Below are 57671 nucleotides of genomic sequence, written 5' to 3'. Positions count from 1 at the left end.
CAATCCGTTCAACGGTACGATATGATCTTTTTTGTTTTTGGAACGTTCTTTAGTGATACAGATAAACTTCTCTTCCCAATCAACATTCCACCATTCAAGCGTAATCACCTCATATGGTCGTTGCCCCCCTAGATAGATGCACAGTTGAAGTAAGTGCCTCAAATCTTGTCCGATGGGTACAAGATCATAGTTTTCACGAAGATCTTTTAGCAGACGCCGTAACTCTCGCCATTCTAAGAACCTTTCACCAATGCGCTCTCCATCTTTTTGCTTAGGAATTGGTGCTACTGGATTGTATTTTATGCCAAATTTCGACTCTAAAGAGAAGTAGCGGGGATCGTTATCAAAGCGCATCCCATGGTTAAACGCCGCCATCACATAGCTACGTACTCGGTTACTTTGGGTGATAGCTCCGCGCTGGATCATCTTACTAATAATGTATTTAATATCATCTGTCGTTACATCACACGCTTTGGTGTTTTTGTCTATATATGGATAGAATTCTCGTACCAGCGCATTTCGCACGTCTTCATACGTTCTCTTTCCATCTATTTTCATGCGCTCCGTATAGCTATGAAATAGCTCATCAATGGTTCCTAAGCTTTTACTCTCTGCATCAATTTTTTTCTGCTCGCTCTCTTGTTGTTCAAGGTGCAATTTAGGATCTTTTCCGCCGAGCAACAGTTGTGAGAAGACCTGGGCTTTCTCGCGAGCTTCTGTAAGAGTCATACTGCCAGCACGTGTACTGAATAAACCGATTGAGATAAATTTTTCTTTCTGTTGCTGGTAATAGCGAAACACGAACTGCTTTTTCCCACTAGTGAAAATTTTTACTCCCAAACGCCCTGTACCTCGTTGACCTGATTGATCCCAGAGATAATAGGAATTTTTACTACTGGTCGCGGATTGAATTTTAGTAACAGTTAACATTCTGATTTTCTCTTGTCTTTTTTGGCGAAGTTAACTTTCTAGGCCAATATACATAACCTAAAAGCAGCCAAAAATGATATTGACAGATTTCCTGCCTAAGCAAAGCTAGGTCAGGTAATGGGTCAGACAAGAGAAAAGTGACATGAAAATCAATGCAAACTAACGCAACAAAGACAAACAGATAAACATTTGAATTTAATAGAAATTACCAAGCATTGCATACTCGTAAAAATGAACCTGGTAGGACTCATAATCGATTGGTCCGCAGTTCAAGTCTGCGAGGGGCCACCACTTCTCTTCGCACACTCCTTGTGCTATTGCTTCCCCAATTTATTCAACTAAAGCAGACTTAACACAGTTACGTCCACTGTCTTTTGCTAAATAAAGCAGTTTATCCGCCTCATGGCAGAACACTTCAAAATCGACGTTGATATCATCTGTTGTTACCACACCGAAACTTGAAGTAACTTGTACCCTTTCACCCTCTTCGGTAATGAAGTCATAACATGCCACTTCTTTACGCAGCTTTTCCGCCACCTTAACAGCATCATCAAGGTCTGTTTTTGGTAAAACAACAACAAACTCTTCACCGCCTAGGCGCGCGACAATATCACTATGACGCACTGATGATTCAAGCACTTTAGCCACACCAGTTAACACTGCATCTCCAAACGTATGACCATATGTGTCATTCACTAACTTAAAGCGATCAACGTCTGTAATGATAAGAGAGACTGGACCGCTGTCTGGTTTTTTCACCATCACTTTGTGCTTATCAAACTTCTTCTCAAGCCATGCATTTAGCTTTTGTTTCTGCAATTGCAGTGTATGCACAACTTTACCCTGCAGATGCTCTTCTTCTGTTTCTTTTGATAAAACCGGGCTTTGAGCAAACCATTCCTCTAGATAGCGGCGATTAAACAACCCCGTCAGCATGTCGGTCTTTGCAAGACGTCTCATGCGAATACGAGAACGGTTCACCGCCAAGAAAACAATCACAAGAACCAGCAACACCGCTGCCAATACCAACACTATCTCACCGAGTAAATAGAAGTTGCGGCGATTGTTTTCCAGCTCCATTTTCTGCAACACGTTGTTCCAGTTCAGCTCTTGGTTTTCAAACTCCAATCGTTCGAGATCAAACAAAATTTGCTGTTTCTCTAGGTTCTCTTGCTGACGCTCTGTATCAACCTGTAGGTATTTTTGATGGTATTGCGTGTAGGTTTGATAAGCTAATTTATAATCACCAAGCCCAGCATACGCCTCAGCTGCAATTTTGATCAGATCGACTTGTTGTTGCTCTAGGTGTTTTGAGGCATACAACTTGTCTAAGGTTGGACTTAACATTTCTGACAGTTGCTGGAATTGATTTTGCTGCAACAGGTACTGGGCCTGAATAAGTTTAAACGTCGCGAGGTACATTGGAGATGTTTCACGATACTGAAGGTTTTTAGCACGCTGCAAATGGCGCTGCATATTGGTGCTATCTTCAGCCGCGCGATATAAACAGGCCAGCTCTAAATTGATACGAAAACGGAAACGCCCATCGCCTATTACTTGGGCTAGCTGTAATGCTTTTTTATAAGAAGAGATCGCTTCAGAAGGGCGTCCTTGTTCTTTATGCAGCTTGGCGATGCTCAACATACTGAGCAACTCATTAAACGACATCTTACGTTGTTTAAAGTAAGAGTATGCTTGTGTTAAAACGTCTTCTGAGCGTCCAAATCCTTGAATTTCAATCAGGATATCCCCTAAACCAAGAGCCGCTCGCTCAATCAGGGCTTTCTCACCACTACTCTCAGCTGCCGTTAAAGAAGACATGTATGCGGCATAGGACTTTTTCAACTCCCCTTGCTGTTCATAAATACTACCTTTAACTAGCAATATTTCTGACTCAACCTGCTTATTACCACTGTCACGAGACTGATCCAGTAACTTATCCAGTGAGCTCACCGCCTGATGAAGATCACTACTAGACAGCATCGCCTGTATACTGCGAAGCTTTAACATCAAGTGCTCTTCATCGGATCCTGAAGAAATTCCTAAGCCACGACGTGCTGCAACAAGGCTGGATTTATCATCACTCAATAAGCCCATGACTGTCGATTTCGCTAAATAATAACGGACGAGTAACTCTTCAGGCTGATTCTGTAGTAACGATTCTTCTTCCAATTGCTCGATTTGAGCTTTGGCTTTTTGTGGTAAGGCGTATACCTGTCTCTCTATTCCTTCAAGCGCTCTGAGAAACTTATCCTGAGACTCAGTTGGTTTTGCATGAACATACATTGCTGTCGACGCGAAAAGCAGCACGCATATCGCCTTAAGTGATCGATGTAGTGGCATAGTGAGCGATCCCCAAACGAATTAAGGGTGGAGTAATAATTAACTGGTTGAGAAAGTCACCCATGCACAGAATATGATTGCATAGTATATAAATCAGCCAGCAAATTTTGGAGTCGCATAATAAAACACCAATCAATTAGCGCAAAATCTTACAGTATGAACAACTGCATGATTTTGGGTGCTTCATAAACAATATGGCTTAACGTCTAGCTTGTGAGATTAATTTTCATTCATTGCATCGGCGCTTTTTTCAATAGCATCAATCTGACAAATAGTAGCTAATTGTGGAAACTACTCGAACTCGTTTTATGTGGGGCGTATTGCTATCTCGATCCGTGATAGAAAACTGTCCTTGAGATGCGCGTTTGATCTTTCCAAGTGTGCTGTTCGAATCACGGGCAAATTTTTCAGCCACTTGGCGGGCATTTTTTGTCGCCTCTTCGATCATTACTGGCTTAACGTCATTGAGTGAAGTAAAGCTGTATTCGATTGGGTTAGCATAACGGTCTGAGTTGAAAACAATCCCCTGCTTCGCCAGTTCTCCAATACTTGCAATCGCGGCTCTAACGATGGAAACATCATGGCTATAAACCGTTACTGTCAAAGAACCAAGGTAGCGAAACTCAATAGTCGGCTCTCCGCCATATTGTCTGGCCTTTTTATCTAGGATCGCTGGCGCAGAAAAGCTCACTTGTGCTTTATCAATCCCTTGTAGTGCCAAAAAAGCCGCAACGGCATCTCTTTGCGTATCAAGCTCTTTCACTACCTCTGGCATGTCATTTCCCGCGACAGAAAACTCAATAGGCCAAATAACCGTATCAGCTGGATATTCACGCTCGGCCAATCCTTTCACGGTCACGATTCGATCCAAACCTTTATATTGCAAAGCAGCCTGTTTCAATAACAAACCAAGAGCCGCAAATCCGAGGATCAATGCCAAACCGATAATGGCGGCAGAACGTTGTGAAAACATCATCATCTCCAACTGACAGAGGGGGTATTAATAGCAGTGTACGTAGAAAGCAGAAAGGTTGAACATTGGCGCTGTCATGATTGCGTCAAGTTAGTAGAAAACATGTTCTGGATAACTAAATGCTGAAACGGGAACCGATAAGGCTCCCGTTTATTCCAGCTCAGCAAAGCAAAGGTTTATTGACGTTATTATTATTGCGTGTACCCGCACTTACCAACTTAGCAATAAAACACTTGATGCACAGCATAAATAGTATGTTTTGTGAGCGATATATTTTTTAGATATATGAAATAATCATTATTACAAAGACAGCTTAGTCGCTTAATTGCAAGCTATGTAAGGAGAATAAGACTAGGTTGGGGAACTCCGTTCACTATTACCCATAAAAATACTGCCCAACTCAGCACTTCTGTGAGCTCACTTACAGAACGCTTTAATAGCACAAACTGCTTTATAAAGTTGGTAAATTAAACGAAGTGACAGACTTTCACCATATAAAAAATATGAACGACTGTGATCTCCTTTCTAATTAAGCACCTCTCACTCATAAGTTCTGCCATAAAATAACCTCAAGAGTTGACGGCATGCTCAACGGCTTGCTAGCTATGGCAGCAAACTGACCTAACCAAAGATGAGGGATCATGCGATTTTCAATCAAACCGAACCGATGGCTTCAGACACTGCTTTTAGTCAGTGGTCTACTTGGAGCTAGCTTTACCCATGCTAGCGAACAAGTTTATCGACTCAAGCTTGCAGAAACATGGGGACCTAATACGCCGATCTTAGGAGATGCAACAAAGAACATGGCAAAGTTGGCAGAGCAAATGTCCAATGGCCGCCTAAAGATCCGTATCGACTCAGCGAACAAGCACAAAGCTCCTTTAGGCATCTTCGACATGGTTAAGTCGGGTCAGTACGACTTAGGCCACTCGAGTTCCTATTACTGGAAAGGCAAAGTACCCAACACCCTCTATTTCTCATCCATGCCATTTGGCATGATCTCTACCGAACAATACGCATGGTTTTACCATGGTGGGGGCATTGAGCTAATGGAAAAAGTCTATGCACCCCATAATTTGCTTTCTTTCCCCGGCGGTAATTCAGATATTCAAATGGGAGGCTGGTTTAAGAAAGAAATCAAAACTCTTGAGGATCTACAAGGGTTAAAAATCCGTATACCCGGTTTTGCTGGTGAAGTGATGGCCCGAGTTGGAGCAAAACCCACTAACATAGCACCTGGCGAACTTTATACCTCGTTAGAGCGCGGAACCATTGATGCTTTGGAGTGGGTTGGTCCGGCATTTGATCTGCGCATGGGATTTCAGAAAATCGCACCATACTATTACACAGCATGGCATGAGCCAGGCTCAGAAACTCAATTTCTAGTGAACAAGAAAACATGGGACAAACTGCCTAAAGATCTGCAAATCATCCTTAAGACGGCGTTTCGTGTTGCTGCGTTTGATATGTATACCCAAGCTCTAGATGCCAATGCAAATAGCTGGGCAACCATGAGCGCGGAGTATCCTGAGATCAAAGTGAGAGACTTTCCACCAGAAGTACTCAAGGCAATGCAAACTGCCACCAATGAGCTACTCATTGAGCTCGCAAATAAAGATATTTTAGCCAAAGAGATCATTGAATCACAGCGCCAGTACCTCACAAAAGTACGTGCGTGGACGGATATTTCTTCGAAAGCTTACCTAGACAGCGGCCAATAACAGAAAGCCCCCATTCATTCATGGGGGCTTTAATAATTACACCTTAAATTGATGTGTGTATGCACTGAGCTCTTCAGCAGACTGAGCGACTTCTTGACTGGCACCCGCTAACTGTTCTGCACTCGCAGAAGTCTGGATTGACATTTCACTGATTGAAGCAATGCTCTGGCTCACAGCATCAGTCACCTGAGCTTGTTCTTCTGCGGCAATCGAAACTCGTTCCATCATCGTATTAATGACATTAATCGACTCAATGATCGCCACAAAGTTTTGTTGAGTTTGGCCTGACAACTCCGCCGTTAATGTCACTTGCTCTTCACACCTTGCCATATTCTGAGTGGCCGATCCGGCCGCTTGCTGCACCGACGATATCATAGTCTGAATTTCAGAAGCCGAAGTTTGCGTTCTCTGTGCTAAGGTCCGCACTTCATCGGCGACGACTGCAAACCCCCTACCGGCTTCTCCTGCACGGGCCGCTTCAATAGCAGCATTAAGAGCAAGCAAATTAGTCTGCTCAGCGATTTCTTGTATCACCACCAGCACATGTCCAATTTCATTACTCTTGAGTTGCAGAGTCTGCATATTTTCATTCGTTGAAGCGACACCTTCCACCAAGTTCGCCAGTGCAACACTGCCTTTATCTAAGGTTTGTTGACCTGTCGAGCTTTTATTAAATGCCAACTGAGAAGCCTGAGCAACATCTGCGGTGTTTTTCGCCACCTCTTGAATGGTTGCTGTCATTTGTTCAATTGCTGAAGCGACTGACTCCGTTTCACGATGCTGGGTGGTGACGGCCGTTGTGGTCTGTTCGCTAGCCACTGACGTTTCTTCCGCGGTAGACGCAAGGCTATGGCTGGCTTCAAGAATATGCGCAATCAGCTGTTTAAGATTGTCCGACATATCTCGCAATGCGCCGTATAAACTGTCAGAAGAAACCTTACGATCAAACTCATGTGTGAGATCGCCTTGCGCGACTTGTTTGGCCAACAACATCATATCTCTAGGCTCTCCTCCCAATGGCTTTTTAATGATAGACGCCATATACAGAGCTAAAACGATGGTGATAAGTAACGTCACGACCATCATAAAAATAATAATATTGCGGATTTGATAGACTGACGAGAATGCTTCAGCTTGGTCGATCTCAGCCACCAACGCCCAACGAATATCACCAATATTCAGTGGAGAATAGGACGATAAAACGGGATTGCCGTTATAATCGACAATGATATCCGCACCACTTTGACCTGCTAAAGCCGCAATCGTCGCATCGGTTTTAACGCCATTGCGTTCAACAGAACCAGCAAACGATGCCGCGACTGAATGGTTATCAGGGCTTAGATAGGAATCTGAGCGCATCCGGTAGTCCGAACCAACCAAATAAGACTCTCCGCTCTCTCCCATACCTTCGCGAAGCTGCATGACAGCGTTAATGGCTTCCAGCGAAAGCTGCAAAGCGACCACCATCACCACGTCTCCACGCTCATTTAGTATTGGCTTTGCAATAAAGGCCGCAGGCGCATCATTGGATGGTGCATAGGGGGCAAAATCAATCACACCATATGATTTGGTATCAATAACACTGCGAACCAGCTGACCAAGATTGCTATTGGCATAAACTCCATTAAGCAGATTGGTTTGATAATCCGCTTCTTTCGTCACGGTATAGAACGCTTCACCACTTGGATCGATCAAGAACAAGTCGTAGTAGCCATACTTCTCTATGTACTTACTGTATAGCTCAACACCACCACGATCTTTAGGCACAAACGCTTCCTTTACGTCTTTTTCACTGATGATCGCCCATTGGTGTTGTTGGTCCAGCTCAACGGTTTGCCATACAGAAAGCACTAAGTTGCCATTGTAATCTTTAATGATCCCCGAACCTGCGCCCTGTACAAACGCGGCTTGTGTTGCTTTGGTTTCAACAGCATGATTCAGAGCAAAAGATGCCGCCACCGAATAACCTTCTGGATCCAGTCGAGAATCTGAACGCATCAGCTTATCTGGACCCACTAAATACGTCTCTCCGGTTTTTCCCATGCCTTGTGTTTGCATTGTGATCCCATTGATCTTATCGATGGGAAATTGCATGGCCGCATAACCAATGACTTGATTAGTATTATTGGTTACTGGAGTGACAAAGAATCCAGCAGGAAGATCATTCGAGTAGTGATACAGCGAAAAGTCGCCAAAGAAAACTTCATCTACCTCTCCACTTTTCATCGCTCGATGAAAGGCCTTTGCTAACCCGCTACCAGCAATATTCTCGGAGCGAACATTACGACCAAGATCCGCCTCTCGAGTTGCGCTGTAGATGATGTCACCATCTTTATTGATCAAAAACGCATCATACCAACCAAAATGCTGTTGGAACTGATCGATCTCTGCGCCATATTGATTGGCAAGCGCATCCCAAGCTCGGCCACTTATCTGATTCCCTTGAGCTTTGAAAGCACGATCAAACTCTTCGAGCACCATTTGGGTCGTATAAGCATCAGCAAATAATCGCAACCCTGATTTCAATTGTTTGAGATATTCTTGTACTTGGTTAGCTTGTGATTGGTTAATCGCTTCTAGTTTCCGAAACCCCTCTAGTTGAAGCGTACTGGCCACTTCGACGAGAACATCCATATCTCCTTCTCGTTCGTTGAAAAAAGAACGGATCTGTGATGATTTAATCGATCTTACCGTATCAAGCTGATTATAAGACCGTTCTGTTAACGCACCTTGTGCAAGAAATACCGCGTTCAACCCTAGAATTAAAGCAGGCACAACACCAATAAACAGCAGTGCCCCAATAATCAATTGGGACAGCTTTAGTCGCCCAAGCCACTGACTCATATAGATATCCTTTGTTTACACTCAATCTGAATTACATTGTTGTTATTGTTTGGCATATGAACGAAAGAACTACGCCAATATTAGAGATGCCTAGATGACAATGATTATGAGTCTAATTCAATAGTTTGAAATATTATGAAACACCTTTTCAGTATTCAGTTGTAAACATCAGAATACAGACAAGATTATCAATTAAACATAAGGATTTATGGCAGAAGATCGGATATATAAAGTGGAAAGAGCCACGACGCTCAATATGTCAGGCAAGCCTGAGCATACACACTTAGATACGACATAAAAAATACCGTTCACAGTCAGTGAACGGTATTCAATCAGAATTGACGATTCTGGTTTAGATAGCGTTACTAAAAATTAACTTGGTAGTTTAGTGTGTAGGTACGACCACGGCCTTTGTAGTCATAAGCTGCTGAATCATAATGCGCTGAGTAAATGAGCTGCGCACGTTGACCCCAAGCGGTGGTGTAGTCTTCATTAAACAAGTTCTGAATGCCGAAGCCCAAACTACCGACTGGAAGCTGATAACTACCAACGAGATCAAATAAGGTGTAACCATCTAGCTTGTTGTTCGACGCATCTTCATAGTCAAACATCGTTTGGCTTTGCAGTTTAATGGCGAGGTCTGTATCGTACCAACCAGCCCAAGCATTCGCCTTAGAGGTACTCGCATAGCCTGCATCATAATCTTCCCAGCCATTTTCCCCTTTCACTTCAGACACCACATAATGGCCAGAAGCGCCAAGCTGGATGTTGTCATGAATCCAATAAGACGCCATCGTTTCTAGACCATAGACACGTTTTTTGTCTTCAATTTCTTCAATAAGCAATGTGGCCTTGTTGTACTTAACGTTCTTGTCTGATTGAGAATAGTAAGCTGCTGTTTGTAAGTTGAAATCGCCAGTATCTAAGCGATAACCTAACTCAAAACTGTTGGTCTTAATGCCTGACATTTTCGATTCATTTACGTTAATACTGTCGTCAAGTTGCCAATGTTCGCCAACAAGCGTGTAATTACCTTGACCATAGTATTTAGCAGGATCAGCAAGATCAAAACCTTGAGAGAAATTAGCCCAAACTTGGGAGTTGCTGTTTAGATCATAAATCGTTCCCAAGTTGAAAAGAGCGACACCGTAATCCGTTTCTCCACCAGGAACCACATCTGCCGAAGTGCCATTACCTGTCGCAATTTGTTTCTGTTGCTTGTAGCCAACGAAGTCATCAATTTTGTTCGACATATGTTGGTAACGAACTCCCCCTTCTACCGTCCAATCTTCGGTGATCGAATAATCGGCTTGGGCAAAGGCGGCAATTGAACTGACTTCAACACCAGCATAACGTCCAACTTGGGCATGGGTCTTGTTAATCAAGTTGCCAGAATTATTAGCAATATTTGGATCGTAAAGCGCTTGATTGCTGTCTAGTTTGTCTTGATAAGCATCAATACCATAGACAATGTTCACTTTATCAAAGCTCTTTGCCAGCGCCGCTTTTAGTGAGATTACCTCGGTAATCTGCTGACCAGAAGATTGGTAGTAAGGAGTGTAAGTCTGGTCTTCTTTGCGATATGAGGCTTCTGCAATGAGCTGATGACCAAACAACTGATCGTCAACATAAGAGGCACTAAGCATGATGCGCTCTGTACCGTGCTCACGGTCCGAATCAAACCCCTTACGCACATCGACAAAATCACGACCGACAATGTACAAGCCATAGGGCGAGTCTTGCTGGCTATCATAGTATTGTGCAAGCAGGTTTAACTTTTGGGTTTCTGAAACATTCACGCCCACTGTTGTTAAAATATCTACCGTTTGATTGAACTGCAGAGAGCCTTGCGAGATATCTGGAGTCGCGATGGTACCATTGGCGTCAAAGAATCCCTGTGTTTCTGTATAAACGACCGATGTACGTGCTTTTACTTTTTCATTGCCACCTGAAATCGACTGCGCAAGTTTGTAATCAAAATCTTCGCTAGAATTTAGGCCAGAGGTCCCACCTAAATACGTTTCAAACTCCAACTCTTCACTTTGTGCTTTTTTAGTGATGATATTGATGACACCACCAGAAGCACCAGCGCCATATATTGATGTGGAGCCAGAAAGAACTTCAATACGATCAATATTAAATGGGTCGATTGAGTCTAGATGACGACTGATAGAACGCGAAGATTGCAGTGATACACCATCTATCATCACTAGCATTTTACGCCCACGAAGATTTTGTCCTAAATTGGTACGAGCACCACTACTGACATCTAAAGAGGGGATTGCCGAAGACAGAATATCGCCAAGCGTCTTACCACCGCGGAATTCCTGTTCAATTTTCTCTGATTCGATATACCAAACTGTGCCAGGAATATCACTAATTGCTTTCGGAGTACGACTGGAGACAACCACGATTTTGTCTTCCGTTGTGTACTCTTTTGCTTGGGCTGTAAACACTGTGCTTGCAGCGGCAATCGCTAGAGCAACAGTAGATAGAGGGAACTTCCCTTTACTCGCATTCATTATTTTCTCTATGTTTATCAATTAAAAGCTGCCCAAATAAAATACTTGAGCGACAAGGCTGTCTTTATTAATTACAAATAAGAATCATTATTATTGTTTTTCTGCAGCGAAAGTGCAATATGCCAGTGAGAATTATTTTCTTTTAGGTCAATAAAGATAAATGGATGTTGGTGTGAACAAGGAGGAATGAAGGTGGCAGTGTTGAAATGAGAGCAGTAACACCACTTTTTTGAGTGAATGAAAACGTTGGTTATGGCGTGGAATACAAGAAAGGCAGCTTTTGTCTGCCTTTAAACACTGGTGTCAGTAATACGGTTTATGAGTTTTTCTCGCTCTGGTAGCGATAGACTTACCACATTGCTATAGGTGCGTTGCATGACCCGAATATCATTTTCCAATAGTTGGGTTAGCTTTTTCGATGCATCTTGGTTTTTGCCTTCTAGTACAAGCTCGATAATATCTAGGCGGCGCTGACAAGACTTACTCACGGAAGATTGGATATGCATAGACACGAGATCCGTGGCTTTACGCATACGGTTATGTTGCTGCATGTAGCTAAGTAGAAAACGGTTTCCAGAACAGGCCGCAAGCAGCTCATGAAACTCTGCACTTAGGTTAAATAAATCACTAGCACTAACCGCTTTAGGGTTATCAATTGCTTGGAGATGGCGTTCACGACACCCCTCTAGTGCACTGAGTTCGAGTGACCAACTAGGCTCAAGCAAAGCGGCAGGCTCAAAAATCAGTCGACATCGGTAGCTTTCAGTATGTCTTTCAAGCGTGTTGAGTACCCCCTCTAGATGCCACTTATATCCGGGACTACGGCGTAAAATGCCATCACTTTCTAACAGACGCAGCACATTTTGCACCTCGCCCCGGGTCGCGTTGTAACCTTCTTGGAGCTCCTTCTCTGAAAACGCAGCCTCAATTTCACCAAAGAACAAATCCATTAATACTCTTAGGTAAAGCTTTTCCTGACGAGACTCTTCACTGCTGGAGTTATCTTGGGTTTTAATTGATTGCGCATCGAGCTGTAAAACAAATCCCTTATAAGGAACCGCTTTAGTGATACCTAAGACCGACATGTAAGTGAGCACGGCACGCATCGGAGTTCTAGAAACTTCGAACTGTTGTGCTAACGATGATTCGTTAAGGCTATCACCCATTTTTGCCTGTTCGGCTTTGAGTTTACTGACAACTTTATTGAACAAATCTTGCTGAAGTTTAGTAATGGTCGCCTTTTCCATGAGTTACAATTTCTTATGACGTTTACTCATATGGTAAACACAAATTTATTTCATTACCACGAACTGTCTTTTCGCATCAGAAACACAATCAATACATTTGCCAAAAACAACGGATTAAACACAAAGGTTTAAGGACAACGATGTATTTTGCCATCATGTAAGCGTTCACCTTATCTGGCCACCGAGTTAAGTAAGCGGTCGATTAACGTCTCATTAGATAGAGGAAGTAACCGCCACCAATCAAGGAAGCTAATAGACCGGCAGGAAACTGCCAAGGGAACCAAAGTGTTCGCCCTATCCAGTCAGCCAATACCATAATGATCGCCCCCAGCAATGCAGCAGTAAGCATTTGTGGTGTTGCACGGTACTGGTGAAGTGAGCGCGCCATGTGCGGAGCCAACAAACCGATAAAGCTAAGTGGGCCAATAACGATCGTGCACAGCGTCGTCAATGCTGCAATAAGTAACAACAGTGCCAATCTCACCACAGTGACATTCATACCAATGCTGTTAGCCGTGATTTCCCCGAGGCCGATTATTGCTATCCAGCGGCTCAGTGATAACGCGATACCACCGATGAAAGCGACACCAACAGCAAGCAGCAGAACATCATTGCTGGCAACCAGGTAAGTTGAGCCCGATAACCATGTCAGTAGCGCTGATGCGTTATCATGACCCGAGCTCATCGCAATTCTCAGTAAGGCATCTAAACCCGCACTCAAAGCAATCCCCGTCAGTAAGGTTTGTGTCGGAGCAAAATGATGCTTCCTACCGATTAACCAAACCACCGTTGTAACTGAGACAGCACCAAGCGTACCTAAAAACATTTGCTGTTCTCTATCGACAGCAACACCAAATAAAGAACCAAGAACCAAGGCTAGCGCAGCACCAGAACTGATGCCTAAGACTTCTGGGCTAGCCATAGGGTTATTAGAGATGCGTTGAATGATCGTCCCTGCAAAGGCTAACCCTATCCCTGCAACTAGTGCAACAAGTACACGTGGCGCGCGCAATTCGAAAATGGACTGATTGAAACCAAAGCTCCAACCAAACCGATTTTTACCCACCATGATGGCGAAAAGAGACACTGCCATGAGCACCAATAGCAATGCAGCCAAGATCTTGTGTGTGTTGACCTGTTTGTAATGTTCGACATGTTCAGAGCGTGCTTTAAGGTCGGATTGTAGTTTGGTTCGTTGCAGTAACCATAACAAGAAAGGTGCGCCAATTAATGCTGTCATTGCACCTGTTGGTAAAAGCTCTCCCCCGACGCCAGAGAACGGCTGGATGACTAGGTCAACGATAAGCAGGATGCCACTGCCAACGAGGCCACTCATTAAAATTTGTTTTGTAAGGGTTCTTGCCCCAAGCATTCTCGCGATGGCAGGCGCAACAATGCCGACAAAGCCAATCAAGCCGACTTCACTGACCACTGCGGCAGTAATGAAAATGGCTAAAGATAAGCAGAGCAGTTTGATCTGTTTAATGTTGACGCCCAACGAAGTGGCAACATTATCACCAAACTGTAGTGCGGATAGTGGGCGCTGTAACACCAGTAGCAAGCTCGTGGGTATAAGAACCAAAGGCAATAACATTTGCGTACTTGACCAGTCATTTTGATTAAGTACGCCAGCCCCCCAAACAAAGAGACTGGTGAGTCGCTGCTCATGGAGCATTAATAACATGGTGTTGAGTGAGCCTAGAAATAGACTCACCACCATACCAGCTAACACCATATGTAATGGCGAATACCCTCTTGCAGAGCTCAAGATGAAGACTAATCCAGTTGCTAGGCAGCCACCTACAAATGCGGGAACAAAACTTGGGAGCACGACATTGGCAGGAATCAATAAAACACCAAGCACCATTCCCAATTCTGCACCAGCGGCCACTCCTAAAGTGGTTGGTGAAGCGATAGGATTACGCAATACAAACTGCATCACACACCCTGCAACGGCGAGAGCAAATCCACAGATAATCGCAACCGTCAGTCTCGGCAAATATGTTAAATAAGTAATGAGATGCTGGTAATTGGCCGCATCAAAATGAAATATAGTATCCCAAATCAGCCCAAGGCCTTGTGAATAAGGTGCGGTTAGTTGGAGCAGTGAACCAATAATCAAAGCAGCAGCGCTGAATAACGCTGCTGCTTTAAAGTTCAATCGCCCATTGGCTTGATTTGCGATCTTTAAGGTATTCATTCTGGTTGGGTAAGTTGCTCGGTAATGTGGTCGCTAAATCTTTGCGCTGCGATCAGTCCACCAAAAGTCCAAATGGCTGGAAGCTCGTAAACGGAGTCAGTACGAGTAAACTCCATGGCTTGCCAAAGAGGGGATTGAGTAAGTTGCTGACGCTCTTCTTGTTTTAAAGGACCAAAAATCATCACATTCGCCTTTTGATGTTCAGCTAACTTTTCAGTTCCCGTTGTGGTGAAGCCCCAAAGATTGGTTTGTTCCTGCCAGTCATTCTTGAGTCCCATCGCACTGATGGTGTCTTGCGCTAAAGAACCTTGACTGTGAATACGCAGCGTTTTGTCATTAATAAATCGAGCAAACAGAAGCGGCTTATCCGCTTTTCCTGCCGAAACAACTTTTTCTCCATTGGCCGCAAGACGTTTATCTGTCTGTTCAATAACTTGCTTAGCACGTACCTCTTTATTGAAAAGTTTACCTAAAGAAGTGGTAATGGACTTTGCTGACTTCAATGGTTGTTTTTCTTCACTGTAAACGCTGTAAACCAGCACTGGCGCAATCTTATTCAACTGCTCATGCGCAGCAGCCATATGTTTGCTGATCAAGATGACATCAGGTTTGATATCGGTCAGTAACTCTAAGTTGGGTTCTCGTCTCGAACCGACATCAATGACATCAGGGTCTAGACTTGGCTCCACCACCCACTGCTGATAACCGTTTGTATCTGCAACACCTTCAAGTTCAACGCCTAGGCTAAGAACGGTTTCTGTCAGAACCCAGTCTAATGCCACGACTTTCTTAGGAGTCGAGTCAAAGGAAGTGGTCCCCATTTCATGGGTAATATCGAGTGCATAGCTATTGAATGCAAATGCCGCAGAAAGAATCACTATGAGTTTTTTCACAACAGGTTCCTTTTGTTTAGGGGATGTAACTGATTGGCTTTCCAGTTTTAGGGTGCTCGAATAACGCCAGTTCCATTCCATATATTTTCATTAGTATTTCTGGAGTCATTAACTCTTGAGGAGAACCTTCGGCAATCACCTTTCCAGAATGGAGAGCAATGAGGTGATCACTGAATTTTGCTGCCATGTTGACATCATGCAATACCATGATCACTGTTAAGCCCATGGATTGGTTTAGCTCTCGAATTAAAGCCAGTAATTCATGCTGATGTGCCACATCCAAAGCCGATGTCGGCTCATCAAGCAAAATACACTGGCTTTGTTGAGCAAGTAGCATCGCAACCCAAGCTCTTTGCCTTTCACCACCAGATAAGGTTGCAACAAATCGCTCAGAAAATTGGGTTAAGCCGACTCTCTCTATGGCTTCATCGACAATGACATAATCTTCTTTTCCATAACGACCAAATGCCCCTTTCCACGGATAGCGTCCAAAGCACACTAACTCACGAACTGTGACTCCATCCGTTATCGGAGGGTGCTGAGGAAGATACGCCACCTGATGGGCAAACTCTAAACTTGAAAATGAAGAGACAGATTGTTGATTAAACAGAACTTGTCCATGTGTGGGAGAATTTTGACGGCTAAGAAGCTTTACCAAGGTCGATTTTCCACACCCATTGTGACCAAGAAGCGTCGTCACTTTTCCCGGTGAAAATGTGATGCTAGTGGGAGAAAGAATACTCTTACCGTCGATTTCGAACGACGCATCGACCAGTTGATACATAAGTGAAATATGAAGTTGAGTTATTGGCTTTAAGCCAGTAACTTTACCACGCAAACAACGAAGTGAGAATTATTTTCACAATCAATAGCATATTCATTATTAACACAACTAGCTTATTGATGATTTCTATAATAGTTACAATGAATTAAAAACATGTCAGTTTTACACAGCAGAAAGACTCAACTGTGGGCAATCAGTTCAGCAGCAGCACTCATGGGTATTGGCCAAAATGGCTTGCTCGTATCTCTACCATTCTTGATTGAACGCTCGGCATTTAATTTGCCTACTTGGTCCATTCTTATCGCCATTGGCAGTTTTCTTTTTTTGCCCGCAGCCCCTTGCTGGGGCAGATACAGCGACCGATGGGGACCGAGAAACGTGGTGCTGCAAGCCCTACTCGGTATGGCATTTAGTTTCATGCTGTTGCTTTTGTTTACTATCTGGAGTGATGATCGGCCCGTTATGACCGAAGTCTGTCTATTTGGCTTGTTACTCGCTCGGATTGTTTATGGTTGCACCGTAGCGGGAATGGTTCCTGCTTGCCAACACTGGTCGATCCTTTTATGTGGAAAAGAGAACCGATTGCAAGCAATTACTGGTATCAGTATTGGTTTGAGTACCGGTAGGCTTATTGGCCCTTTGATTGCGATCATCGCCTTAAAGTTATCTCCTTATGCTCCATTAATGTTAATGATCGCGCTTCCAGTCGTCGTATTTACCAGTGTAGCCTTACTGCCTTCACCTCAACTTTGTAAAAAGAAGAATAAAGTTGTGGAGCCGTTATCTTGGCTACCAAGTAAAGTCTTTTGGCCTTATCTGTTCAGTGGTCTGTTGCTTTGTGCGGCGGTTGCACTTTTGCAGTACAGCTTTACTCCCCTGATGAGCACAATAACGAGTTGGTCGGCGGCTGAAGTCAGTGATGGTATTGGCGTGCTCTTGACGATTAGTGCGACATGTACATTTTTAATCCAAGTTATTGTCATCAAAAAACAAAACATTACGCCATTGAACATGTATCGGTTGGGGGCTGTTAGTTTAGTGTGTGGCTTCGTGCTTTTCTTAGTTCCCAATGTTTGGCTTTATGGTGTAGCAATGGCAATTGTCGCAAGTGGTGCAGCGCTACTTGTACCGGCTTACACCTCTGAGGCAACAGAAAAACAAAGTGATGAGCCTGGAGCAGTTGCCGGTTACATCGCTATGTCGCATACCATTGGCTATGGATTCGCTTCACTGCTGGCATTTACCGCAACTGTGAGCCCTTTATACCCTATCTATTTGTGCATCGTGTTCTCGGTCTTGATTACTGCGATAGCCTATTTAGCCGTAAAGAACCTCAAAAAAGCGCTGAGTTAATTTAGCGCTTATTGTCTGGATGCCTAGGACAGTCAGTACATAGCTCTCGGCCTTGGCATTTATAGACCAAACAACAACTGGTTCGCACCAAGATAAGTTGTTGAGATGTTTCATCATAACGAAGAGAGCCCACCAGCTTCTCAGGAAGGTTGCAGGCTACTAACCACTGTTGAGCCTGATCCATTAAATACTCTGCTGAGAGATCAGGAGCAAAGTGACTTAGCTTCACTAAACAACCTAACACCCCATCAGCAAACAAGTAATTGGTAAAGCCAGGTCGGATACGAGTCCAAAGGCTCATTTCTTGGCGAAAATAATCAAATAGAACATTAAGCTCTTTTCCCGCAAGCGTGACGAGTTCTTGTTCAGTGCCCTGAAAATAATCTTCCGAGTCAAACTGATAACCACTGATAAAATTTGGCTGAACGTGCTGACCAATCAAAGATAATTTAGGTAAACCTTGGCAAGAGTAAATAGCAACAAAAGCGACATAAATAGGTTGCCAACAGAGTAACGTCCAAGTACGAGTTAACCAATAAGCGGATCCAGCTTCAGGGTGAGCTAGCTTGAGGCTCTCGTATAGCTCTCGGATGTTCTCTGAGCTAGGGCGATCAATATGAATAAGCGTAGACTCTACACCGCCTTCTGATAGAGGCTTTATCGCGCCATGCAGATAAGGGGTGACTTGCTGAGAGTGCTCGAAAAGATGCTCAAAGAACGAATGGCCACTCATAGTGTTGTACTTACTCTATTAACTGAATAAGCCAAGGATAAATAAACCACTCTTTTATTACAATTGATTCTCATTACAACAAAAGACTGGTAATTAATTGCTTAGGTCAATTCGGCGCTATGGCCTGTTTGATTAAATCATTTATCTGCATCTGACATAAAAAACCTCCAACCAAGATCAACTTAGTCGGAGGTCAAAACCAGATATTGCAGTGATTGATTAAAAGTTATTGTCTTTCGATATTTACACTTTCTGGTCTTAGCTTAATTATTCCACGGTCACGCTCTTTGCAAGGTTACGAGGTTGGTCAACGTCAGTCCCTTTGATGAGAGCGACATAGTAAGAAAGTAGCTGCAATGGCAAGGTATAAACAATAGGTGCGATAAACTCATCACAATGAGGAACATTGAGCACTTTCATGGTGTCATCGCTTTCAAATGAAGCATTCGCGTCTGCAAACACATACATCAAGCCGCCACGAGCACGCACTTCTTCGACGTTCGATTTCAACTTCTCTAACAGCTCATTATTAGGTGCAACCACAATCACTGGCATTTCTGCATCGATCAGAGCAAGCGGGCCGTGCTTCAATTCACCAGCAGCATACGCTTCTGCGTGAATATATGAGATTTCTTTCAGCTTTAATGCACCTTCCATCGCAATGGCTGATTGCTCACCGCGCCCCAAAAATAACGAGTGGTGCTTATCTGCAAAATCTTCCGCTAACGCTTCGATCGCATCGGCCATCGACAATGTCTGCTCTAATTTGGCAGGCAAAGATTGCAGCGCCGAGACTAACTGGGCTTCTTGCTCTGTTGATAGTGCGTTATGACGACCAATGGCCCCTGCGAGCATTAACAAGCCAGCCAGTTGCACCGTAAATGCTTTGGTTGATGCGACACCAATTTCAGCGCCCGCTTTCATCATATAAGCCATGTCTGACTCTCGAACCAATGACGATCCCGGGACATTACAAATCGTCAGACTGGCCATGTAACCCATTTCTTTCGCAAGTCGTAATGCTGCCAAGGTATCTGCGGTTTCCCCTGACTGAGAGATGGTCACAAGTAGAGAGTTCTCAAACACATGGGACTTGCGGTAACGAAACTCAGAAGCAATTTCAACATTACAAGAAACACCCGCCCACTCTTCTAGCCAGTAACGAGCCACCATCCCAGCATGATAACTGGTACCACATGCAATGATCTGTACGTGTTTCACTTGGCTGAGTAGCGCTTCTGCATTATCCCCAAAAATAGATGAAATCACTTGGCCATTAGCAAGTCGACCTTCTAACGTCCGCTGCAGCGCAACCGGCTGTTCATGGATCTCTTTTAACATGTAGTGACGGTATTCACCTTTGTCACCCGCATCATGAGAGACTTCTGATTCTTTTATTTCACGCTCTACTGCTTGTCCATTCGCATCAAAAATATTGACCTCAAAACGCGTCACTTCCGCAACATCACCTTCTTCAAGATAGGTGAAACGACGGGTAACCGGTAACAACGCCAGTTGATCTGAAGCGATGAAATGCTCCCCCATCCCGAAGCCGATCACTAATGGGCTACCAGAACGTGCAACCACAACGCGACTTGGATCTTTTTTGTCGAAAATTACAGTGCCGTAAGCACCTTCTAACTGCTTCACCGTTTTTTGCAGCGCTTCAACAAGGGAGTCTGAGGTTTTTAACTCCCATTCCATAAGGTGTGCGATAACTTCCGTATCCGTTTGAGATTCAAAAACATAACCACGTTCACGCAGGATTTCTCGTAACTCTTCATGGTTTTCGATAATACCGTTGTGAACAACGGCAATATCCCCAGACATATGAGGATGAGCATTCACTTCAGACGGCTCACCGTGAGTCGCCCAACGCGTATGTGCAATCCCGGTTCCACCAGAAATCTGAGCTTTTGAAACAGCCTCTGCGAGCTCTTGAACTTTGCCTAAACGGCGTAAACGTGTCAGCTCACTCTCTGCATTTACAACCGCAACCCCTGCAGAGTCATATCCCCGGTATTCAAGACGACGTAAACCTTCGACTAATATTTCTGCGACATCTCGTTGTGCAACTGCACCTACGATTCCACACATAATAACGACTCCAAATTTTTATTGTTTATATTCCCAATTGGCAGCAAGCAAAGGCCAGATATTTGGGAGAATTTTATTTAAGCGCAAATCACTTTGACGCCTTGAGACTCAATGGTCTGTTTATCTTCATCCGTGATATCGCGATTGGTCACTAGCACATCAACCGCATCCCAGCTCAATTCAAGATTAGGAATTTTTCGACCAATCTTTTCAGATTCAACCATCACAACCACTTCTCGCGAGACATCAGCCATGACCTTGCTAAGCCCAACTAACTCATTAAATGTAGTTGTTCCTCGCGCAAGATCGACACCATCTGCACCAATGAAGAGTTGGTCAAAGTCATAAGAACGTAGAACAGATTCCGCAACTTGTCCTTGAAACGACTCCGAGTGAGCATCCCATGTGCCCCCCGTCATCAGCAGTGTTGGCTCACTCTCAAGCTCATTCAGAGCATTTGCGACGTTTAAAGAATTGGTCATCACAACCAATCCTCTTTTGTGATTAAGTTGCTGGATTAATGCTGCTGTCGTACTGCCACTATCAATGACAACACGGTTATGATCTCGAATCAGTTTTGCGGCGGCTTCCGCCAATTCATTCTTACGAACCGAAACTTTTCCATGTAATTCTTCATGCACAACTTCTTTTGGTAATGCAATCGCACCACCATAACGTCGAAGAAGCTGGCCATTTTTCTCTAATGACGCCAAGTCTTTTCTTATCGTGACCTCTGAGGTTTCAAACTGAAGGGAAAGCGCTTCAACACTGACCTCTCCCTTTTCATTAACCAAGTTAGAAATCGCGTGTCTTCTGAGCTGAGTGTTTCGTTTCGACATGTATATTTTAAAATTAAATTTCGATATGAAACTTATTATAGTCAAAGTGAAACTTTTTAGTCCATTTATTTTGAACCAAAAAATTAATATTTAGCGTAAAAACCTTGTCCTAAGACAATTCTTAAACAGTGAATTTGAAATGATTCAATGGTAGAATTCGCACCCTAAAAGAAAAAAAATTACATAATTGACTGTTTTTTTTTTGCAACACCCCCCTTTAAACGGGTGTTAATCACAAAAATAGTGGATAAATTGCCCACAACTTAGTCATAAAATGACTAAACATTGTGAAAGACTTTCAGTCTTTGGTGCACAAACTTAACCTCGTAAAGATTCCATTGCAGGCACAAAATGCAGGACATTGAGGCAGTGCGTCAAAGCTAAAACCGAGTTTCAATTTGTAACAATATTTACCGGAGAATATCTTCCATGAAAAAGACCAAAATCGTATGTACGATTGGCCCTAAAACTGAATCTGTAGAGAAGCTAACTGAACTTGTAAATGCAGGCATGAACGTAATGCGCCTGAACTTCTCACACGGTGACTACGAAGAGCACGGCACTCGTATCGCGAACTTCCGTAAAGTAATGGAAGAGTCTGGTAAGCAGCTTGCTATCCTTCTAGACACTAAAGGTCCAGAAATCCGTACGATCAAACTAGAAGGCGGCAACGACGTTGATCTAGTAGCTGGTCAAGAGTTCACTTTCACAACTGATATCTCAGTTGTAGGTAACAAAGACAAAGTAGCGGTAACTTACGCAGGTTTCGCAGCTGACCTAAACGCTGGTAACACTATCCTAGTAGACGACGGTCTAATCGAGATGGAAGTTATTGCAACAACTGAAACTGAAGTTAAGTGTAAAGTTCTTAACAACGGCGCTCTAGGCGAAAACAAAGGTGTTAACCTACCTGGCGTTTCTGTAAACCTACCTGCACTATCTGAAAAAGATAAGAACGACCTTAAATTTGGTTGTGAGCAAGGCGTTGACTTCGTTGCTGCATCTTTCATCCGTAAAGCATCTGACGTTCAAGAAATCCGTGAAGTTCTGACTGCAAACGGCGGTGAGAACATCCACATCATTTCTAAGATCGAAAACCAAGAAGGTGTTGATAACTTCGACGAAATCCTAGAGCTTTCTGATGGTATCATGGTTGCTCGTGGTGACCTAGGTGTTGAAATCCCAGCTGAAGAAGTAATCTTCGCTCAGAAGATGATGATTGAGAAGTGTAACCGTGCACGTAAGATGGTTATCACAGCAACTCAAATGCTTGATTCTATGATCAACAACCCACGTCCTACTCGTGCGGAAGCTGGCGACGTTGCTAACGCAGTAATGGACGGTACAGATGCAGTGATGCTTTCTGGTGAAACAGCGAAAGGTAAATACCCTGTTGAAGCAGTAACTATCATGGCTCAAATCGCGAACCGTACTGATTCAGCACTTAAAGCTGAGCTAGGTTCTCGTCTAGACAGCCCACGTCTACGCATCACTGAAGCGGTATGTAAAGGCGCAGTAGACACAGCTGAAAAACTGGCTGCTCCACTGATTGTTGTTGCAACTGAAGGCGGTAAGTCTGCACGTTCAGTACGTAAGTACTTCCCAACTGCAAACATCATCGCTCTAACAACTAACACTAAGACGGCTGCACAGCTAGTTCTTACTAAAGGTGTTACACCAGTTGTTGTTGATTCAATCGAAAGCACTGACGCATTCTACGTAGCGGGTAAAGAAATCGCCCTAGAATCTGGTCTTGGTAACAAAGGCGACATCGTTGTTATGGTTTCTGGCGCTCTAGTAGCTTCAGGCACAACGAACACAGCTTCTGTACACGTTTTATAATTTTGCAACTTAAGGTTCAAAATTCATAAAAAGAGGGCGTTGCCCTCTTTTTTTATATCTACGACTTGTCTTTTGTATTAGAACGGAATACCATCCCATTTAAATACAAAACAGTGAACTGTATAACTCATTACGTCAAATGGATTGATTGAGGAGCAAGTCGTGTCTAGCCCTACTTTAACTGACAAGGTAGCTAAACTCATATGTCAGGATATTTTAATTGGTAAACTCACACCAGGGCAAAAGTTGGTTGTAGCTGAACTTAAGGATAAGTATCAGTTAGGAGCCTCCCCTATTCGTGAAGCCTTAGTTAAACTTTCGTGGGATAAGTATGTCATTCTTGAACCCCAAAAAGGATGCCGCGTGGCACCGATTTGTGGTCAAGAGTTAGGTGATCTCTATGAAAGTCTAAGAGTGATCAGTGCTATCTTACTCAAAGATGCAATTTCTTCAGCAGATGAAAACTGGGAACTGTCCGTTCTTACGGCATTTCATAAGTTGTCACGCATTCAAGTCAATGAACAAACAGATTGGCATGAGTGGGAAGAGCGCCTGCATCAGTTTTATCTCGCTTTATTTGATGGTGCTAAGCCTCAGAATATGTATCAGTTTTCTACGCAATTGATTAATCAGATACGTCGCTACCGCTACTATGCATCGGCATTTCGTACTGATTACTCTCTGTGTAATATTGAACAGTATGAGAAGATCATGAAGCTAGCATTAGCGAAAGATGCCAAAGCAGCAGTCGCCGCTTTTGATCATTACTTAATTCAAACGGCAAAGGTACTCAAACCCTTGGTTCCAGTGACCTCTTAGCCGTTACAACACACTCTCATCAGTACTGCAAAACTGAACCTGATTTCGCCCCATCGACTTAGAATCATAGAGGGCGATATCAGCACATTTATAGCTTTTCGTACGATCCGATGAGAGTGTGGTATAACCAATACTGATCGTGATGGGAAGCTTCATTTCTTGTTCAACCGCCTCTCGGAGCCGATTTAACGCCGCATCCGCCTCAACCAATGAGGTATTGGGCATAATAACAGCGAATTCCTCTCCCCCAATGCGAGCAAGAAAATCCGTTTCACGCAATGTGATTTTCAAAATATCCGCCACTAGCCGAATTACTCTATCTCCTTCATCATGCCCTTTCTGATCATTGATACGCTTAAAATGATCGATGTCTATCAAGCCTAAACATACAGGCTCCGAATCAGGATAGCGCTCAATACGCTTAGTGTGACAAGACAGTTCAGCTTCAAATTTTCGTCGGTTCCAGAGTTGCGTTAGTTCATCTTTCTCACTCAACATTCTCAGTTGCTCTTCTAGCACTTTACGATCCGAAATGTCGACCAGTGAAGTAATGTAGTAACTGACTTTCCCTCTAGAGGAACAAACGCTTTGCACTCGCATAATAGCCGTTGCATCCTGGCCATTAGCCGTTGTAATTGAGATCTCCCCTTCCCAACTTTGCTCTTGAGAAAGCTGATCAAAGATAGCTAACAAATCGTTTGCTTGCTCCTCATTAAGGAGGCATTGCAAAGCATTCTGGGACTCAATCTGTTCAGAAGTAAAACCCGTCAAGCGAACAAATTCATCATTAACCAACACAGCTCGATGAAGCTTATCGGAGATCATCACAGCTGACATGCCGCTTAATGCCGCCCTTGCCAATTGACTTTCCACACTTCGCTTACGGTAATAAACAAAAGCGGATGAAGTTGGCAGCAGAAATACCAACCCCATGAGAAGGACCATACTTATCTGTTGGTAGAGATCATAATAATCTCTCGCCGCTCCGTTTAGTAACGTCTGCTTATCCAGCATGATCACTTGATGAAGCCGTAAAGTATCGGAAATAGTAATGGTGTTAAACGTCACGATAGTGCCATTAACCTGTCGCGAACCTGATTTTTGACTCTGGATAAGTTGCCATAAGTCTTGAGACAAAGTTGGCAATGAAACATTGGCAGCAGTGACACTGCCTTCTTGGTAAACCAGTTGTTGGCGGATCAGAGGAAAGCCATTTTGGTCGTAGAGTCGAATATGGAAATTGTCTTCTATTGATTGATTAAGGCGAGCAGATAAGTAACCGACATCGACACTCACGATGAGATAGCCTTCTTCTTTTCCAATCACATTCACAGGCTCAATCAAACGTATAACCGGCGCTGCATCCACTTGTTTCGCTGAAGAAGAAAGCCAGACACCGATGTTTTCATCAGTAAGTGTTTGGGCAAATTTGAAATAAGGGCTCTGCGACTCATCACGAAGAGCACCACGCGCAACGACTTGTTTACGACGATAGGAATAATCAATACGTGCGCGCTCTTGCCCTTCAATATCAATGAACTGAATTTGACGATACCACTTCTGGTAATGAGCAACCGAGGCCCAACTTTGTTCAACAATGATCCGGCGAGATTCACTTGGAAAGATGATGTAATCGTATAGAGCACTACTGTGAGATAATAGCTCAGCAATCGAGATAAACTGCCGTTGTAAGTTTTTTAACTCTCGTTCCGAAAAAGCCAGTTGCTGCAAGGATTGCAGGCCAGCATTCTCTATAGAGTCTTTCTTTATATTTAGGTATTTAGGATAGAAGTAAGCACTAACCAAGAGGAGAAAAGAGAGCGTAGTAATAACGAGATATGAAAAAATACTCTGACGCCTTAGCACTACACTAACTCCCTAATAGAATCAGGGATTATAGCACCATCTATAAATGACTAAAGTATAAATAGCAAAATCGCAGTGAGTTAAGTTTCAAACTGCGATCTTGATGCTTATTCATACCTAATGTTTTTAGTCTAACTTGTAGATCACATCCACTCGGTCTCGAATCACAATTGTCGAATCTTGGTAACTGTTGGACTCCATTTTCGCATCCATCGCCATTGAACGCATTAACATAGGTTGAGCACTTGGCATGTTGTAATCAACGCGCCAAACATCTCCAAGCTTCTTCTCAAAACCTTGAGCTAAGGATTTCGCTTTCATATTCGCATCTTTGATAGCAAACATACGTGCTTGCTCTTGATACTTCGCCTGATCGCGCACTTTGAGCTGGATGTTGTCGACTTGATTAATGCCTTCATTCAAAGCCATGTCCAAGTACTTATTGAGCTTAGCTAAGTCGTCCACCTTAACGGTGACACTACGTGAAGCGCGGTAGCCAACTAATTCTGGCTTACCTTTTTTAGGGTAATGATACTGAGGTGCGATATATAAGTTAGAGCTAGAGATGTTGTCATTCGCAATTCCTGACTCTTTCAGGCGAGACAAAAAGCCCTCCACAACTTTATCAACTGCCTGCTTTGCTTGTTCCGCCGTCATTGTTGATTCTACAACTTTCACCGAGAATTCGGCCATGTCTGGGGTTGCCGTTACCTCACCGTAACCCGTCGTCACTAAATGGGGAAAGTTGGGTGATTCAGCCATCACGTTCCAACTAACAATGCCGGATAATACAACGGCAAGCATAGATGCAAATTTCATTACTATCACCTTATACAATTCACTTAGTTACATAATAGGCCTGCTCTGTCGCTTGACTAGCCATAGGTAGGCAAACTAACACAATTTTGACTGAGTTTACTTTGCCATGGTCGCACGCGCATAACTCAAAATAGCATCTGTGATCTCGGATAAAATACCAGTTTCTAACTGCCAGTGATGCCAGTACATTTTATGCGAGATACAGTAATCCGGAGCGATATTGACCAATTCGCCACCTTCAAGCTCACTACGAATCTGTATTTCCGGGATTAAACAGTAAGCCAATCCCGCGACGGCCAATTTTACAAATGCCTCAGAACTCCCCACAGTGTGGTTGATGACACTATTTCTTTGAATGCCAAAACGTTCGTGGAGAAATTGGGTGTGCATGAGATCATACTGATCAAACGATACCGCAGGCGCACGTTTGACTGCCTCTCTATTCATGCCATTAGGAAAGTAATGTTCGACAAAACTCGGACTAGCAACACAAACGTAATTCATGGTTCCCAAATATTCTGCATCACAACCGGAAAAAGGCGTTGCTTGCAAACTAATTGCTCCCGCAACTTCACCACTTTTTAGCTTATCGATGGTACGGTTTTCGTCATAGACCTTTAATGCAATCTCTATTTGATGATGTTGCAGCACAGGTTCGATTGCAGGCAACAACCACGTAGCTAAGCTGTCGGCATTTGTTGCAATTGAAAGCTGCACAGGCTTTGTAGTATCTAAGTTGTTTAACTCTGGCAGGAGCTCATATTCTAACAGTTTGATCTGACGATATAAGCCAAGTAACTTCTTTCCAATGTGTGTTGGTTGCGGAGGCTGCTCTCGCACTAAAACAGGCTGAGCTAAAAATCTCTCTAATTGTTTTATCCGTTGAGAGATAGCCGATTGCGACACGAACAATGCTTCCGCACCACGCTCAAATCCACCTTGTTCAACAACCGCATCAAGTGCTTCTATCCACTTGTAATCTAATCCTCTCATCATCCACTCCAGTACATTAGAACATCTTATATAGCATAAATATCATTAATTATACTTATCAAGAATTTCTCATTATCTTGATGCAAATAGTCATGACATTGAGGAAAAATCAGCATGAGTTGGTGGGTTTTATTACAAGGGTTTGGCTTAGGTGCCAGTATGATCATTCCAATTGGAGCACAAAATGCCTACGTACTTAATCAGGGGATCAAACGAAACCACCACCTGACAACAGCAACGGTTTGTAGTGTCCTTGATGTACTCTTTATTTCTCTTGGGGTGTTCGGGGGCGGAGCACTTTTATCTCAAAATGAAACCCTGCTGACCTTTGTCACCATCGGTGGTATTGCATTTCTTAGTGGCTATGGCGTACTGTCATTTTATAGTGCACTTCAACCACACACTGATTCAGAACAACACAACACAGATAGCGTTAAAGGACGTAAGGTTGTCATACTGGGTGCATTAGCGGTCACCGTATTAAACCCACATCTTTATTTAGATACTGTCGTGATCCTTGGCTCTATTGGAGGACAATACCAAGGTGCCGATCGTATTGCTTTTGCGATAGGCACAATCATGGCATCTTTTGTGTGGTTTTATACCTTATCTATTGGTGCCGCTAAACTCGCTCCTAAGCTGTCTCAACCTATCGTAAAGAAAACTATCGACATTGCTGTTGGTATTATGATGTTTATCATCGCCACAATGTTAATCACACAGTTGTTTCACTAGCTCAGGAAAACACATGGAAAAGGTTAATGACATATACCAATTCAACCTGAAATTACTACAAGGTATTGGTATCGAATTTAAAGAATGGCGACACGAACCCATTCTTGACTTCGCCACTGATGAACGAGTGGCTGCACAATTGGGATGGACGGGAACGCACAGTAAAAGCTTATTTCTTAAGTTGAAAGGAAGTGGTTATGCATTGTTTCTCACGGATAAAGATTCTCGTTTAGCAAGTAAAACCATTAAACAACTTCTTGGTAAGAAACCTGAGATATGTGGGAACAACGAAATGACAGAGGTTATCGGTTGCTTACCTGGCGCAGTGTGTCCTTTTGGGCTACCTGAAGAGATCCCACTTATTGTCGATAAACGCTTGTACCAGCACAGAGAGCTGCTTTACACGCCTGGAGATCCCGAAGCAACAATTGGAATATCAGGAACCGCACTACAACAAGTCTTAACTCGGCTCACCAACCCTATCTTTGAGATATAAAAAAGCGAGGCTCTTGGCCTCGCTTTTCTTTTTACTCTACCTAATTAAGCTTCAACTTTATTTAGGTGAACATCCATTTGTGGGAATGGGATTTCGATACCTGCTGCATCAAGCGCTTCTTTGATCGCTTGAGTTGAATCGAAGTAAACATCCCAGTAATCCGCTGTTTTACACCAAGGGCGCACAACAAAGTTTACAGAAGAGTCTGCCAGTGCCAGTACGCCGATTTGGATACCAGGCTCTTGCAAAATACGAGTATCTTTCTCTAGCGCTTCACGAATTACTTCTTTAGTTTGCTTAAGATCAGCACCGTAAGAAACACCAATCACTAGATCAACACGACGAGTCTCATGGCGAGAATAGTTAGTAATTGGGCCACCAATAACGGAAGCGTTAGGCACAACTACCATTTTGTTATCTGGTGTTTTTAGAATCGTTTGGAAAATTTGGATTGCATCAACAGAACCTGCGACGCCACCAATTTCAACATAGTCGCCAGACTTAAATGGACGGAAAGCAACGATTAGAACGCCCGCTGCAAAGTTAGATAGTGAACCTTGTAGCGCAAGACCAACTGCCAAACCTGCCGCACCGATTACAGCAACAACAGATGCAGTTTGAACACCCACACGGCCTAGTGCCGCGATAAGTACGATAACAAATAGAAGATAGCGAACTAAACCATGAATAAACTCAACAACGGCTTTGTCCATTTTTTTCTTTTCAAGCATTCTTGAAATGCTATTCGCTACCATCTTCACAATGATGTTACCGATAAACAGAATAACAATTGCTGAGATGATATTTACACCGTACTGAATAAGTAGATCTGAATTGTTGGTAAGCCAAGTTTCTGCTTTAGCTAGACCATCAACTAATGTGGTATCCACACCAGATTCTGCTGCCATAATTAGTATCCTCAAATATAAACGATTCTATGAATCAAAATGCATTTTCTGCCTGATTTAGGCTTACTGCCTTATTGGTTTTCTGAACATACGCCAGTTTTTTGGCACAATATCTTATTTTACATAATTTGCAAAGTCAGAATTTCGCAAACTATATAAAACAAATAGTTAGCTTCAGAAGCGAAAAAAATCGTTACAAGATTACGCAAAGTCCTTACATTTCGCTAGCGTTTTCTGCGCATTCGTGGGTATGTCTGAATTTCTAAACAGACTCTAGATACAAAAAAACCCGCTCCTAAGAGCGGGTTTTTAAAACTCAATTCAGACGAATTATAGTACGTCGATTGCGTTAAGGTCAGCAAATGCTTGCTCAAGACGAGTAACCATTGAAGACTGAGCAGCACGTAGCCATACGCGTGGATCGTAGTACTTCTTGTTTGGTGCATCTTCACCAGTTGGGTTACCGATTTGACCTTGTAGGTAATCGTGGTTTTCAGCTTCGAACTGACGGATACCGTCCCAAGTTGCCCACTGTGTATCTGTATCGATGTTCATCTTGATAACACCGTAGCCGATAGACTCACGGATTTCTTCAAGGCTAGAACCAGAACCGCCGTGGAAAACGAAGTTTAGAGCGTTTGGTGCAATACCAAATTTCTCTGCACAGTAAGCTTGAGAGTCACGTAGGATTGTTGGAGTCAGAACAACGTTACCTGGCTTGTATACACCGTGTACGTTACCGAAAGAAGCTGCGATAGTGAAACGTGGGCTGATAGCGTTTAGTTTCTCGTAAGCGTATGCAACGTCTTCTGGAGAAGTGTAAAGCTCAGACGCGTCCATATCAGAGTTATCTACGCCATCTTCTTCACCACCAGTACAACCTAGTTCGATTTCTAGAGTCATGTTCATTTTAGCCATGCGCTCTAGGTACTTAGCAGAAATTTCGATGTTCTCTTCTAGAGACTCTTCAGAAAGGTCGATCATGTGAGAAGAGAATAGTGGTTTACCAGTTTGCGCGAAGAACTCTTCGCCAGCGTCTAGTAGACCGTCAATCCATGGTAGAAGTTTCTTAGCAGCGTGGTCTGTGTGTAGGATTACAGGCACACCGTAAGCTTCAGCTACAGCGTGAACGTATTTAGCACCAGCTACAGCACCAAGGATTTGATTTTCTTGACCTTCAAGTTTTAGACCTTTACCAGCGAAGAAAGCAGCACCGCCGTTAGAGAACTGAACGATAACTGGCGCTTTAACTTTTGCAGCTGCTTCAAGTACTGCGTTTACTGAATCAGTACCTACACAGTTTACTGCTGGAAGTGCGAAGCTGTTTTCTTTAGCAACTTCAAAAACTTTCTGTACGTCATCACCAGAGATAACACCTGGTTTTACGAAATCGAAGATCTTAGACATGGATGTAATCCTATTTATCTGTCGTTTTAAAAATAAAACTTGTTAAGTTTAAATTCTTGCAAACGTTTGCTCACAACTCGCGCTATTCTAGCAAAAAAAAAGTGTGATGTGCAGCAAACAAGAAAGCGGGTGAATCACTTCGCCCGCTTTTCGTTTAATTACTTAGCACGCTCTTCAAGCATTGCAACTGCTGGTAGTACTTTACCTTCAACGAATTCAAGGAATGCACCGCCGCCAGTAGAGATGTAAGAAACGTCAGCTTTAATACCGAACTTGTCGATAGCCGCTAGCGTGTCACCACCACCTGCTACAGAGAAACCTGCAGACTGAGCGATTGCTTCAGAGATACCTTTAGTACCTGCTTCGAAGTTCTTGAATTCGAATACACCTACAGGACCGTTCCATAGGATAGTTTTCGCGTTACCAATGATTTCAGCTAGTGCCGCTGTTGAATCAGGACCTAGGTCGAAAATCATGTCGTCGTCAGCAACTTCAGAAACGTGCTTGATTTCAGCTTCTGCGTTCTCATCAAATGCTTTCGCACATGCAACATCAGTCGCAACTGGGATAGAACACTCTTTCATTAGCTTCTGAGCAGTTTCAACTAGGTCTGCTTCGTATAGAGACTTACCTACATTGTGGCCTTCAGCTGCAATGAACGTGTTTGCGATACCACCACCAACAACAAGCTGGTCAGCAACTTTAGATAGAGACTCTAGAACAGTTAGTTTAGTAGAAACTTTAGAACCACCAACGATAGCAACTAGTGGACGCTCTGGGTTATCCATTGCTTTACCTAGTGCTTCAAGTTCAGCAGCTAGTAGAGGGCCAGCACATGCTACAGGTGCGTTCATACCAACACCGTGAGTAGACGCTTGTGCACGGTGAGCTGTACCGAATGCATCCATTACGAAGATGTCACACAGTGCAGCGTATTTCTTAGATAGCTCTTCTTCGTTCTTCTTCTCGCCTTTGTTGAAGCGAACGTTTTCAAGAACAACTAGCTCACCAGTGTTTAGCTCTAGGCCATTTAGGTAATCTTTTGCTAGCTTAACTTCGCAATCTAGTGCGTCGTTTAGGTAGTTAACTACAGGTTGTAGAGAGAACTCTTCTGCATATTCACCTTCAGTTGGACGACCTAGGTGAGAAGTAACCATAACTTTAGCGCCTGCTTCTAGACAGTGCTTGATAGTTGGTAGAGATGCTAAGATACGTGCATCAGAAGTCACTTTGCCTTCTTTTACTGGTACGTTTAGGTCAGCACGGATGAATACACGTTTACCTGCTAGATCCAGGTCAGTCATCTTGATTACAGACATGATTTGTCCTCTCAAATATTAAAAAATAAAGTTTTGAACAGCCCGGCAACCCTGCCAAGCCTTTAAATTCATTCAACTGAGTTTAGATATGGGGGAAAGAATATTTATTTCAAGGTTTAAAATAAACATTTTCCAAGTCCCATTTACTCCGCAGCTTGCATGGCCAACGCTGTATCCAGCATTCGATTTGCAAAACCCCATTCGTTATCGCACCAAACTAGCATTTTAACCAGCTGTCCGTTGCTCACTCGGGTTTGTGTTCCATCGACAATCGCACTGTGTGGATCATGATTAAAATCGATAGAAACAAGCGGCGCTTCAGTATAGTCAACAATGCCCTGTAATGTACACTGAGATGCGTTAACAATGGTTTGATTTACGTCATTAACTTTCACATTTGTACTAATTGTGACACTTAAATCCATCGCAGTAACATTTACTGTGGGAACTCTCACCGAAATAGCTTCAAATTTGTTGGAAAATTTCGGGAAAATTCTTTCAATACCCTTATGCAATTTCGTGTCTACGGGAATAATCGACTGACTGGCTGCACGCGTCCGTCTAAGGTCGCTATGATACGCATCGATCACTTGCTGATCATTCATCGAAGAGTGGATTGTGGTGATAGTCCCAGATTCGATACCAAACGCATCATCAAGCGCTTTGATTATCGGGACAATACAGTTGGTGGTGCATGAACCGTTTGACACAACACGGTGTTCACCTTTCAAGGTGTCATGGTTAACACCGTAAATAATGGTGTTATCAAGATCATTCGCACCAGGGTGTGAGAACAGCACTTTCTTTGCACCGGCATCAATGTGTTCTTGCCCATCAGCTTGAGAACCATATACCCCGGTGCAATCAAGTACTAAATCAACATCTAAATCACGCCATGGCAGTAAATTAATTTCGGCTAAGTGCAGAATTCGAATTGAATCAAACTCACCGCTTTCGTGGTGTACGTAGATATGCTCCTGATCATTGGAGATCTTCTTGCCAAATCGTCCATGACTGGTGTCATATTGTAATAAGTGTGCCATTGCATCAGGCTGCGCTAGTTCATTGACTGCAACAACCTTAATTTGCTGATGCTTACCACTTTCGTAAACTGCTCGGAGAACATTGCGACCAATACGTCCAAATCCGTTGATTGCAACTTTTAGCATGATTCCATCGCCTTACATGATTTTCGTGTCACAAATACTACCCGATAGCTGACCAAATCGCATCCAGTTAGTGATCTCTCCCCAATTTATAAATTTATACCATTAATAACTAATGAAAAATCAATGCATAATAACAATGTGGTGAGTGTGTTTCTTGTTGGCTGTTTATCTCATTAGTTTTATCAACCAAAGGAAATGACCATGTCTGGATTCCCAGCGACTCACTTTTGTAAACAATGCAATCAAGAAACGCCTCATAGTGAAGTGCTTGTAAGAAAGACCAGCAGCTACGACACGGATACTTCTCTTTTAGGTAGAATCAAATTAATGGCTCATACCTTTATTAATGGCGGCCACTACTATGACATGGACAGATACGTCACCTGTAAAGTGTGTGGTCACAAAGAGAAAGAAAACTGGGGCAATGAGTTTGAGTAATCACCGGTTACTCTCTGCTTGAAGGCACAAAAAACCGAGCCACTTGGCTCGGTTTTTTCATTTCCTAATCCTCAAAATAATTGGAGTTACAGCTACGCAGTTAACAACGCTGCAGCTTCAAGTATGAAGAGTATTAAGCTAGAAGATCTTTAGCTGTGCTCACGACGTTTTCAGTAGTGAAGCCGAACATCTTGAACAGTTCGCCCGCTGGAGCAGACTCACCGAATGTCGTCATGCCAATGATCTTGCCACCAAAGCCAACGTACTTATACCAGAAGTCAGCAATCCCCGCCTCGATAGCGATACGCGCTGTAACGTCTGATGGCAATACTGCTTCACGATAAGCTGCGTCTTGCTTGTCGAATGCATCTGTTGATGGCATTGAAACAACGCGTACTTGTTTACCTTCAGCGGTTAGCTGAGCGGCTGCTTCTACCGCTAGTTCAACTTCAGAACCTGTTGCGATAAGGATAAGCTCTGGCTTACCTGCACAATCTTTCAAGACGTAAGCACCTTTCGCGATATTCGCTACTTGCTCAGCGTCACGCTCTTGCTGCGCAAGGTTCTGACGAGAGAAAATAAGGGATGTCGGGCCATCTTTACGCTCAATTGCAAGTTTCCAAGCCACTGCTGACTCAACTTGGTCACATGGACGCCATGTGCTCATGTTTGGCGTTAGACGTAATGACGCCATTTGCTCAACAGGCTGGTGAGTTGGGCCATCTTCGCCAAGACCGATAGAGTCGTGCGTGTAAACTTGGATATTCTGAACTTTCATCAGAGCAGCCATACGCATTGCGTTACGAGCGTATTCCATAAACATTAGGAACGTTGCACCGTATGGTACGAAACCACCGTGTAGTGCAATACCGTTCATGATCGCGGTCATACCGAATTCACGTACACCGTAGTGGATGTAGTTACCAGACGCATCTTCAGCAGATACTGACTTAGAGCCAGACCACATGGTTAGGTTAGAAGGTGCTAGGTCAGCAGAGCCACCCATGAATTCTGGCAACATTTGGCCAAACGCTTCTAGTGCGTTTTGAGAGGCTTTACGTGATGCAATGTTTGCTGGATTTGCCTGAAGATCAGCAATGATTTGGTTTGCTTTTTCTTCCCATTCAGCAGGCAGCTCACCGTTTAGACGACGCTTAAGCTCAGCCGCTTCTGTTGGGTAAGCCGCTGCGTACGCTTCGAACTTAGCATTCCAAACCGCTTCTTTTTCAGCGCCCGCTGCTTTTGCATCCCACTCTGCGTATACATCTGCAGGGATTTCAAATGCTGGGTGTTCCCAACCTAAGAACTCACGCGCTGCTGCGATTTCTTCCGCACCTAATGGTGCACCGTGACAGTCGTGTGAACCTGATTTGTTTGGCGAGCCAAAACCGATGATCGTTTTAGTACAGATCAGCGTAGGGCGCGGATCTGCTTTCGCAGCGATAATAGCAGCATTGATCGCTTCAGCATCGTGACCATCTACAGCAGGAATTACATGCCAGCCGTAAGCTTCGAAACGCTTAGGCGTATCGTCAGAGAACCAACCTTCAACATGACCATCGATAGAAATACCATTGTCATCCCAAAATGCGATTAGTTTGCCTAGACCGAGTGTACCTGCTAGAGAACATGCTTCGTGTGAGATACCTTCCATCAGACAGCCATCACCCATAAAGGCGTAGGTGTGATGGTCAATGATGTCGTGACCTTCTTTATTAAACTGTGCCGCTAACGCTTTTTCTGCCAACGCCATACCCACAGCGTTAGTAATACCTTGACCTAGTGGGCCCGTTGTTGTTTCAACACCAGGTGCATAGCCATACTCTGGGTGACCGGGCGTCTTAGAGTGCAGCTGACGGAAGTTTTTCAGGTCGTCGATAGACAACTCATAACCACTTAAGTGAAGTAGAGAGTAAATCAGCATTGAACCATGGCCATTTGATAGAACAAAACGGTCGCGATCCGCCCACTCTGGGTTTGCTGGATTATGGTTTAAATGAGAACGCCAAAGAACTTCAGCGATATCTGCCATGCCCATAGGGGCACCTGGGTGGCCAGAGTTTGCTTGTTGAACACCATCCATGCTTAGAGCACGAATCGCATTAGCGAGCTCTTTATTAGAAAGAACGTTACGAGAAGACATGCCTGCTCCTAAATTGCGAAAGCGAAATTAGTCGGAAATATTGCGCGCGGTATTGTCTCAAAGCAATTCATCCACTGCAAACGATTTACCTGACTCAATACCTTCCATTTCTGCACTTTTACCCACAATTATTGAATTTATTCATAATTTGGCCACCAATAAGCAAACGTTTGGTTATAACCCACAATAAAAAAGAGCTTGTAATTCGAGCATTGAAAACTAGAATAGACGTCTAGATGTAGAAACACCTACAATTTAAATGTCTTTTAAACGATTGAGCCATTCAATCAGTCGTTATAACCAAAACTTAAAGTGGAGCTCTCATGGCTAAGCACCTGTTTACTTCTGAGTCTGTTTCAGAAGGCCATCCAGATAAAATTGCAGACCAAATCTCTGATGCTGTTCTTGATGCCATCTTAGAACAAGATCCAAAAGCACGTGTTGCTTGTGAAACTTACGTAAAAACCGGCATGGTTATGGTCGGTGGTGAGATCACAACTTCAGCTTGGGTTGATATCGAAGAGTTAACTCGTGAAACAGTACGTGAAATCGGCTACGTTCATTCAGATATGGGCTTTGATGCAAACTCGTGCGCTGTACTAAACACCATCGGTAAGCAGTCTCCAGACATCAACCAAGGTGTTGATAAATCTGATCCTAAAGAGCAAGGCGCAGGTGACCAAGGCATCATGTTCGGTTACGCAACTAACGAAACTGAAATCCTAATGCCAGCACCAATTACTTACTCTCACCGTCTTGTTCAAAAGCAAGCAGAAGTACGTAAAAACGGCACACTACCTTGGTTGCGTCCAGACGCTAAATCTCAGGTAACTTTCCAGTACGACCAAGGCAAAATTGTTGGTATCGACGCGGTTGTTCTTTCAACGCAGCACTGTGACTCAATCTCGACGCCTGACCTACGTGAAGCGGTAATGGAAGAGATCATCAAACCAGTACTACCTTCTGAGTGGATCAACACAGACACTAACTTCTTCATCAACCCAACTGGTCGTTTCGTTATCGGTGGTCCAATGGGTGACTGTGGTCTAACTGGTCGTAAGATCATCGTAGATACATACGGCGGTGCTGCGCGTCACGGTGGCGGTGCATTCTCTGGTAAAGATCCATCGAAAGTAGACCGTTCTGCTGCATACGCTGCACGTTACGTAGCGAAGAACATCGTTGCTGCTGGCATGGCTGACCGTTGTGAAATCCAACTGTCTTACGCAATCGGTGTTGCTGATCCAACGTCTATCATGGTTGAAACCTTCGGTACGGAAAAAGTCTCTCACGATATTATCGTTGAAGCGGTTCGTCAGAACTTCGATCTGCGCCCTTACGGACTACAAGAAATGCTGAACCTACTTCAGCCTATCTACAAGAAGACAGCAGCATACGGCCACTTCGGTCGTGAAGAATTCCCTTGGGAAGCAACAGACAAAGCTGAGCTACTACGTGACTTTGCTGGTTTAAAATAATTAAATCAGTTTGTTAGCATTTTAAATAAGCCCTCGTATCTACGAGGGCTTTTTATTAGTAGCACAAAAATCACACAATAAATTTGTATTTTCTTGTCATCGCATCAATAGTTAACAATATATTAACAAGCATATCTCTGTGCTTGTGGGCAGCGAATATTGCCTAACAGTATTGATGCACAGCTTTACTCAGCCAGACAGTTGTAAGCAGAGCATCGAATCCCACATACCCATTGTTATAAGTGGGTATAAAACGAGAATCGATCAAGGAGGATTATATGCCTCGCACGGTAAATCCCTCAGACTTACACAACAAACAAAAAGACGTACCAGACCATGAATATGCAAGGACAGTTCCCTGCAACCAATTAAGTGTTTCTGCACCATTCCATTGGTTAGCTTTAGGGTTGCATGATTTTATTCGCATGCCCTTAATCAGTGCTTTCTATGGCTTGTGCTTTATGGGCGCCGCCATTGGTATTGTATTGCTGGTTCAATGGCAAGGTACTCACCTTGTCGTCATGCCCAGTCTGGTGGTCTATATGCTGATCGGCCCATTTTTGGCACTTGGATTGTATGATGCTAGCTGGGAGCGAGAAAAAGGCCATCACGCCAGTTTACTTCATTCTATGAAAGCGATTGGGCGCAACTCCTCATCACAATGGGCGTTCGCCGTATTGCTTGCCGTGGCCATGATTTTCTGGATGCGCATTGCGGCGCTGTTACATGCTCTCTACCCTTCTGTTCAGGGAGCGCCATTGACGGAATTTCTGCCCTTCCTTGTCATTGGCTCATTGGTTGGTTTTGTTATCGCGTGCGTCATTTTCAGCATCTCCGCTTTTTCAATTCCACTGATGATGGAGCGCAGAGTAGATATGATGACGGCGGTCTTCACCAGCTTTAATGCAGTGAAGTCTAATATCCCAGCAATGATCGTCTGGGCCGCCATCATCTGCGGTGGCATTCTGATCGGTTTCGCAACTTATGGAATTGGTATGCTGTTTACCATGCCAATCCTTGGCTACGGAACTTGGCATGCCTACCACGCGACCATTAAGAAAAAACATCATCCCTAAACCTTGCAAGATGTTATTATTCGCCCCGGAACCTAACTGGGGCGTTTTTTATTTCAAGGTCATAATGTTAGATATAGAGTACACATACGCAGCAAAACGCAAGATCGCACATTGTATCCGCCTAGCCGAACACGCCTTTCAACGCCCATTTTCTATACCAATGTTAAGTTTTAAATTGCGTGGTAAAGCCGCAGGAAAAGCCTATCTGCAATTGAATGAAATACGCCTTAACCCTATTCTTTTTTCTGAAAACAAGCTCGCTTTTCTTGAAGAGGTGATTCCTCACGAAATCGCTCATCTGATCACCTATCAAGTCTACGGCCGAGTCCCTCCACACGGTAAAGAGTGGCGTCATACCATGGAGTCTGTATTTGGCGTAACTGCCAAAACTACCCATAATTTTGAAATCGCCTCCGTTCAGGGCAAAACATTTGAATACCGTTGCCAATGCACGGTGTATCCGCTGTCTATTCGCAGACACAATAAAGTTCAGCGCCAGCAAGCAACCTACCGTTGCCAGCAATGCCAAACATCACTTCTATTTACGGGTAACAGACTCACCTAGTCCTAATATAACCATCTTTATTATTGATTAACGATGGATTTTTTAGCAGTAAAAATGCGTGATAGACTATAAAAAGTCATACTTTTATAAGACTTATTATCATGACATTAAAAACAATCACGATTAGCTTGCTGGCGGTTGTTTCTTCGGTTGCTATCGCAGCACCACCGACGTCCTTCTCCAGCGCAAAAAAAACTGCGGTTAAAATTTATCAAGATCACCCCATCAGTTTTTACTGTGGCTGTGATATCAACTGGCAAGGAAAAAAAGGAACACCAGACCTAGCCTCTTGCGGCTATCAAGTCCGCAAACAACAAAAACGCGCCTCTCGAATTGAATGGGAACATGTTGTACCGGCATGGCAATTTGGCCACCAACGCCAGTGCTGGCAAAGCGGTGGGCGTAAAAACTGCTCACGCAATGATAAAGCCTTCCGACAAATGGAAGCCGACCTGCATAACCTAACCCCTGCGATCGGTGAAGTGAACGGTGATCGTTCAAACTACAACTTCAGCCAATGGAATGGTATCGACGGTGTTAGCTATGGCCGCTGCGAGATGCAAGTTAACTTCAAACAACGTAAAGTGATGCCACCCGATCGTGCAAAAGGATCCATCGCACGCACTTATTTGTACATGAGCAAAGAATACGGCTTCCGCCTTTCAAAACAGCAACGCAACCTCATGACGGCTTGGAACAAAATGTACCCCGTGAATGATTGGGAATGCGAGCGTGATAAGCGTATTGCCAAAATTCAAGGCAACCACAACCCATTTGTGGAAAAAGCCTGCAAAGCGCTCTAAATCGACTCATTCATGAAGCGTTTTCTACATCAATAATGGAAACGCTTCTTTTCCCCTTGTTTTTTCGTCATCTCGCATCCATGTTACTCTCTATATCCACCTCTTATGCAGGAAACTGAACCCCATGCGTATCCCTCGAATTTATCACCCAGAACCGATCCAACAACTGGGTAATCTGGCGCTTAGTGAAGATGCGGCAGGCCATATAGGTCGTGTACTTCGAATGAAAGAAGACCAAGAAGTACTCCTTTTCGATGGTAGCGGTGCGGAGTTTCCGGCGGTGATCAGCTCAGTCAGCAAGAAGAATGTTGAAGTCACCATTTCAGAACGCATTGAACGGAACTCCGAATCTCCGTTGGATCTACACCTTGGACAGGTGATCTCCCGTGGCGACAAAATGGAGTTCACCATTCAAAAATCCGTCGAGCTGGGTGTTAATACCATCACACCTCTAATTTCTGAACGTTGCGGCGTTAAACTCGATCAGAAACGTTTCGAGAAAAAGCTCGCGCAATGGCAGAAAATTGCTATCAGTGCCTGTGAACAATGTGGCCGCAATACGGTGCCTGAAATCAGACCAATTATGTCACTTGAAGAATGGTGCAGTGAACAATATGACGGGCTAAAACTCAATTTGCACCCAAGAGCAACGTATTCAATCAATACGCTACCGACTCCCGTCACAAAAGTGCGCCTACTCATTGGCCCAGAAGGTGGGTTGTCTGCTGAAGAAATCAGCATGACAAGAGAACATCAATTCGAAGAAACATTGCTAGGTCCTCGTGTATTAAGAACAGAGACCGCAGCATTGACCGCAATTACAGCCTTACAAGTTCGCTTTGGCGATCTTGGTTAAACGGAGAAGCTCAATGATCAAACTTGGCATCGTGATGGACCCTATCGCGTCTATCAACATAAAAAAAGACTCCAGCTTTGCCATGATGCTGGAAGCTCAGCGTCGTGGCTACGAAATCCACTACATGGAAATGAATGATCTACACTTAGATCAAGGTGTAGCGATAGCGGACACAAAAGTTGTTGAGCTGAAAGAAGATCCAAACGGATGGTATGAATTCAAATCAGAACAGACCATTCAACTGTCTGAACTGGATGCGGTACTGATGCGTAAAGATCCTCCTTTTGATACTGAGTACATCTACGCAACTTACATTCTTGAACGAGCAGAAGAACAAGGAACACTGATCGTAAACAAACCTCAGAGCCTGCGTGATTGCAATGAGAAACTGTTTACAGCTTGGTTCCCAGAACTAACACCAACCACTATCGTGACGCGTAAAGCAGACAAGATCAAAGCATTCCGTGAACAACATGGCGACGTGATCCTTAAGCCATTAGACGGAATGGGTGGCGCTTCAATTTTCCGAGTGAAGGAAAATGATCCTAACGTCTCTGTGATTATTGAAACGCTGACCAACCACGGCCAAAACTACGCAATGGCACAAACGTTTGTTCCCGATATCAGCAACGGCGACAAGCGCATTTTGGTCGTTGATGGGGAACCTATGCCATACTGCTTGGCACGTATCCCAGCTAAAGGCGAAACTCGTGGTAACTTAGCCGCAGGTGGTACAGGTGAAGCTCGCCCACTGAGTGAAACAGATAAGCAAATCGCAGAAGCGGTTGCTCCTACATTAAAAGAAAAAGGCCTGATCTTTGTTGGCCTAGACGTTATTGGCGATAAACTGACTGAAATTAATGTCACCAGCCCAACCTGTATTCGTGAAATTGAGTCAGCATTTGATATCTCAATTACAGGTAAACTGATGGATGCAATCGAACGTCGCCTGAAGGCTTAAAAGCAGGGCGTAATGCCCTCTTTAATTAAGTTGGAGCTGCTATGAACCTTACTAATCATTTTCTCGTTGCTATGCCGGGGATGAAAGATCCTTATTTTAAACATAGCGTGATTTATGTTTGCGAACATAATAACGAAGGTGCAATGGGGTTAATGATCAATGCCCCGATCGATATTACCATTGGAAAAATGCTTGAGCAGGTTGATGTTGACCCCGTTCACCCACAGCTAAATACTCATAGCCTTGAAAAACCGGTTCTCAATGGCGGGCCAGTTTCAGAAGATCGCGGCTTCATTCTCCACCAGCCAAAAGATCGCTATGAATCAAGCATTCAGATGACTGAACAAATTTCCGTGACTACATCGAAAGATATTTTAACGGTCCTCGGTACTGAAGCAGAGCCCAACCATTACTTGGTGGCGCTTGGCTATTCAGGCTGGGAAGCGGGTCAACTGGAATCTGAATTGGCAGAAAACTCATGGCTGACGATTGAAGCTGACCCCGATGTGATCTTCAATACACCAATCGCTCAGCGCTGGCAAAAAGCCGTACAAATGCTCGGTATAGATGTTGCTCAGCTATCCAGCGACATTGGCCACGCATAACAGACAAATTAGACACATGACATCTAGAACTATTATGGCGTTCGATTTTGGTACCAAGAGTATTGGCAGTGCCATCGGACAAGAAATCACCGGAACCGCTTCTCCGCTGAAAGCGTTCAAAGCGAATGATGGCATTCCAAATTGGGATGATATCGAAAAGCAGATAAAAGAGTGGCAACCACAACTGTTAGTCGTGGGGTTACCAACTGATCTGTATGGACAAGCTCTTGAAACCATTACCCCAAGAGCGAAAAAATTTGCCAATCGCCTGCATGGGCGCTTCGGCTTACCCGTTGAGCTGCACGATGAACGGCTTTCGACCACCGAAGCGCGTGCCGAGCTATTTGAAATGGGTGGCTATAAAGCATTGAGTAAAGGTAATGTCGACTGCCAATCAGCCGTTGTTATTTTAGAAAGCTGGTTTGAAGCTCAGTGGAGCTAACCTAGCGAAAGAGCTAAAAAGGTTGCGATATCGCAACCTTTTTTATGTTTTTCATCCTGACTAATCCATGTCGATCTTCACATTTGCTAATTTCCCTGACGAATAGCTATCACCACGTTTAGTCTTGAGCATCAAACGAAGATCGTTTGCAGAGTCGGCACTGTGCAATGCATCTTCTTCATTGATCTTCCCATCAACCACCAACTGATAAAGCGCTTGATCAAACGTCTGCATACCAATTTCATTGGACTTCGACATCGTCGACTTCAACTCGTGCAAATCGCCTTTACGGATCAAATCAGAAACACGCGGACTATTGAGCAAAATCTCAAACACCCCATGTCGACCTTTACCATGTTTATCGCGGATCAACTGCTGACCAACCACCCCTTTCAGGTTCATCGATAAATCAAATAAGAACTGCTCTTTTTGCTCCTTAGGTACCAGATGCAAAATACGCTCTAACGCCTGGTTCGCATTATTTGCGTGCAACGTAGCCATACACAAATGCCCTGTTTCAGCAAAGTTCATGGCATATTCCATCGTTTCTCGACTACGGATCTCACCAATTAAGATCATATCTGGAGCTTGGCGTAATGAGTTTTTCAGCGCAACTTCGTAGCTTTCGGTATCTAAACCGACTTCACGCTGAGTCACGATGCAGCGCTTATGCTCGTGTACAAATTCAATCGGATCTTCCACCGTAAGAATATGGCCGGTTCGGTGCGTATTGCGATAACCCGTCATCGCTGCCATTGTGGTCGACTTACCTGACCCCGTGGCACCAACCACCAGCACTAAACCACGCTTGGCAATCGCTAAATTCTGCAGCACATCAGGCAGTCTCAGTTGTTCAAAGGTCGGGATATTAGACTCAATACGACGAATCACCGCGCCCGGCAGCTCACGCTGATAGAACGCACTCACACGAAAACGGCCAATGTCTCTAACGATGGCGAAGTTCGCTTCTCGCGTCTGATGAAACTCTTTACTGCGTTCATCATCCATCATTGAGTTCAGCAAAATCGCCACATCAGATTCAGATAATTTCTCCCCATGAGCTTTTAGCTCACCATCGACCCTAAACAGTACTGGAGCACCAACTGTAATATAAAGATCCGACGCTTTCTGGCTGATCATTCCTTGTAAAAAAACATTTATGTCCATCAGTGGCGATCCCTAAAATAGGCCAGAGTCAGTTTCAATTTTTTTCGATATCTCTTCCGGATCCACCGTGCCTTGTGCCAGTAGTTGCTTGGCATTTTGCTCCATGGTCTGCATGCCATGTGCGGCACCCGTTTGAATAATGGAATACATCTGAGCCACTTTATCTTCACGAATCAAGTTTCGAATAGCAGGAGTCGCCATCATGATCTCATGACACGCTACTCGCCCTCCGCCTAAGCGTTTTAATAATTTCTGAGCAATAACTGCACGCAATGACTCTGACAACATTGAACGTACCATGTCTTTATCACTGCCAGGGAACACATCGATAATACGGTCAATGGTTTTCGCTGCCGAGCTGGTGTGCAAGGTGCCAAAAACTAAGTGGCCTGTTTCTGCTGCCGTTAACGCCAAGCTGATGGTTTCTTGGTCGCGCAGCTCACCGACTAAAATCACGTCTGGATCTTCACGCAACGCGCTACGCAGTGCATTTTTAAAGCTGTAAGTATCTCGATGCACTTCCCTTTGGTTAATCAAGCATTTGTTATTGGTATGCACAAATTCAATCGGGTCTTCGATGGTCAGAATGTGCTTGTTGTGATTACGGTTAATGTAATCCACCATGGCGGCAAGCGTGGTCGATTTACCAGAGCCAGTCGGTCCGGTGACCAACACCAACCCTTTTTCCATATTGGCAATCTTTTCAAATACAGGCGGGGTTTCAAGCTGTTCTAGCGTGGGAATATCGGTTGGAATGGTACGAAACACCGCAGCACAACCACGTGATTGGTTGAACGCATTGACACGAAAACGGCCAACATTGGGTAACTCAAACGAAAAATCGACTTCCAGTTTCTCTTCAAATTCACTACGCTGAGCGTCATTCATGATCTCAAAAACCAATTTATGTACATCAGCATGGCTAAAAGCGGGCACACCAAGCTTTCTTACTTCACCATCTATACGTACCATTGGAGATACGCCAGCAGAAAGGTGTAGATCTGAAGCTTTATGCTTTACACTAAAATCCAGTAATTCCGCGATATCCATTTAAAATCCTTAAGTAAAGTTCGCTATGAGTAGTATTCAACAAAACATTGAACATATCACCTCACAGATAGAAAGCGCACAACAAAAGTGTGGACGCGCTCGAGGCTCTGTGCAACTTTTGGCGGTCAGCAAAACAAAGCCTGCCACTGCCATTCTAGAAGCAGCACAAGCTGGTCAAGTCGCTTTTGGTGAGAATTACGTGCAAGAAGGCGCTGATAAGGTAGCTTTTTTCCAAGAAAATCACCCGGAACTCACGCTTGAATGGCACTTTATTGGCCCAATTCAATCCAATAAATCTCGCCACGTTGCGGAAAACTTTGCCTGGGTCCATACAGTGGATCGCGCTAAGATCGCCCAGCGGCTAAACGATCAAAGACCGGATGGCATGCCACCCATTCAGGTGTTAATCCAAGTAAATACGAGTGCTGAAGACTCTAAATCTGGCATCAGCGAAAGTGAAATCTTTGCATTAGCAGAGTTGATTTCTTCACTGCCAAACCTCACTTTAAGAGGATTGATGTCAATTCCGGCCAATGTCACTGATTACTCATCACAACTGGCCGCTTTCAAGCAACTGGCGGCAGTAAAACAAGCGCTTGTTGAACGCTTCCCTGAGCTCACGTTGGATACGCTATCCATGGGAATGAGTGGTGATATGGAAGCCGCCATTGAAGCAGGAAGCACAATGGTACGCATCGGTACTGCAATATTTGGTGCACGAGACTACAGCAGTAAAAAATAATTAGATTGAGGAAGTTAACACCATGGAACACAAGAAAATCACATTTATCGGCGCTGGCAATATGGCGCGCTCTATCATTGCAGGATTAACCAGTAGTGGCTATCCAGCAAAATTGATTACTGCGACCGACCCAAATCAAGAGCAACGTGATTTTCTTGCCAAGCAGTATGGTATTTGTACCGATGCCGATAACCAAGCAGCAGCAAAAGAAGCGGATGTTATTGTGTTAGCAGTAAAGCCTCAATTAATGGAAGTCGTTGCGTCAGGCATGCAAGACATCGACTATACCAATAAGTTAGTGATTTCTATCGCGGCAGGTATTAATGCAACACGTCTTAATGATATGTTTGCCAGCCAGCTCAATATTGTCCGAGTCATGCCAAACACGCCGGCACTCGTTAGCAAAGGCATGAGCGGCCTGTTTGCACCAGAGCACGTTAGCGACAGTGATAAATCGTTTGCCGCTGACCTGATGATGGCAGTAGGTAAAGTCTGCTGGGTTGAACAAGAGTCTGGGATCAACAACGTGATTGCCGCAGCCGGGAGTGCGCCTGCTTACTTCTTCCTATTTATGGAAGCCATGCAAGCAGAAGCCATTGCACAGGGATTTGACCAAGCGACCGCGCGTCTGCTTGTGGAGCAATCCGCACTCGGTGCTGCCGAAATGGTGGTAGCCAACCAAGACACCGAATTATCAACGCTGCGCGAACAAGTGACATCAAAAGGTGGCACGACAGCAGAAGCACTACGCACTTTTAATGAACATCAGCTGACAGAGATTGTCTCTAAAGCAATGCAAGCCGCCGTTGCGCGTGCTGAAGAAATGGAAAAACAGTTTTAACTAAAGCATGGCACTGTGCCATCTGTTACCGATAAGGGTTATTTATGAACTCAATGAGCTTTCTCATTTCCACCCTATTTGATCTCTACATTATGGTGGTGATCTTGCGCATTTGGCTCCAAGCAGCCCGCGCCGATTTCTACAATCCATTCTCCCAATTTATCGTCAAAGCGACCCAACCTGTCATTGGCCCACTACGCCGAGTGATCCCATCAATAGGTAGTCTTGATCTTTCAACCGTACTCTTTGCCTACGTGCTGTGTGTACTCAAATTTGTAGCCCTACTTTTGATTGCATCAGGTGGCTCAATGTCATTCAGCGTTGAATTCTTATTCTGGGGCTTCTTATCGTTGATCAAAGCGGCTGGCGGCTTGCTATTCTGGGTTCTGCTTATTCGTGCGATCCTAAGCTGGGTTAGCCAAGGCCGTAGCCCAATTGAGTATGTATTCCACCAACTAACAGAACCGATGTTGGCACCAATTCGACGCGTTATCCCAGCAATGGGTGGCTTTGATTTAAGCGTATTAGTGCTATTTATTGCGCTTCAGTTTGCCAACTTCTTGATGGGTGATGTTATTGGCCCTATCTGGTATCAGCTATAATGTCATTGGCCGCTTGGAAGGATGGCGAGGACATTGTGCTTAAGCTCTATATCCAGCCGAAAGCAAGCCGCGATAAAATCGTAGGCTTGCACGGTGAAGAGCTAAAAATTGCTATCACAGCACCACCCGTCGATGGTAAAGCAAATGGCCATTTGACGAAGTATCTCGCCAAGCAGTTCAAAGTAGCAAAAGGATTGGTCGACATTGAAAAAGGAGAGTTGGGGCGTCATAAGCAAGTCCGAATTCACTCTCCGGGACAAATTCCCACAGAAATTGAAGCCATCTTATGATGGCTTTTTGTTTATCGGTGTAATTAAACTGGGATGTATATTATGAGTAAATGGATCGCATGGGCACTTGTTTGCCTATTTGCCCTACCCACTTGGGCAGGACAATACAAAACGTTGAAAGATGTTGAAGTACACTATTCCGCATTCAACTCCACTTTCTTAACCCCACAAGTAGCACGTAGCTACAAGCTAAAGCGCAGTGGTTATTCTGCCATTCTCAACATTAGCGTGCTTGATAACAGCCAAGTGGGTAAACCAGCAATTGATGCACAAATTTCTGGAACGGCGAAAAACTTAATTGGTACACTTCGCGAACTCTCTTTCAGAAAAGTGGAAGAAGGCGAAGCGATTTATTACCTTGCCGAATTCCCTATTACCAACGAAGAAAACCTGACTTTTGACCTCGATATTGACGCAGGACTCAAAGGAGCAGGCAAAATGAAATTCAGTCAAAAATTCTATGTGGAAGAATGATCTTCCCACCCACCATTTGAGATTTAATCATGAGCAAAATTGTATTAGCGACCGGAAACCAAGGTAAAGTCCGTGAAATGGCTGACCTATTATCCGACTTTGGTTTTGATGTATTGGCGCAAAGTGAGTTCAACGTCTCCGAAGTTGCTGAAACCGGAACGACCTTTATTGAAAATGCCATCATTAAAGCCCGTCATGCTGCCAAAGAAACCGGACTGCCAGCAATCGCTGACGACTCAGGTTTGGAAGTCGATTATCTCAAAGGCGCACCTGGTATTTACTCAGCACGCTACGCAGGTGAAGATGCAACTGACCAACAGAACCTAGAAAAACTGCTCGACGCGATGAAAGACGTTCCCGAAGAAAAACGTAGCGCACGCTTTCACTGTGTCCTTGTGCTGATGCGCCATGAAAACGACCCAACACCGCTGGTATGCCACGGCCAATGGGAAGGTCGCATCCTCACAGAAGCACACGGTGAAAATGGCTTTGGTTACGATCCTGTCTTTTTTGTGCCTGAAGATAATTGTGCTTCAGCGGAATTAGAACCGACACGCAAGAAGCAGCTTTCTCATCGTGGTAAGGCACTGAAAAAACTGTTTGCTGCGTTATCAGAACAGCAGTAATGGCCAGCTTAATTCCCCCGGCACTGAGTCTTTATGTACACATCCCATGGTGTGTACAAAAATGTCCATATTGCGACTTTAACTCTCACGCACTTAAAGCCGACATTCCTGAAGATGAGTATATAAATGCTCTCTTGGAAGATCTTGATTGGGACATCGAGAAATACCATCTGAATGATGCACCACGGCCACTGCATTCCATTTTTATTGGAGGCGGGACGCCAAGCTTAATTTCAGCGCAAGGCATCGCACGCCTTCTCTCTGGTATTGAAGCACGAATTCCGTTTAAACAGGGCATCGAGATCACAATGGAGGCCAACCCAGGAACCGTCGAAGCAGAACGCTTCAAAGGCTACCAACAAGCGGGCGTGACTCGAATTTCCATTGGAGTGCAGAGTTTTGAGCAACAGAAGCTCGAACGACTTGGACGGATTCACGGGCAAGATGAAGCCATTAACGCAGCGCAATTAGCCCATCAAATCGGCCTCACCAGCTTCAATTTAGACTTGATGCATGGCTTACCCGATCAAAGTATTAAGCAAGCATTGGTTGACTTAGACAAGGCGATAGAGCTCGCACCTCCGCATTTGTCGTGGTATCAATTGACGATCGAGCCGAATACCATGTTCTACTATAAAACGCCGACACTGCCAGATGACGACGATTTATGGGACATTTTCGAACTGGGACATCAAAAGCTCAGTGAGGCGGGTTATGTGCAGTATGAGATTTCAGGCTACAGCAAGCCGGGATATCAATGCCAACACAACTTAAATTACTGGCGCTTTGGCGATTATTTAGGAATTGGCTGCGGCTCACATGGCAAACTCAGCTTTCATGACGGTCGGATTATCCGAACCACTAAAGTAAAGCATCCAAGAGGTTATTTGGCTGCATACCAAAACATGGTGAAACCATACCTTCACACTGAAACGCAAGTGGCAGCAGAAGATCGCCCGTTTGAGTTCTTTATGAATCGCTTTCGTTTGATGGAAGCCTGTCCAAAGCAAGACTTTATCGACACTACTGGCCTTGGTTTTGAAGCAATACAAGACACCATCGACTGGGCTGTCGATATGGGTTATCTCGACGACGGTGATAACCACTGGCAAATTACTGAAAAAGGTAAACTATTCCTAAATGACTTGTTAGAAGCCTTTATGGCTGATGAGTAATCAAGCGTGTCTCTCCGAGTAGAGAGACACTTTGTCTTTAAAAAATCGAACGTCCTATTCGCTCAGAGAGCAGCTCCAGTGCTTTAGTTCCGGCCAAAGAGTTGCCTGATTGATCCAGCTCGGGCGACCAAACCGCAATCGTCATCTCTCCCGGCACAATGGCAATGATGCCACCACCTACACCGGATTTACCCGGCATACCAACACGATAGGCAAATTCACCTGCACCATCATACAAACCACATGTCGCTAACAGCGCATTTAGCTGCTTAGTCTGCATGGGTGTGATGACAGGTTTTCCTGTGTGAACCGACGTGCCCTTATTTGCTAAGTAACTAAATGTTTTAGCCAAGTCGATACAATTCATTTTTAACGCACAGGCATGAAAATAATTGTTGAGCACAGGGATCACATCATTTTCAAAGTTACCAAATGAGCGCATCAAATAAGCAATCGCGGCATTACGATCACTGTGCATCATTTCAGAAGCAGCGACCACTTTGTCATAGCAGATGTGGGTATCACCTGATAACTGGCGCACAAACTCCAATAAGCGCTGACGCGGTGCAGAAAGACGGCTATTGAGCAAATCGGCCACAACAATCGCACCTGCATTGATAAACGGGTTACGCGGGATCCCCTGCTCCATTTCCAGCTGGATTAGCGAGTTAAATGCCTGACCTGAAGGCTCTTTCCCCACCCGTTTCCAGATCTCTTCTGGCTTATATAGACACATTGCCAGAGTTAGGCTCAGAGCCTTAGAGATCGATTGAATCGAAAAGGTTTCCTCAGCATCTCCCGCTGTGATCACTTCACCTTCATTGGTAAATACCGCAATACCTAATTTGTTAGCAGGAACGCGAGCAAGGGCTGGAATGTAGTCTGCAACTTTACCTTGCCCAATATAGGGGCGGACCTCGTGCAGGATCTCAGCTAAAATTTGTGGTGTAGGTTTCATTTATCACCTATTTAATCAAAGGCTTATTATTTTTCTTGTAGGGTCAAAAAAGCCAACATCATCAATGTTGGCTTTTTTGTATCTTGTCGCTAAGTTGCGCTGTTTAGCGATATCGCACTATTTTACGCGCTTAAACTTAATATCCCAAACACCGTGACCTAAACGGTGGCCACGCGCTTCAAATTTTGTCAAAGGACGCTCTTCTGGGCGAGGAATGAAATCCCCTTCTGTGGCGATATTTTCATAACCAGGCGCTTGATTCATTATTTCAATCATGTGCTCTGCGTAGTTTTCCCAGTCAGTCGCCATATGGAAGATACCTTCACCAACGGTCAGCTTTTGGCGCACCATCTCAGCAAACTCTAACTGAACGATACGGCGCTTATGGTGACGCTTCTTATGCCAAGGGTCAGGGAAGAACAGTTGCAGTGTTGCAAGGCTGCTATCTGGGATCATATTAGCAAACACTTCAACCGCATCGTGACACATAACACGTAGGTTAGTAATGCCTGCATCACGAGCATCAGATAGACATGCGCCAACACCCGGGCTATGAACTTCGATACCAATAAAGTTTTTCTCAGGTGCGTTCTTTGCCATTTCAACCAAAGATGCGCCCATACCAAAACCAATTTCTAGAACCACTGGGTTATCGTTACCAAACACTTCTTTCCAATCAAGTAACTTCTCTTGGTAATCAATTCCCATTGTTGGCCAGCAATCTTTCATTGCAGCTTCCTGACCTTTGGTCAAACGGCCTTCACGACGTACAAAACTACGTACTTTGCGGATCAGTTTGCCGTCTTCGTTGTATTCATTCGTGGTCACTTCACTCATTGATTTTGCCTGTCTAAAAATTGCTCTTGTCACAAAGGGATTGTGATTATCCAAAGAATTGCCACTGGTGCAAGTTTTTTAACGGAAATCGACCAGAATATACCCTTACTCTTTATCGGTTGTACTTTATACACTTTCTGTGGTGCAATTTTACCTCACAAATAATAGAACATAGAGCAAGTCGTGACTCCTTTTGCCTCCGCTATTTTGCAATGGTATGACGCCTACGGGCGAAAAGATCTGCCATGGCAACAAAACAAAACTGCTTACAGTGTTTGGCTGTCTGAAATCATGCTGCAACAAACGCAAGTTGCTACCGTGATTCCATACTATCAACGCTTTTTACAGCGCTTTCCAACTGTGATTGATCTCGCGAATGCCGATCAAGATGAAGTGCTACACCTATGGACCGGTCTCGGTTACTACGCCCGTGCGCGAAATCTTCACAAAGCAGCGCAAATGGTTGCGACTCAATATCAAGGTGAATTCCCGTTAGATATTGAACAGATGAACGCGCTACCTGGTATTGGACGCTCTACCGCAGCAGCAGTGCTCTCTTCCGTACACAAACAGCCACATGCGATATTAGATGGCAATGTCAAACGCACGCTTTCTCGTGCGTTTGCTGTCACAGGCTGGCCTGGGCAAAAGAAAGTCGAAAACCAGTTATGGCAACTTGCAGAAACCCACACGCCAGAAACCGATGTTGATAAATACAATCAGGCGATGATGGATATGGGCGCAATGGTTTGTACTCGAAGCAAACCAAAATGCACCTTGTGTCCTGTTGAGTCATTTTGTGAAGCTCAGAAACAAGGGAACCCACTGGATTACCCTGGGAAAAAGCCGAAAAAAGACAAACCCATCAAACAAACTCGCTTTGTGATGCTTCATCAAAACAATGAAGTCTGGTTAGAACAGCGGCCACAAACCGGGATTTGGGGGGGATTATTTTGCTTCCCACAAACTGAGCATGCTGATATCGAGAATGATATAGAACATCTGTTAGAACAACGAGGTATCCGTGCTGACGCAATTAACAAACAACAGACGCTGATTACTTTCCGCCATACTTTCAGCCATTATCATCTCGATATCACACCAATTCTGGTTGATCTGTCAAAGCAACCTGACGTGATAATGGAAGGAAGCAAAGGTCTTTGGTATAACTTATCGCAACCGGAAGAGATAGGTTTAGCTGCACCAGTAAAACAATTACTGGAAAGCTTACCTTTCGAACTTCACAGCTAATGATTTCAAGGAGTCACTATGAGCCGCACTGTATTTTGTGCTCGACTACAAAAAGACGCTGAAGGATTGGACTTTCAGCTATACCCAGGAGAATTGGGCAAACGTATCTTTGACAATATTTCTAAAGAAGCGTGGACGCAGTGGCAACACAAACAAACCATGCTGATCAACGAGAAGAAACTCAACATGATGGATCCTGAGCATCGTAAGCTTCTTGAAACAGAAATGGTGAACTTCTTATTTGAAGGGAAAGAGGTTCATATCGAAGGCTATACACCGCCAAGTGAGTAACCACTTTCACAATGACAAATGACATCACAGCCTTGCTTTGATGTCATTTTTTATCCCAAGTTATACGTTTATTCAGAGTCCAATAACAAGATGAAAAAGCTGGCTTATTTCTTTGCAGCCCTCATATTAACGGGTTGTAGCCGTGAATTTATTGAAGGCATGTATGACATCAATTACGAGCCAACCAACCGCTTTGCTAAAAATCTCGCTGAATTACCAGGGCAATTTGAAAAAGACACCGCGGCACTGGATGCTTTGATCAGTAGTTTTTCTGGCAACATTGAAAAACGTTGGGGTAGAAAAGAAATTAAAGTTGCCGGTAAAAGCAACTACGTAAAATACATCGACAATTATCTTAGCCGCTCAGAAGTCAATTTCTCTGCCGGTACCATCACGATTGAAACCGTTTCACCAACGGATCCTAAAGCTCACTTGAAAAAAGCGATAGTCACCACCCTTCTCACGCCAGATGATCCTGCAAATGTTGACCTGTTTTCTTCAAAAAGCATCAAACTTGAAGGCCGTCCGTTTTTGTATCAACAAGTCGTCGACCACGAAAACAAAGCCATTCAATGGTCTTGGCGAGCCAATCGCTTTGCTGACTACCTTATTGCTCACCAGCTCAAAGTAAAAAACGTTGATTTCAAGAAAGCGTACTATGTTGAAATTCCAATGGTGGAAGATCAAATCCAGATCCGAAGCTACCAATATGCTGATATAGTTCAGCGGGCATCACGTAAGTATGGAATTCCTGAAGATCTGATCTACGCCATCATCAAAACCGAAAGTAGCTTTAACCCTTATGCGGTAAGTTGGGCCAATGCATACGGCTTAATGCAAGTGGTTCCTAAAACAGCGGGAAGAGACGTATTTAAACTGGTGAAAAAGCGCTCCGGTCAGCCATCACCTGAATACTTGTTTAACCCAGAAAACAATATTGATACTGGCACAGCTTATTTCTATATTCTGAAAAACCGTTATTTGAAAGAGGTACGCCACCCTACATCTCTCGAGTACAGCATGATATCTGCCTATAACGGCGGTACCGGCGGCGTACTGAACACCTTTAACCGTGGTGATAGAAAACGGGCAATGCGCGATCTCAACTCATTACAGCCGAATCAAGTTTATTGGGCACTAACCAAGAAGCACCCAAATGCTGAAGCGCGTCGTTATCTGGAAAAAGTTACAAAATTCAAAAAGGATTTTAACTCTGGTAAAACCTAACCGACAAAAATGCCTAAATTATCGGCACTCAACCACTTTTTTGAATTTTTTTCTAAAAACAAGTTGACGCCGAGAGCGAAAATCCGTTTAATAGCGCTCCGTTGCCCGGATAGCTCAGTCGGTAGAGCAGAGGATTGAAAATCCTCGTGTCGGTGGTTCGATTCCGCCTCCGGGCACCACAATTTATTAATTGTTGGTGCTTAGCACGAACAATGTAAAAGAATAAAGTGTGCCGACTTAGCTCAGTAGGTAGAGCAACTGACTTGTAATCAGTAGGTCACCAGTTCGATTCCGGTAGTCGGCACCATTCTTTTGCCTCGATAGCTCAGTTGGTAGAGCAGAGGATTGAAAATCCTCGTGTCGGTGGTTCGATTCCGCCTCGAGGCACCATTATTTGGTGCTTATCTCGATGAGATGACACAAATAATTCCCCCTTAGTTCAGTTGGTAGAACGGCGGACTGTTAATCCGTATGTCGCAGGTTCGAGTCCCGCAGGGGGAGCCACTTTAGAGAAAACCTCATCATTTGATGAGGTTTTTTCGTATCTACAGCCTTCTAAAAAATCCAAACTTATCGCTCTCGTTCAAAAGCTCATTTTTCGTTTAAGCTGAAGTCCTTTCTCTAAATACATACCTCAAACCCAGTTAGAAGTCTGTGCCACCAGCTTGTATATTTTGATGGCTTTCTTCTTAAATTACTTCAGTAACCATCCCTTTTGCTAATTTTTTCGAACCAAAAATTTAATCTCAGTCATAGTTTGAAAGTTTGTTTGTATTCTCTCCTTTAGCTATTAATTAACATGCCGATATAGCTATTTAGAGTAGCAGTACCGTAACTCCGGTCACCAAGCTGCCTGAGCCAGAGAGGACTATATGAAATTAAAAACACAAGCATATTTGCTGTCAGCCATTATCTTGGTTGCGCTATTAGCGTTGACAGCAACGGGGCTATGGACACTGCGTGTTGCTAGTAACTTAGACAACAAAGCACGCGTAACGGAACTATTTCGCAGTGCCTACAGCATACTTACGGAGGTCGAAAAGATGTCCGTCGAAGGCATATTAGGTGAAGAGGAAGCAAAGGAACTCGCCACTCGCCTATTACGCAACAATATTTACAAAGACAACGAATATGTTTATGTCGCAGATGATCAAATGACGTTTGTCGCAACGCCGTTAGATCCTCAGCTACATGGTACCAGTTTCCATGATTTCAAAGATGGTGACGGCAACAGTGTTGGCCAGCTAATTCTAGATGTGCTGGGCAACAAAACCAGCCAGATGGTTGAATACACGTGGACACAAAAGCAAGCTGATGGCTCAATTGAAGAAAAACTATCTATTGCAGAAAAAACACCTCACTGGGGTTGGGTCGTTGGTACGGGCATCGGCTTTAATGAAGTGAACGCACGTTTTTGGTCTACTGCACAATGGCAGTTGATCTTATGTCTTGTCATTGCAGGTAGTATTTTGGGCGTACTGATCATTTCCATTCGCAAAATGTTGGCACTGCTCGGTGGTGAACCCGTAGAAGTACGCAATGCTGTTCAAGCAGTTGCGAAAGGCCAAATCCAAGCCTCATTCCAAGAGCAAGCTCCTGCTGGCAGTATCTATGAAGCAGTACAGAACATGAGTAAATCGCTAGCGCAGCTTGTGACAAACTTAGATAGTTCGATGCACGCACTGCGTGATGAGCTTTCTCATGTTGAACAACGTGCCGGTAGCATTGCTAACCTAACAGATTCACAGCAGCAATCGACTGAGATGATTGCAACTGCAATGACGGAGATGGCCTCTTCAGCCAATAACGTTGCAGAATCTGCACGTGATACCGCAAGCAATACCGATGAAGCCGACAAACAGAGTCAGCATACCCAACATTTGATCCACAACACGGTAGAGAATATTCAAGGCTTGGCGCTTCAGCTTAATACCGCTAGCCAAGCGGTCTCTGATCTTGATAGCGATGTAAACAACATCGTAAAAGTTCTAGATGTGATTGGTGATATCGCAGAGCAAACTAACCTACTCGCCCTCAACGCAGCGATTGAAGCAGCACGAGCAGGTGAACAAGGCCGTGGTTTTGCAGTGGTAGCAGATGAAGTTCGTAATCTTGCTGGACGCACGCAAGACAGCACTAAAGAGATCCAACAGATGATCAATAATCTGCAAGAAGGATCTCGCAATGCGATTCAAACCATGGAAATTTGTGCCGAAACCAGCCAAAGCACCGTAACTGAATCTCAAAGTGCTTCAGAAGCACTACAGCAGATAGTGGTTGCCTTAGAATCAATCAGCCAAATGAGCCACCAAATTGCTACGGCAGCGGCCGAGCAAACTCAAGTGAGTGATGATATTTCCCAACGTATTAACACGATCGAAGAGAGTGGTAATCAGTTAAGTGCAGTCGTTACCGAGAGTCACAACAGTACACAAACACTGACAGGCTTAGCGAATGAACTAGAAAACTGGGTCAGCAAGTTTACTGTTAAACAATAAATGTTCCTCAAACGAAGAAAAGCACGCATCTTTGCGTGCTTTTTTATTCACTGAGGCTATTTTTTTCTACTACAGCCCCTTAAGTTATCCTGCTAGCTTGCGCACTTCCTCTCCTAAATGGGCAAAAACAGCCCATTAAGTATAGAAAAGCAACAAACGATATTTTTTTTGCAATTTAATGTTGACCTCAAACGCGAAAAGCCGTTTAATACGTCTCGTTGCCCGGATAGCTCAGTCGGTAGAGCAGAGGATTGAAAATCCTCGTGTCGGTGGTTCGATTCCGCCTCCGGGCACCACAATTTATTAATTGTTGGTGCTTAGCACGAACAATGTAAAAGAATAAAGTGTGCCGACTTAGCTCAGTAGGTAGAGCAACTGACTTGTAATCAGTAGGTCACCAGTTCGATTCCGGTAGTCGGCACC

The 57671-nt window shown here is 44.1% G+C and carries 50 protein-coding genes and 6 tRNA genes (1 of these 56 running past the window's edge); 32 read left to right on the top strand and 24 right to left on the bottom strand.

What is annotated here, in order from left to right; all coding sequences use genetic code 11:
- The 3 genes from ACQEXU_RS18470 to ACQEXU_RS18460 all read right to left on the bottom strand — a co-directional run.
- Window positions 1-930, bottom strand: partial view of a tyrosine-type recombinase/integrase gene (locus tag ACQEXU_RS18470; RefSeq protein ID WP_427011877.1) — the 5' portion only. Its footprint begins 438 nt before the window's first position; 930 of the gene's 1368 nt are visible here — the first part of the coding sequence; the start codon lies at window positions 928-930; the stop codon falls past the left edge of the window.
- A gap of 330 nt (window positions 931-1260) precedes the next feature.
- Window positions 1261-3273 (bottom strand): diguanylate cyclase, encoded by a 2013-nt coding sequence (locus tag ACQEXU_RS18465; RefSeq protein WP_427011876.1) that lies wholly within the window; start codon window positions 3271-3273, stop codon window positions 1261-1263.
- 259 nt (window positions 3274-3532) lie between these two features.
- Window positions 3533-4252, bottom strand: coding sequence for an SIMPL domain-containing protein (locus tag ACQEXU_RS18460; RefSeq protein WP_427011875.1), 720 nt, complete (start codon window positions 4250-4252; stop codon window positions 3533-3535).
- 635 nt (window positions 4253-4887) lie between these two features.
- On the opposite strand from ACQEXU_RS18460, the gene ACQEXU_RS18455 reads away from it, so the two are divergent.
- The gene (locus ACQEXU_RS18455) at window positions 4888-5967 is read left to right on the top strand and encodes a TRAP transporter substrate-binding protein (protein WP_427011874.1); all 1080 of its coding nucleotides are present in this window, start codon (window positions 4888-4890) and stop codon (window positions 5965-5967) included.
- Between the two features lie 36 nt (window positions 5968-6003).
- On the opposite strand, the gene ACQEXU_RS18450 is transcribed toward ACQEXU_RS18455, so the two are convergent.
- From ACQEXU_RS18450 to ACQEXU_RS18425, 6 genes are all read right to left on the bottom strand, one after another.
- Entirely contained in the window at window positions 6004-8811 is a 2808-nt protein-coding gene (locus ACQEXU_RS18450; protein WP_427011873.1) for a methyl-accepting chemotaxis protein, read from the bottom strand.
- 365 nt (window positions 8812-9176) lie between these two features.
- Window positions 9177-11333, bottom strand: a complete 2157-nt coding sequence (locus ACQEXU_RS18445; RefSeq protein WP_427011872.1) for a TonB-dependent receptor — start codon at window positions 11331-11333, stop codon at window positions 9177-9179.
- A 290-nt stretch (window positions 11334-11623) separates the two neighbouring features.
- Entirely contained in the window at window positions 11624-12580 is a 957-nt protein-coding gene (locus ACQEXU_RS18440) for an FCD domain-containing protein (RefSeq protein WP_427011871.1), read from the bottom strand.
- 202 nt (window positions 12581-12782) lie between these two features.
- Complete coding sequence (gene fhuB, locus ACQEXU_RS18435; RefSeq protein ID WP_427011870.1) at window positions 12783-14780, bottom strand: Fe(3+)-hydroxamate ABC transporter permease FhuB; 1998 nt, start codon at window positions 14778-14780, stop codon at window positions 12783-12785.
- Window positions 14777-15673 carry an iron-siderophore ABC transporter substrate-binding protein gene (locus ACQEXU_RS18430; protein ID WP_427011869.1) on the bottom strand — a complete coding sequence of 299 codons (897 nt, stop codon included), beginning with the start codon at window positions 15671-15673 and terminating at the stop codon, window positions 14777-14779. Before ACQEXU_RS18430 ends, fhuB begins: the two co-directional genes overlap by 4 nt.
- Before the next feature lie 16 nt (window positions 15674-15689).
- Window positions 15690-16457 carry an ABC transporter ATP-binding protein gene (locus tag ACQEXU_RS18425; protein WP_427011868.1) on the bottom strand — a complete coding sequence of 256 codons (768 nt, stop codon included), beginning with the start codon at window positions 16455-16457 and terminating at the stop codon, window positions 15690-15692.
- Between the two features lie 153 nt (window positions 16458-16610).
- Here ACQEXU_RS18425 and ACQEXU_RS18420 point away from each other — a divergent pair, with 153 nt between their 5' ends.
- Window positions 16611-17810, top strand: coding sequence for an MFS transporter (locus tag ACQEXU_RS18420; protein ID WP_427011867.1), 1200 nt, complete (start codon window positions 16611-16613; stop codon window positions 17808-17810).
- A gap of 1 nt (window position 17811) precedes the next feature.
- Here ACQEXU_RS18420 and ACQEXU_RS18415 read toward each other — a convergent pair whose 3' ends face one another.
- The 3 genes from ACQEXU_RS18415 to ACQEXU_RS18405 form a co-directional block, all read right to left on the bottom strand.
- Complete coding sequence (locus ACQEXU_RS18415) at window positions 17812-18543, bottom strand: siderophore ferric iron reductase (protein WP_427011866.1); 732 nt, start codon at window positions 18541-18543, stop codon at window positions 17812-17814.
- Between the two features lie 267 nt (window positions 18544-18810).
- Entirely contained in the window at window positions 18811-20640 is a 1830-nt protein-coding gene (glmS, locus tag ACQEXU_RS18410) for a glutamine--fructose-6-phosphate transaminase (isomerizing) (protein WP_427011865.1), read from the bottom strand.
- Between the two features lie 77 nt (window positions 20641-20717).
- Window positions 20718-21479, bottom strand: a complete 762-nt coding sequence (locus ACQEXU_RS18405) for a DeoR/GlpR family DNA-binding transcription regulator (RefSeq protein WP_427011864.1) — start codon at window positions 21477-21479, stop codon at window positions 20718-20720.
- Between the two features lie 429 nt (window positions 21480-21908).
- Here ACQEXU_RS18405 and pykF point away from each other — a divergent pair, with 429 nt between their 5' ends.
- Together pykF and ACQEXU_RS18395 are read left to right on the top strand one after the other, a co-directional pair.
- Window positions 21909-23321 (top strand): pyruvate kinase PykF, encoded by a 1413-nt coding sequence (gene pykF, locus ACQEXU_RS18400; protein WP_427011863.1) that lies wholly within the window; start codon window positions 21909-21911, stop codon window positions 23319-23321.
- Between the two features lie 162 nt (window positions 23322-23483).
- The gene (locus tag ACQEXU_RS18395; protein WP_427011862.1) at window positions 23484-24140 is read left to right on the top strand and encodes a GntR family transcriptional regulator; all 657 of its coding nucleotides are present in this window, start codon (window positions 23484-23486) and stop codon (window positions 24138-24140) included.
- Window positions 24141-24143: 3 nt separating this feature from the next.
- On the opposite strand, the gene ACQEXU_RS18390 is transcribed toward ACQEXU_RS18395, so the two are convergent.
- From ACQEXU_RS18390 to ACQEXU_RS18380, 3 genes are all read right to left on the bottom strand, one after another.
- Window positions 24144-26006 (bottom strand): sensor domain-containing diguanylate cyclase, encoded by a 1863-nt coding sequence (locus tag ACQEXU_RS18390; protein WP_427011861.1) that lies wholly within the window; start codon window positions 26004-26006, stop codon window positions 24144-24146.
- A 126-nt stretch (window positions 26007-26132) separates the two neighbouring features.
- A complete protein-coding gene (locus ACQEXU_RS18385; RefSeq protein ID WP_427011860.1) occupies window positions 26133-26825 on the bottom strand; it encodes an oxidative stress defense protein in 693 nt (230 codons plus the stop codon).
- A gap of 96 nt (window positions 26826-26921) precedes the next feature.
- Complete coding sequence (locus ACQEXU_RS18380; RefSeq protein WP_427011859.1) at window positions 26922-27818, bottom strand: LysR family transcriptional regulator ArgP; 897 nt, start codon at window positions 27816-27818, stop codon at window positions 26922-26924.
- Window positions 27819-27932: 114 nt separating this feature from the next.
- Here ACQEXU_RS18380 and ACQEXU_RS18375 point away from each other — a divergent pair, with 114 nt between their 5' ends.
- Window positions 27933-28553, top strand: coding sequence for a LysE/ArgO family amino acid transporter (locus tag ACQEXU_RS18375; RefSeq protein WP_427011858.1), 621 nt, complete (start codon window positions 27933-27935; stop codon window positions 28551-28553).
- Between the two features lie 13 nt (window positions 28554-28566).
- Entirely contained in the window at window positions 28567-29049 is a 483-nt protein-coding gene (locus ACQEXU_RS18370; protein ID WP_427011857.1) for a YbaK/EbsC family protein, read from the top strand.
- A 44-nt stretch (window positions 29050-29093) separates the two neighbouring features.
- On the opposite strand, the gene mscS is transcribed toward ACQEXU_RS18370, so the two are convergent.
- The 4 genes from mscS to epd form a co-directional block, all read right to left on the bottom strand.
- The gene (gene mscS / locus ACQEXU_RS18365; protein WP_427011856.1) at window positions 29094-29957 is read right to left on the bottom strand and encodes a small-conductance mechanosensitive channel MscS; all 864 of its coding nucleotides are present in this window, start codon (window positions 29955-29957) and stop codon (window positions 29094-29096) included.
- A 330-nt stretch (window positions 29958-30287) separates the two neighbouring features.
- Entirely contained in the window at window positions 30288-31364 is a 1077-nt protein-coding gene (gene fbaA, locus ACQEXU_RS18360; RefSeq protein ID WP_427011855.1) for a class II fructose-bisphosphate aldolase, read from the bottom strand.
- 158 nt (window positions 31365-31522) lie between these two features.
- Window positions 31523-32683 carry a phosphoglycerate kinase gene (locus ACQEXU_RS18355; RefSeq protein WP_427011854.1) on the bottom strand — a complete coding sequence of 387 codons (1161 nt, stop codon included), beginning with the start codon at window positions 32681-32683 and terminating at the stop codon, window positions 31523-31525.
- A gap of 143 nt (window positions 32684-32826) precedes the next feature.
- The gene (gene epd, locus ACQEXU_RS18350; protein ID WP_427011853.1) at window positions 32827-33852 is read right to left on the bottom strand and encodes an erythrose-4-phosphate dehydrogenase; all 1026 of its coding nucleotides are present in this window, start codon (window positions 33850-33852) and stop codon (window positions 32827-32829) included.
- Window positions 33853-34053: 201 nt separating this feature from the next.
- On the opposite strand from epd, the gene ACQEXU_RS18345 reads away from it, so the two are divergent.
- The gene (locus ACQEXU_RS18345; RefSeq protein WP_367987370.1) at window positions 34054-34290 is read left to right on the top strand and encodes a hypothetical protein; all 237 of its coding nucleotides are present in this window, start codon (window positions 34054-34056) and stop codon (window positions 34288-34290) included.
- Between the two features lie 133 nt (window positions 34291-34423).
- Here the strand turns inward: ACQEXU_RS18345 and tkt are convergent, their stop codons facing one another.
- The gene (gene tkt / locus ACQEXU_RS18340; protein ID WP_427011852.1) at window positions 34424-36433 is read right to left on the bottom strand and encodes a transketolase; all 2010 of its coding nucleotides are present in this window, start codon (window positions 36431-36433) and stop codon (window positions 34424-34426) included.
- 323 nt (window positions 36434-36756) lie between these two features.
- Between tkt and metK the strand changes: the two genes are divergently transcribed.
- The 8 genes from metK to ruvX all read left to right on the top strand — a co-directional run bounded on the left by metK (window position 36757) and on the right by ruvX (window position 43219).
- Window positions 36757-37911, top strand: coding sequence for a methionine adenosyltransferase (metK, locus tag ACQEXU_RS18335; protein ID WP_367987372.1), 1155 nt, complete (start codon window positions 36757-36759; stop codon window positions 37909-37911).
- A 278-nt stretch (window positions 37912-38189) separates the two neighbouring features.
- Window positions 38190-38987, top strand: a complete 798-nt coding sequence (locus ACQEXU_RS18330; protein WP_427011851.1) for a DUF2189 domain-containing protein — start codon at window positions 38190-38192, stop codon at window positions 38985-38987.
- Window positions 38988-39051: 64 nt separating this feature from the next.
- Window positions 39052-39552: a SprT family zinc-dependent metalloprotease gene (locus ACQEXU_RS18325; protein WP_427011850.1), complete on the top strand. Its 501-nt coding sequence runs from the start codon at window positions 39052-39054 to the stop codon at window positions 39550-39552.
- Between the two features lie 101 nt (window positions 39553-39653).
- Window positions 39654-40355 carry a deoxyribonuclease I gene (gene endA, locus ACQEXU_RS18320; protein WP_427011849.1) on the top strand — a complete coding sequence of 234 codons (702 nt, stop codon included), beginning with the start codon at window positions 39654-39656 and terminating at the stop codon, window positions 40353-40355.
- A gap of 124 nt (window positions 40356-40479) precedes the next feature.
- Window positions 40480-41211 (top strand): 16S rRNA (uracil(1498)-N(3))-methyltransferase, encoded by a 732-nt coding sequence (gene rsmE, locus ACQEXU_RS18315; protein ID WP_427011848.1) that lies wholly within the window; start codon window positions 40480-40482, stop codon window positions 41209-41211.
- 13 nt (window positions 41212-41224) lie between these two features.
- Complete coding sequence (gene gshB / locus ACQEXU_RS18310; protein ID WP_367987377.1) at window positions 41225-42172, top strand: glutathione synthase; 948 nt, start codon at window positions 41225-41227, stop codon at window positions 42170-42172.
- Between the two features lie 41 nt (window positions 42173-42213).
- Window positions 42214-42777, top strand: a complete 564-nt coding sequence (locus ACQEXU_RS18305; protein ID WP_427011847.1) for a YqgE/AlgH family protein — start codon at window positions 42214-42216, stop codon at window positions 42775-42777.
- A gap of 16 nt (window positions 42778-42793) precedes the next feature.
- Window positions 42794-43219 (top strand): Holliday junction resolvase RuvX, encoded by a 426-nt coding sequence (gene ruvX, locus ACQEXU_RS18300; RefSeq protein WP_367987379.1) that lies wholly within the window; start codon window positions 42794-42796, stop codon window positions 43217-43219.
- A 60-nt stretch (window positions 43220-43279) separates the two neighbouring features.
- Here the strand turns inward: ruvX and ACQEXU_RS18295 are convergent, their stop codons facing one another.
- Window positions 43280-44386 (bottom strand): PilT/PilU family type 4a pilus ATPase, encoded by a 1107-nt coding sequence (locus tag ACQEXU_RS18295; RefSeq protein ID WP_427011846.1) that lies wholly within the window; start codon window positions 44384-44386, stop codon window positions 43280-43282.
- A gap of 12 nt (window positions 44387-44398) precedes the next feature.
- A complete protein-coding gene (locus tag ACQEXU_RS18290; protein WP_367987381.1) occupies window positions 44399-45436 on the bottom strand; it encodes a type IV pilus twitching motility protein PilT in 1038 nt (345 codons plus the stop codon).
- Window positions 45437-45461: 25 nt separating this feature from the next.
- Between ACQEXU_RS18290 and ACQEXU_RS18285 the strand changes: the two genes are divergently transcribed.
- Genes ACQEXU_RS18285 through hemW form a run of 7 tightly spaced genes read left to right on the top strand, consistent with a single transcriptional unit; the run spans window position 45462 to window position 50186 of the window.
- The gene (locus ACQEXU_RS18285; RefSeq protein WP_367987382.1) at window positions 45462-46178 is read left to right on the top strand and encodes a YggS family pyridoxal phosphate-dependent enzyme; all 717 of its coding nucleotides are present in this window, start codon (window positions 45462-45464) and stop codon (window positions 46176-46178) included.
- Between the two features lie 22 nt (window positions 46179-46200).
- Window positions 46201-47019 carry a pyrroline-5-carboxylate reductase gene (gene proC, locus ACQEXU_RS18280; protein WP_427011845.1) on the top strand — a complete coding sequence of 273 codons (819 nt, stop codon included), beginning with the start codon at window positions 46201-46203 and terminating at the stop codon, window positions 47017-47019.
- A 44-nt stretch (window positions 47020-47063) separates the two neighbouring features.
- On the top strand, window positions 47064-47621 hold the full coding sequence (locus ACQEXU_RS18275; RefSeq protein ID WP_367987384.1) for a YggT family protein: 558 nt from the start codon (window positions 47064-47066) through the stop codon (window positions 47619-47621).
- On the top strand, window positions 47621-47911 hold the full coding sequence (gene yggU / locus ACQEXU_RS18270; RefSeq protein WP_367987385.1) for a DUF167 family protein YggU: 291 nt from the start codon (window positions 47621-47623) through the stop codon (window positions 47909-47911). The genes ACQEXU_RS18275 and yggU overlap by 1 nt, the downstream gene beginning before the upstream one ends.
- Before the next feature lie 42 nt (window positions 47912-47953).
- Entirely contained in the window at window positions 47954-48385 is a 432-nt protein-coding gene (locus tag ACQEXU_RS18265) for a DUF4426 domain-containing protein (protein ID WP_427011844.1), read from the top strand.
- Between the two features lie 29 nt (window positions 48386-48414).
- The gene (locus tag ACQEXU_RS18260; protein WP_427011843.1) at window positions 48415-49011 is read left to right on the top strand and encodes an XTP/dITP diphosphatase; all 597 of its coding nucleotides are present in this window, start codon (window positions 48415-48417) and stop codon (window positions 49009-49011) included.
- Window positions 49011-50186, top strand: a complete 1176-nt coding sequence (hemW, locus tag ACQEXU_RS18255) for a radical SAM family heme chaperone HemW (RefSeq protein ID WP_427011842.1) — start codon at window positions 49011-49013, stop codon at window positions 50184-50186. Before ACQEXU_RS18260 ends, hemW begins: the two co-directional genes overlap by 1 nt.
- 37 nt (window positions 50187-50223) lie before the next feature.
- Here the strand turns inward: hemW and glsB are convergent, their stop codons facing one another.
- Window positions 50224-51144, bottom strand: coding sequence for a glutaminase B (glsB, locus tag ACQEXU_RS18250; RefSeq protein ID WP_367987390.1), 921 nt, complete (start codon window positions 51142-51144; stop codon window positions 50224-50226).
- Window positions 51145-51261: 117 nt separating this feature from the next.
- Complete coding sequence (gene trmB, locus ACQEXU_RS18245) at window positions 51262-51981, bottom strand: tRNA (guanosine(46)-N7)-methyltransferase TrmB (RefSeq protein WP_367987391.1); 720 nt, start codon at window positions 51979-51981, stop codon at window positions 51262-51264.
- Window positions 51982-52164: 183 nt separating this feature from the next.
- Here trmB and mutY point away from each other — a divergent pair, with 183 nt between their 5' ends.
- The 10 genes from mutY to ACQEXU_RS18195 all read left to right on the top strand — a co-directional run bounded on the left by mutY (window position 52165) and on the right by ACQEXU_RS18195 (window position 57669).
- Complete coding sequence (mutY, locus tag ACQEXU_RS18240; RefSeq protein ID WP_427011841.1) at window positions 52165-53232, top strand: A/G-specific adenine glycosylase; 1068 nt, start codon at window positions 52165-52167, stop codon at window positions 53230-53232.
- 18 nt (window positions 53233-53250) lie between these two features.
- The gene (locus tag ACQEXU_RS18235; protein WP_367987393.1) at window positions 53251-53523 is read left to right on the top strand and encodes an oxidative damage protection protein; all 273 of its coding nucleotides are present in this window, start codon (window positions 53251-53253) and stop codon (window positions 53521-53523) included.
- A gap of 90 nt (window positions 53524-53613) precedes the next feature.
- A complete protein-coding gene (gene mltC, locus ACQEXU_RS18230; protein ID WP_367987394.1) occupies window positions 53614-54750 on the top strand; it encodes a membrane-bound lytic murein transglycosylase MltC in 1137 nt (378 codons plus the stop codon).
- Window positions 54751-54853: 103 nt separating this feature from the next.
- Window positions 54854-54929: transfer RNA gene (locus ACQEXU_RS18225), tRNA-Phe, on the top strand.
- A gap of 52 nt (window positions 54930-54981) precedes the next feature.
- A tRNA-Thr gene (locus ACQEXU_RS18220) sits at window positions 54982-55057 on the top strand.
- Window positions 55058-55064: 7 nt separating this feature from the next.
- Window positions 55065-55140: transfer RNA gene (locus ACQEXU_RS18215), tRNA-Phe, on the top strand.
- A 38-nt stretch (window positions 55141-55178) separates the two neighbouring features.
- Window positions 55179-55254, top strand: a tRNA-Asn gene (locus tag ACQEXU_RS18210).
- A 368-nt stretch (window positions 55255-55622) separates the two neighbouring features.
- Window positions 55623-57248, top strand: a complete 1626-nt coding sequence (locus ACQEXU_RS18205) for a methyl-accepting chemotaxis protein (protein WP_367987395.1) — start codon at window positions 55623-55625, stop codon at window positions 57246-57248.
- 220 nt (window positions 57249-57468) lie between these two features.
- Window positions 57469-57544, top strand: a tRNA-Phe gene (locus ACQEXU_RS18200).
- Window positions 57545-57596: 52 nt separating this feature from the next.
- A tRNA-Thr gene (locus tag ACQEXU_RS18195) sits at window positions 57597-57669 on the top strand.
- The last annotated feature ends 2 nt before the right edge of the window (window positions 57670-57671 follow it).

The organism is Vibrio sp. TRT 21S02 (genome assembly GCF_050113675.1).
GTDB lineage: Bacteria > Pseudomonadota > Gammaproteobacteria > Enterobacterales > Vibrionaceae > Vibrio.
This window is presented reverse-complemented; position numbering and strand designations above follow the sequence as displayed.

Excerpts from the sequence above, each read along its gene's own strand:
- ACQEXU_RS18465 (WP_427011876.1), bottom strand. The coding sequence starts at position 3,273 with ATGCCACTACATCGATCACTTAAGGCGATATGCGTGCTGCTTTTCGCG.
- ACQEXU_RS18460 (WP_427011875.1), bottom strand. The coding sequence starts at position 4,252 with ATGATGATGTTTTCACAACGTTCTGCCGCCATTATCGGTTTGGCATTG.
- ACQEXU_RS18455 (WP_427011874.1), top strand. The coding sequence starts at position 4,888 with ATGCGATTTTCAATCAAACCGAACCGATGGCTTCAGACACTGCTTTTA.
- ACQEXU_RS18450 (WP_427011873.1), bottom strand. The coding sequence starts at position 8,811 with ATGAGTCAGTGGCTTGGGCGACTAAAGCTGTCCCAATTGATTATTGGG.
- ACQEXU_RS18445 (WP_427011872.1), bottom strand. The coding sequence starts at position 11,333 with ATGAATGCGAGTAAAGGGAAGTTCCCTCTATCTACTGTTGCTCTAGCG.
- ACQEXU_RS18440 (WP_427011871.1), bottom strand. The coding sequence starts at position 12,580 with ATGGAAAAGGCGACCATTACTAAACTTCAGCAAGATTTGTTCAATAAA.
- fhuB (WP_427011870.1), bottom strand. The coding sequence starts at position 14,780 with ATGAATACCTTAAAGATCGCAAATCAAGCCAATGGGCGATTGAACTTT.
- ACQEXU_RS18425 (WP_427011868.1), bottom strand. The coding sequence starts at position 16,457 with ATGTATCAACTGGTCGATGCGTCGTTCGAAATCGACGGTAAGAGTATT.
- ACQEXU_RS18420 (WP_427011867.1), top strand. The coding sequence starts at position 16,611 with ATGTCAGTTTTACACAGCAGAAAGACTCAACTGTGGGCAATCAGTTCA.
- ACQEXU_RS18415 (WP_427011866.1), bottom strand. The coding sequence starts at position 18,543 with ATGAGTGGCCATTCGTTCTTTGAGCATCTTTTCGAGCACTCTCAGCAA.
- glmS (WP_427011865.1), bottom strand. The coding sequence starts at position 20,640 with ATGTGTGGAATCGTAGGTGCAGTTGCACAACGAGATGTCGCAGAAATA.
- ACQEXU_RS18405 (WP_427011864.1), bottom strand. The coding sequence starts at position 21,479 with ATGTCGAAACGAAACACTCAGCTCAGAAGACACGCGATTTCTAACTTG.
- pykF (WP_427011863.1), top strand. The coding sequence starts at position 21,909 with ATGAAAAAGACCAAAATCGTATGTACGATTGGCCCTAAAACTGAATCT.
- ACQEXU_RS18385 (WP_427011860.1), bottom strand. The coding sequence starts at position 26,825 with ATGAAATTTGCATCTATGCTTGCCGTTGTATTATCCGGCATTGTTAGT.
- ACQEXU_RS18380 (WP_427011859.1), bottom strand. The coding sequence starts at position 27,818 with ATGAGAGGATTAGATTACAAGTGGATAGAAGCACTTGATGCGGTTGTT.
- ACQEXU_RS18375 (WP_427011858.1), top strand. The coding sequence starts at position 27,933 with ATGAGTTGGTGGGTTTTATTACAAGGGTTTGGCTTAGGTGCCAGTATG.
- ACQEXU_RS18370 (WP_427011857.1), top strand. The coding sequence starts at position 28,567 with ATGGAAAAGGTTAATGACATATACCAATTCAACCTGAAATTACTACAA.
- mscS (WP_427011856.1), bottom strand. The coding sequence starts at position 29,957 with ATGGCAGCAGAATCTGGTGTGGATACCACATTAGTTGATGGTCTAGCT.
- fbaA (WP_427011855.1), bottom strand. The coding sequence starts at position 31,364 with ATGTCTAAGATCTTCGATTTCGTAAAACCAGGTGTTATCTCTGGTGAT.
- ACQEXU_RS18355 (WP_427011854.1), bottom strand. The coding sequence starts at position 32,683 with ATGTCTGTAATCAAGATGACTGACCTGGATCTAGCAGGTAAACGTGTA.
- epd (WP_427011853.1), bottom strand. The coding sequence starts at position 33,852 with ATGCTAAAAGTTGCAATCAACGGATTTGGACGTATTGGTCGCAATGTT.
- ACQEXU_RS18345 (WP_367987370.1), top strand. The coding sequence starts at position 34,054 with ATGTCTGGATTCCCAGCGACTCACTTTTGTAAACAATGCAATCAAGAA.
- tkt (WP_427011852.1), bottom strand. The coding sequence starts at position 36,433 with ATGTCTTCTCGTAACGTTCTTTCTAATAAAGAGCTCGCTAATGCGATT.
- metK (WP_367987372.1), top strand. The coding sequence starts at position 36,757 with ATGGCTAAGCACCTGTTTACTTCTGAGTCTGTTTCAGAAGGCCATCCA.
- ACQEXU_RS18330 (WP_427011851.1), top strand. The coding sequence starts at position 38,190 with ATGCCTCGCACGGTAAATCCCTCAGACTTACACAACAAACAAAAAGAC.
- ACQEXU_RS18325 (WP_427011850.1), top strand. The coding sequence starts at position 39,052 with ATGTTAGATATAGAGTACACATACGCAGCAAAACGCAAGATCGCACAT.
- endA (WP_427011849.1), top strand. The coding sequence starts at position 39,654 with ATGACATTAAAAACAATCACGATTAGCTTGCTGGCGGTTGTTTCTTCG.
- rsmE (WP_427011848.1), top strand. The coding sequence starts at position 40,480 with ATGCGTATCCCTCGAATTTATCACCCAGAACCGATCCAACAACTGGGT.
- gshB (WP_367987377.1), top strand. The coding sequence starts at position 41,225 with ATGATCAAACTTGGCATCGTGATGGACCCTATCGCGTCTATCAACATA.
- ACQEXU_RS18305 (WP_427011847.1), top strand. The coding sequence starts at position 42,214 with ATGAACCTTACTAATCATTTTCTCGTTGCTATGCCGGGGATGAAAGAT.
- ruvX (WP_367987379.1), top strand. The coding sequence starts at position 42,794 with ATGACATCTAGAACTATTATGGCGTTCGATTTTGGTACCAAGAGTATT.
- ACQEXU_RS18295 (WP_427011846.1), bottom strand. The coding sequence starts at position 44,386 with ATGGACATAAATGTTTTTTTACAAGGAATGATCAGCCAGAAAGCGTCG.
- ACQEXU_RS18290 (WP_367987381.1), bottom strand. The coding sequence starts at position 45,436 with ATGGATATCGCGGAATTACTGGATTTTAGTGTAAAGCATAAAGCTTCA.
- ACQEXU_RS18285 (WP_367987382.1), top strand. The coding sequence starts at position 45,462 with ATGAGTAGTATTCAACAAAACATTGAACATATCACCTCACAGATAGAA.
- proC (WP_427011845.1), top strand. The coding sequence starts at position 46,201 with ATGGAACACAAGAAAATCACATTTATCGGCGCTGGCAATATGGCGCGC.
- ACQEXU_RS18275 (WP_367987384.1), top strand. The coding sequence starts at position 47,064 with ATGAACTCAATGAGCTTTCTCATTTCCACCCTATTTGATCTCTACATT.
- yggU (WP_367987385.1), top strand. The coding sequence starts at position 47,621 with ATGTCATTGGCCGCTTGGAAGGATGGCGAGGACATTGTGCTTAAGCTC.
- ACQEXU_RS18265 (WP_427011844.1), top strand. The coding sequence starts at position 47,954 with ATGAGTAAATGGATCGCATGGGCACTTGTTTGCCTATTTGCCCTACCC.
- ACQEXU_RS18260 (WP_427011843.1), top strand. The coding sequence starts at position 48,415 with ATGAGCAAAATTGTATTAGCGACCGGAAACCAAGGTAAAGTCCGTGAA.
- hemW (WP_427011842.1), top strand. The coding sequence starts at position 49,011 with ATGGCCAGCTTAATTCCCCCGGCACTGAGTCTTTATGTACACATCCCA.
- glsB (WP_367987390.1), bottom strand. The coding sequence starts at position 51,144 with ATGAAACCTACACCACAAATTTTAGCTGAGATCCTGCACGAGGTCCGC.
- trmB (WP_367987391.1), bottom strand. The coding sequence starts at position 51,981 with ATGAGTGAAGTGACCACGAATGAATACAACGAAGACGGCAAACTGATC.
- ACQEXU_RS18235 (WP_367987393.1), top strand. The coding sequence starts at position 53,251 with ATGAGCCGCACTGTATTTTGTGCTCGACTACAAAAAGACGCTGAAGGA.
- mltC (WP_367987394.1), top strand. The coding sequence starts at position 53,614 with ATGAAAAAGCTGGCTTATTTCTTTGCAGCCCTCATATTAACGGGTTGT.
- ACQEXU_RS18205 (WP_367987395.1), top strand. The coding sequence starts at position 55,623 with ATGAAATTAAAAACACAAGCATATTTGCTGTCAGCCATTATCTTGGTT.